Annotated in this window: 45 protein-coding genes, 2 tRNA genes, 1 other RNA gene and 1 pseudogene (1 of these 49 running past the window's edge); 17 read left to right on the top strand and 32 right to left on the bottom strand. The window is 65.1% G+C overall.

Annotated features, from left to right (window positions below; all coding sequences use genetic code 11):
• The 3 genes from acs to EV691_RS14705 all read left to right on the top strand — a co-directional run.
• Nucleotides 1-1,511, top strand: the 3' portion of a protein-coding gene (gene acs / locus EV691_RS14715) for an acetate--CoA ligase (RefSeq protein WP_089167238.1). Its footprint begins 427 nt before the window's first position; 1,511 of the gene's 1,938 nt are visible here — the last part of the coding sequence; its start codon lies off the left edge, out of view; the stop codon is at nt 1,509-1,511.
• Nucleotides 1,512-1,650: 139 nt separating this feature from the next.
• Entirely contained in the window at nt 1,651-4,587 is a 2,937-nt protein-coding gene (locus EV691_RS14710; RefSeq protein ID WP_131297603.1) for a DUF748 domain-containing protein, read from the top strand.
• An 8-nt stretch (nt 4,588-4,595) separates the two neighbouring features.
• Complete coding sequence (locus tag EV691_RS14705) at nt 4,596-4,898, top strand: DUF2845 domain-containing protein (protein ID WP_207390152.1); 303 nt, start codon at nt 4,596-4,598, stop codon at nt 4,896-4,898.
• 75 nt (nt 4,899-4,973) lie between these two features.
• Here EV691_RS14705 and pnp read toward each other — a convergent pair whose 3' ends face one another.
• The 14 genes from pnp to rlmE form a co-directional block, all read right to left on the bottom strand.
• Nucleotides 4,974-7,082, bottom strand: a complete 2,109-nt coding sequence (gene pnp, locus EV691_RS14700) for a polyribonucleotide nucleotidyltransferase (RefSeq protein ID WP_131297605.1) — start codon at nt 7,080-7,082, stop codon at nt 4,974-4,976.
• A gap of 155 nt (nt 7,083-7,237) precedes the next feature.
• Nucleotides 7,238-7,507, bottom strand: a complete 270-nt coding sequence (gene rpsO, locus EV691_RS14695; RefSeq protein WP_131297606.1) for a 30S ribosomal protein S15 — start codon at nt 7,505-7,507, stop codon at nt 7,238-7,240.
• 128 nt (nt 7,508-7,635) lie between these two features.
• On the bottom strand, nt 7,636-8,553 hold the full coding sequence (gene truB, locus EV691_RS14690) for a tRNA pseudouridine(55) synthase TruB (RefSeq protein WP_131297607.1): 918 nt from the start codon (nt 8,551-8,553) through the stop codon (nt 7,636-7,638).
• Nucleotides 8,554-8,556: 3 nt separating this feature from the next.
• Complete coding sequence (gene rbfA, locus EV691_RS14685; RefSeq protein ID WP_131297636.1) at nt 8,557-8,946, bottom strand: 30S ribosome-binding factor RbfA; 390 nt, start codon at nt 8,944-8,946, stop codon at nt 8,557-8,559.
• 93 nt (nt 8,947-9,039) lie between these two features.
• Nucleotides 9,040-11,544: a translation initiation factor IF-2 gene (gene infB, locus EV691_RS14680; protein ID WP_131297608.1), complete on the bottom strand. Its 2,505-nt coding sequence runs from the start codon at nt 11,542-11,544 to the stop codon at nt 9,040-9,042.
• 27 nt (nt 11,545-11,571) lie between these two features.
• The gene (gene nusA / locus EV691_RS14675; RefSeq protein WP_089167231.1) at nt 11,572-13,053 is read right to left on the bottom strand and encodes a transcription termination factor NusA; all 1,482 of its coding nucleotides are present in this window, start codon (nt 13,051-13,053) and stop codon (nt 11,572-11,574) included.
• Between the two features lie 47 nt (nt 13,054-13,100).
• Nucleotides 13,101-13,649 (bottom strand): ribosome maturation factor RimP, encoded by a 549-nt coding sequence (rimP, locus tag EV691_RS14670; RefSeq protein WP_165496522.1) that lies wholly within the window; start codon nt 13,647-13,649, stop codon nt 13,101-13,103.
• A gap of 53 nt (nt 13,650-13,702) precedes the next feature.
• A tRNA-Met gene (locus tag EV691_RS14665) sits at nt 13,703-13,779 on the bottom strand.
• Between the two features lie 97 nt (nt 13,780-13,876).
• Nucleotides 13,877-13,962, bottom strand: a tRNA-Leu gene (locus EV691_RS14660).
• Between the two features lie 8 nt (nt 13,963-13,970).
• A complete protein-coding gene (gene secG / locus EV691_RS14655) occupies nt 13,971-14,360 on the bottom strand; it encodes a preprotein translocase subunit SecG (RefSeq protein ID WP_131297610.1) in 390 nt (129 codons plus the stop codon).
• Nucleotides 14,361-14,627: 267 nt separating this feature from the next.
• A complete protein-coding gene (gene glmM / locus EV691_RS14650) occupies nt 14,628-15,965 on the bottom strand; it encodes a phosphoglucosamine mutase (RefSeq protein ID WP_089167228.1) in 1,338 nt (445 codons plus the stop codon).
• Complete coding sequence (gene folP, locus EV691_RS14645) at nt 15,962-16,828, bottom strand: dihydropteroate synthase (RefSeq protein WP_131297637.1); 867 nt, start codon at nt 16,826-16,828, stop codon at nt 15,962-15,964. The genes glmM and folP overlap by 4 nt, the downstream gene beginning before the upstream one ends.
• Nucleotides 16,829-16,837: 9 nt before the next feature.
• Nucleotides 16,838-18,748 (bottom strand): ATP-dependent zinc metalloprotease FtsH, encoded by a 1,911-nt coding sequence (gene ftsH, locus EV691_RS14640; protein WP_131297638.1) that lies wholly within the window; start codon nt 18,746-18,748, stop codon nt 16,838-16,840.
• Between the two features lie 156 nt (nt 18,749-18,904).
• Nucleotides 18,905-19,528, bottom strand: a complete 624-nt coding sequence (gene rlmE, locus EV691_RS14635) for a 23S rRNA (uridine(2552)-2'-O)-methyltransferase RlmE (protein WP_131253635.1) — start codon at nt 19,526-19,528, stop codon at nt 18,905-18,907.
• 86 nt (nt 19,529-19,614) lie between these two features.
• On the opposite strand from rlmE, the gene yhbY reads away from it, so the two are divergent.
• Nucleotides 19,615-19,929: a ribosome assembly RNA-binding protein YhbY gene (gene yhbY, locus EV691_RS14630; RefSeq protein ID WP_089167224.1), complete on the top strand. Its 315-nt coding sequence runs from the start codon at nt 19,615-19,617 to the stop codon at nt 19,927-19,929.
• Between the two features lie 145 nt (nt 19,930-20,074).
• Here yhbY and greA read toward each other — a convergent pair whose 3' ends face one another.
• From greA to grpE, 7 genes are all read right to left on the bottom strand, one after another.
• Nucleotides 20,075-20,551 carry a transcription elongation factor GreA gene (gene greA / locus EV691_RS14625; RefSeq protein WP_039802052.1) on the bottom strand — a complete coding sequence of 159 codons (477 nt, stop codon included), beginning with the start codon at nt 20,549-20,551 and terminating at the stop codon, nt 20,075-20,077.
• The gene (carB, locus tag EV691_RS14620; protein WP_089167223.1) at nt 20,548-23,769 is read right to left on the bottom strand and encodes a carbamoyl-phosphate synthase large subunit; all 3,222 of its coding nucleotides are present in this window, start codon (nt 23,767-23,769) and stop codon (nt 20,548-20,550) included. Before carB ends, greA begins: the two co-directional genes overlap by 4 nt.
• Nucleotides 23,770-23,805: 36 nt before the next feature.
• Nucleotides 23,806-24,942 (bottom strand): glutamine-hydrolyzing carbamoyl-phosphate synthase small subunit, encoded by a 1,137-nt coding sequence (gene carA / locus EV691_RS14615; RefSeq protein ID WP_131297611.1) that lies wholly within the window; start codon nt 24,940-24,942, stop codon nt 23,806-23,808.
• Nucleotides 24,943-25,125: 183 nt separating this feature from the next.
• Nucleotides 25,126-25,929, bottom strand: coding sequence for a 4-hydroxy-tetrahydrodipicolinate reductase (gene dapB, locus EV691_RS14610; RefSeq protein ID WP_131297612.1), 804 nt, complete (start codon nt 25,927-25,929; stop codon nt 25,126-25,128).
• Nucleotides 25,930-25,980: 51 nt separating this feature from the next.
• A complete protein-coding gene (dnaJ, locus tag EV691_RS14605) occupies nt 25,981-27,108 on the bottom strand; it encodes a molecular chaperone DnaJ (RefSeq protein WP_131297613.1) in 1,128 nt (375 codons plus the stop codon).
• 116 nt (nt 27,109-27,224) lie between these two features.
• Nucleotides 27,225-29,147, bottom strand: a complete 1,923-nt coding sequence (gene dnaK, locus EV691_RS14600; protein ID WP_089167219.1) for a molecular chaperone DnaK — start codon at nt 29,145-29,147, stop codon at nt 27,225-27,227.
• A gap of 142 nt (nt 29,148-29,289) precedes the next feature.
• On the bottom strand, nt 29,290-29,853 hold the full coding sequence (grpE, locus tag EV691_RS14595; protein ID WP_089167218.1) for a nucleotide exchange factor GrpE: 564 nt from the start codon (nt 29,851-29,853) through the stop codon (nt 29,290-29,292).
• Nucleotides 29,854-30,036: 183 nt separating this feature from the next.
• Between grpE and recN the strand changes: the two genes are divergently transcribed.
• Nucleotides 30,037-31,710 carry a DNA repair protein RecN gene (gene recN / locus EV691_RS14590; RefSeq protein WP_131297614.1) on the top strand — a complete coding sequence of 558 codons (1,674 nt, stop codon included), beginning with the start codon at nt 30,037-30,039 and terminating at the stop codon, nt 31,708-31,710.
• An 82-nt stretch (nt 31,711-31,792) separates the two neighbouring features.
• On the opposite strand, the gene fur is transcribed toward recN, so the two are convergent.
• Nucleotides 31,793-32,197 carry a ferric iron uptake transcriptional regulator gene (gene fur / locus EV691_RS14585; protein ID WP_039802036.1) on the bottom strand — a complete coding sequence of 135 codons (405 nt, stop codon included), beginning with the start codon at nt 32,195-32,197 and terminating at the stop codon, nt 31,793-31,795.
• A 92-nt stretch (nt 32,198-32,289) separates the two neighbouring features.
• On the opposite strand from fur, the gene EV691_RS14580 reads away from it, so the two are divergent.
• The gene (locus EV691_RS14580; RefSeq protein WP_131297615.1) at nt 32,290-32,790 is read left to right on the top strand and encodes an outer membrane protein assembly factor BamE; all 501 of its coding nucleotides are present in this window, start codon (nt 32,290-32,292) and stop codon (nt 32,788-32,790) included.
• Between the two features lie 53 nt (nt 32,791-32,843).
• Here EV691_RS14580 and EV691_RS14575 read toward each other — a convergent pair whose 3' ends face one another.
• Together EV691_RS14575 and EV691_RS14570 are read right to left on the bottom strand one after the other, a co-directional pair.
• Nucleotides 32,844-33,167: an RnfH family protein gene (locus EV691_RS14575; protein WP_131297616.1), complete on the bottom strand. Its 324-nt coding sequence runs from the start codon at nt 33,165-33,167 to the stop codon at nt 32,844-32,846.
• A complete protein-coding gene (locus EV691_RS14570) occupies nt 33,160-33,594 on the bottom strand; it encodes a type II toxin-antitoxin system RatA family toxin (RefSeq protein ID WP_131297617.1) in 435 nt (144 codons plus the stop codon). The genes EV691_RS14575 and EV691_RS14570 overlap by 8 nt, the downstream gene beginning before the upstream one ends.
• A 232-nt stretch (nt 33,595-33,826) precedes the next feature.
• Between EV691_RS14570 and smpB the strand changes: the two genes are divergently transcribed.
• Nucleotides 33,827-34,309, top strand: coding sequence for an SsrA-binding protein SmpB (gene smpB, locus EV691_RS14565; RefSeq protein ID WP_039802028.1), 483 nt, complete (start codon nt 33,827-33,829; stop codon nt 34,307-34,309).
• Nucleotides 34,310-34,349: 40 nt separating this feature from the next.
• Here smpB and EV691_RS14560 read toward each other — a convergent pair whose 3' ends face one another.
• Entirely contained in the window at nt 34,350-35,126 is a 777-nt protein-coding gene (locus EV691_RS14560) for an FCD domain-containing protein (protein WP_131297618.1), read from the bottom strand.
• Between the two features lie 267 nt (nt 35,127-35,393).
• Between EV691_RS14560 and EV691_RS14555 the strand changes: the two genes are divergently transcribed.
• The 5 genes from EV691_RS14555 (at nt 35,394) to EV691_RS14535 (ending at nt 42,998) form a co-directional block, all read left to right on the top strand.
• On the top strand, nt 35,394-37,082 hold the full coding sequence (locus tag EV691_RS14555; protein ID WP_131297619.1) for a lactate permease LctP family transporter: 1,689 nt from the start codon (nt 35,394-35,396) through the stop codon (nt 37,080-37,082).
• Nucleotides 37,083-37,244: 162 nt separating this feature from the next.
• Complete coding sequence (locus EV691_RS14550; protein WP_131297620.1) at nt 37,245-38,069, top strand: (Fe-S)-binding protein; 825 nt, start codon at nt 37,245-37,247, stop codon at nt 38,067-38,069.
• Entirely contained in the window at nt 38,066-39,514 is a 1,449-nt protein-coding gene (locus tag EV691_RS14545) for a LutB/LldF family L-lactate oxidation iron-sulfur protein (RefSeq protein WP_131297621.1), read from the top strand. The genes EV691_RS14550 and EV691_RS14545 overlap by 4 nt, the downstream gene beginning before the upstream one ends.
• Complete coding sequence (locus tag EV691_RS14540) at nt 39,514-40,185, top strand: LutC/YkgG family protein (RefSeq protein WP_131297639.1); 672 nt, start codon at nt 39,514-39,516, stop codon at nt 40,183-40,185. Before EV691_RS14545 ends, EV691_RS14540 begins: the two co-directional genes overlap by 1 nt.
• Nucleotides 40,182-42,998: an FAD-binding and (Fe-S)-binding domain-containing protein gene (locus EV691_RS14535; RefSeq protein ID WP_131297622.1), complete on the top strand. Its 2,817-nt coding sequence runs from the start codon at nt 40,182-40,184 to the stop codon at nt 42,996-42,998. Before EV691_RS14540 ends, EV691_RS14535 begins: the two co-directional genes overlap by 4 nt.
• Nucleotides 42,999-43,038: 40 nt before the next feature.
• Here EV691_RS14535 and EV691_RS14530 read toward each other — a convergent pair whose 3' ends face one another.
• Nucleotides 43,039-45,477 carry an ATP-binding protein gene (locus EV691_RS14530; RefSeq protein ID WP_242672491.1) on the bottom strand — a complete coding sequence of 813 codons (2,439 nt, stop codon included), beginning with the start codon at nt 45,475-45,477 and terminating at the stop codon, nt 43,039-43,041.
• A gap of 209 nt (nt 45,478-45,686) precedes the next feature.
• On the opposite strand from EV691_RS14530, the gene ssrA reads away from it, so the two are divergent.
• Nucleotides 45,687-46,065: a transfer-messenger RNA gene (gene ssrA / locus EV691_RS14525) on the top strand.
• Nucleotides 46,066-46,409: 344 nt separating this feature from the next.
• Nucleotides 46,410-47,099: a pirin family protein gene (locus EV691_RS14520; RefSeq protein WP_131297624.1), complete on the top strand. Its 690-nt coding sequence runs from the start codon at nt 46,410-46,412 to the stop codon at nt 47,097-47,099.
• Between the two features lie 13 nt (nt 47,100-47,112).
• On the opposite strand, the gene EV691_RS14515 is transcribed toward EV691_RS14520, so the two are convergent.
• The 6 genes from EV691_RS14515 to cpdA all read right to left on the bottom strand — a co-directional run bounded on the left by EV691_RS14515 (nt 47,113) and on the right by cpdA (nt 54,887).
• The gene (locus EV691_RS14515) at nt 47,113-47,832 is read right to left on the bottom strand and encodes a PqiC family protein (RefSeq protein WP_131297625.1); all 720 of its coding nucleotides are present in this window, start codon (nt 47,830-47,832) and stop codon (nt 47,113-47,115) included.
• 284 nt (nt 47,833-48,116) lie between these two features.
• Nucleotides 48,117-50,375, bottom strand: a complete 2,259-nt coding sequence (parC, locus tag EV691_RS14510) for a DNA topoisomerase IV subunit A (protein ID WP_131297626.1) — start codon at nt 50,373-50,375, stop codon at nt 48,117-48,119.
• A 77-nt stretch (nt 50,376-50,452) separates the two neighbouring features.
• Nucleotides 50,453-51,439: an esterase-like activity of phytase family protein gene (locus EV691_RS14505; RefSeq protein WP_131297627.1), complete on the bottom strand. Its 987-nt coding sequence runs from the start codon at nt 51,437-51,439 to the stop codon at nt 50,453-50,455.
• The gene (gene parE, locus EV691_RS14500; protein WP_131297628.1) at nt 51,439-53,331 is read right to left on the bottom strand and encodes a DNA topoisomerase IV subunit B; all 1,893 of its coding nucleotides are present in this window, start codon (nt 53,329-53,331) and stop codon (nt 51,439-51,441) included. Before parE ends, EV691_RS14505 begins: the two co-directional genes overlap by 1 nt.
• 12 nt (nt 53,332-53,343) lie before the next feature.
• Complete coding sequence (locus EV691_RS14495; protein WP_131297629.1) at nt 53,344-53,961, bottom strand: YqiA/YcfP family alpha/beta fold hydrolase; 618 nt, start codon at nt 53,959-53,961, stop codon at nt 53,344-53,346.
• Nucleotides 53,962-54,071: 110 nt separating this feature from the next.
• Nucleotides 54,072-54,887 carry a 3',5'-cyclic-AMP phosphodiesterase gene (gene cpdA, locus EV691_RS14490; RefSeq protein WP_131297630.1) on the bottom strand — a complete coding sequence of 272 codons (816 nt, stop codon included), beginning with the start codon at nt 54,885-54,887 and terminating at the stop codon, nt 54,072-54,074.
• Between the two features lie 371 nt (nt 54,888-55,258).
• On the opposite strand from cpdA, the gene EV691_RS14485 reads away from it, so the two are divergent.
• The 3 genes and pseudogenes from EV691_RS14485 to EV691_RS14470 form a co-directional block, all read left to right on the top strand.
• Nucleotides 55,259-55,630, top strand: a complete 372-nt coding sequence (locus EV691_RS14485) for a BON domain-containing protein (protein WP_131297631.1) — start codon at nt 55,259-55,261, stop codon at nt 55,628-55,630.
• A gap of 491 nt (nt 55,631-56,121) precedes the next feature.
• The gene (gene chrA / locus EV691_RS14475) at nt 56,122-57,477 is read left to right on the top strand and encodes a chromate efflux transporter (protein WP_131297633.1); all 1,356 of its coding nucleotides are present in this window, start codon (nt 56,122-56,124) and stop codon (nt 57,475-57,477) included.
• Between the two features lie 92 nt (nt 57,478-57,569).
• Nucleotides 57,570-57,671: pseudogene (locus EV691_RS14470) on the top strand (IS1595 family transposase); the annotation flags it as partial.

Below are 57,671 nucleotides of genomic sequence, written 5' to 3'. Positions count from 1 at the left end.
AAGCCGCCTACGCCATGCTTGCCTGCACCCGCATCGGCGCCATCCATTCGGTGGTGTTCGGCGGTTTCTCCCCCGAGGCGCTGCGCGACCGCATCCTCGACGCCGACTGCCGCCTGCTGATCACCGCCGACGAAAGCCTGCGCGGCGGCAAGGCCATCCCTCTCAAGCGCAACGCCGACAAGGCTCTGCAGAGCTGTCCGAACGTCTCCAGCATGCTGGTGGTACGCCGCACAGGAGGAACCGTCGACTGGGACGCAGGACGTGACCTCTGGTACCACGAGGCCGTGCCGGGCTGCAGCGCCGAGTGTCCGGCCGAGCCGATGGACGCCGAAGCCCCGCTGTTCATCCTCTACACCTCCGGCAGCACCGGCAAGCCGAAGGGCGTGTTGCACAGCACCGGCGGCTACCTGCTGCAGGCGGCGATGACCCACAGGTACGTGTTCGACTACCACGACGGCGACATCTACTGGTGCAGCGCCGACATCGGCTGGATCACCGGGCACAGCTACATCGTCTACGGCCCGCTGGCCAACGGCGCCACTACCCTGATCTTCGAGGGCGTGCCGAACTATCCGGACGCCTCGCGCTTCTGGCAGGTGATCGACAAGCATCAGGTGAATATCTTCTATACCGCCCCCACCGCGCTGCGCTCGCTGATGCGCGACGGCGAGGCGCCGGTCAGGAAGACCTCGCGCGCCAGCCTGCGCCTGCTCGGCTCGGTAGGCGAGCCGATCAATCCGGAAGCCTGGGAGTGGTACTACCGCGTGGTCGGCGAGAGCCGCTGCCCGATCGTCGACACCTGGTGGCAGACCGAGACCGGCGCCATCATGATCACCCCGCTGCCCGGCGCCACCCTGCTCAAGCCCGGTTCGGCGACCCGCCCGTTCTTCGGCGTGCAACCGGTGCTGCTCGACGACAAGGGCAAGGAGATCGAAGGCCCCGGCGCCGGCATCCTGGCGATCAAGGCCAGCTGGCCGAGCCAGATCCGCAGCATCTACGGCGATCACCAGCGCCTGATCGACACCTACTTCAAACCCTACCCCGGCTACTACTTCACCGGCGACGGCGCGCGCCGCGACGAGGACGGCTTCTACTGGATCACCGGCCGGGTCGACGACGTGATCAACGTGTCGGGGCATCGCATCGGCACCGCCGAAGTGGAAAGCGCCCTGGTGCTCCACGACGGCGTCGCCGAGGCCGCCGTGGTGGGTTGTCCGCACGACGTCAAGGGCCAGTGCGTCTACGCCTTCGTCACCCTGGTGACCGGCAGCCAGCCCGACGACGCGCTCAAACAGGAGCTGATCGCCCAGGTCAGCCGGGAGATCGGCGGCTTCGCCAAACCCGAGTTCCTGCAATGGGCGCCACGCCTGCCGAAGACCCGCTCGGGCAAGATCATGCGGCGCATACTGCGCAAGATTGCCTGCAATGAACTGGACAACATGGGCGACACCTCGACGCTATCCGACCCCTCGGTGCTCCAGGAGCTGATCGACCGTCGCCTGAACCGCTGAGGCAGACGCCGGGGGCGGCAGGGCGCGGGCGCGGTGCCCTGCCCGCCCCGGCTAGACCAAAGCGGGCCGGCTCGGCTTCGGGGAGCGTACCTGGCGTGCCATACTCCGAGGCATGTCTTGCCGGAAAAGATGTGCCTCCATGCCCAAGGGATTGAAACCCACCCTCGCCACCCTGGCGATCGCGCCCGCCCTCTACGGCCTGCTCGGCTTCCTCGTTCTCCCCGGCGCCGCCCTGCAGGTGATCAACCGCCAGCTGCCCCGCTTCGTCACCCAGCCGGCCAGTCTCGAGCGCCTGGAGTTCAACCCCTTCACCCTCGAGCTGAGCCTGCACCGGCTGCGCCTCGGCAAGGCAGGCAGTGAGCAACTGGCCTTCGAACGCCTGTACGGCAAGCTGCAATGGGACAGCCTGTGGCGCGGCCATCTGCACCTGGCCGAAGTACACCTGGAGCGCCCACAGGTGGCCGTGCTGTTCGACCGGCGGGGCGGGCTCAACCTGACCCGCCTGTTCAAGCTCCCGGCTTCCCCCGACAAGCCTGAAGAGCCCGCCGGCGAGCCCTTTCCGCTGCGCCTCGACCGCCTCCGGCTGAGCGGCGGCCAGGTGCACTTCCGGGATCTGCGACCGAGTGTGCCGGTCGAGGCCCGCTACGACGCCCTCGACCTCGAACTGCGCCAGCTCGGCACCCTGCCGGACGACAGCGCCGAACTGAAGCTGCAGGCCAGCGGCCCGAACGCCGGGCGGATCGACTGGAGCGGCCAGCTCAGCCTGATGCCACTGCGCTCCAGCGGCAGGCTGGACATCGACCAGGCCAGCCTGCACACTTGGTGGCCCTACGTGCGGGATGCCGCCCCCCTGGAACTGGAGGACGGTACGCTCAGCCTCAGCAGCGACTACCGGCTGGAACTGGCCGACGGCCTCCGCCTGCGACTGCAGAACGCCGCCCTCAAGCTCGCCCCGCTCGCCCTCAAGGCGCCGGACGGGCGTCCCCTCGCGCGCCTGCAGAGCCTGGAGGCCGGCAACGCCGCGCTCGACCTGGACAAGCGCCAGCTGTCGATCGGCCAGGTGCTCGGCCAGGGACTGGAAGCCTGGGCGGCGCGCGAGGCCGATGGCGAGCTGGACTGGCAGAAGCTGTTCGCCTCCCGCGCCGCCGAACGGTCGGCGAACGGCGAAAAGGGCAAGGACAAGAAAGAGGAAAAGGCCGCAAAGAACGCCGGCAACAGCAAGCCCTGGCAGATCCGCCTGGCGGAAGCCCGCCTGCGCGGCAGTCGCCTGCATCTGGCCGACCGGGTGCCGGAGCAGGACGTGGAACTGCAGGTCGGCCCGCTGGATCTCGCCCTGCGCGACTTCGACAGCCTCGGCCAGACCCCCTTCCGTCTCGAACTGGATAGTGGTATCGACCGAGAGGGCCGGCTCAAGGCCGCCGGCCAGGTACAGGTGAGCCCGCTCGCCGCGCAATTGCAGGTCGACACCCGCGATCTCGACCTGCGCCCGGCGCAGGCCTACATCGCCCCCTTCATCCGCCTGGAGCTGCGCAACGGGCAGCTCGACAGCGCCCTGAAGATCGACCTGAAAGGCGGCGAAAAGCTGGCCCTGCAGGTCGACGGCCGTGCCACCGTCAAACAATTGCATACCCTCGATACCCTGAAGAACCGCGACTTCGTCAAGTGGCGACAGCTGACCCTCGAGAATCTGAGCTACCGTCATGGCGAGCAGCTGGGTATCGAGCGGATCGTGCTCGAGCAGCCCTATGCCCGCTTCATCGTCAACGAGGACCTGAGCACCAACGTCAGCGAACTGCTGATCGCCCAAGGGGAACAGCAGCCAGCGCAGGCGCCACAGAAGAACACGGCGCAACCTGCGGAGAAACCGGCCCGCCCGCCGCTGGGCATCCACATCGGCGCGGTGGCAATCAGGGACGGCTCGGCCAACTTCGCCGACTTCAGCCTGAACCCCAATTTCGCCGCCGCCATCCAGCAGCTCAACGGGCGCATCGGCAGCCTGGACAACCGCCGGCAGAAGCCGGCCACGGTGGACGTCAAGGGCAAGGTGGACCGCTACGCTCCGGTCAGCATCAAAGGCAGTCTGACCCCCTTCGATCCGCTCGAAAGCCTGGACATCACGACCCGCTTCCAGCGCGTCGAGCTGACCACCCTGACCCCCTACTCCGGCAAGTTCGCCGGCTATCGCATCCGCAAGGGCCGGCTCAACCTGGACCTGCACTACCGCATCGACAAGGGCCAGCTGAACGCCGAGAACAGCCTGGTCCTGGAGCAGTTGCAACTGGGCGAGCAGGTCGACAGCCCGGATGCTGTGGACCTGCCGATCCGCTTGGCGGTAGCCCTGCTGAAGGACAGCCAGGGGCGGATCGCCATCGACCTGCCGCTCAAGGGCGACCTGAACAACCCCGAGTTCAGGGTCATGCCCATCGTCTGGCAAACCCTGCGCAATCTGGTACTGCGCACGGCGCAAGCGCCGTTCAAGTTCATTGCCGGGCTCGTCGACGGCGAAGCCGATCTCAGTCAGGTCGAGTTCAGGCCAGGCAGTAGCGAACTGGATGCCGCCGCGCGGCGCAATCTGGATCTCCTCGGCAAGGCCCTGAAGGAGCGTCCGCAGCTGCGCCTGGAGGTCGAAGGCATGAGCGCTCAGACCAGCGACGGCCCCCTGCTGGCAGAACAGCGCCTGGAGCGCGAATACCGGAAGCTCTACTACAGCATTCTGCAGCGGCGGGGCGAGCGCGTGCCGGCCAGCGCCGATGGGCTGAAGGTACCCGAGGGAAAGAAAGGGCCACTGCTGGAGGGCATCTACCGCAGCCGCCTGAAACGACAGCCGCCGGAGGAATGGAGCGGGCTGGACAAGAAGCGGCGCGCCGCCCGGCTGCGCGAAGCCGTGCTGACCGACTGGGCTGACAGCACGCTGCTGCTTCGCCAGCTGGCCCAGGCGCGCGCCACCAGCATCAAGGCCTACCTAGTCGAACAGGTCGGCCTGGACGACCAGCGCATCTACCAGTTGGATGTCGGCGTCAGCGAGGCGCCCGCCGGCGAGCGCGTCAGCGTCCCTCTGCAACTGGCCAGCGAATAGGTGCGCGAATGAATCTCCTGCGCCTGCTCGCCGCGCTGCTCGGCCTGGCTCCGGCACTGCTCCTCGCCGCCAGCCTGCGCTGCGAGAGCCACCTGATCAGCACCGGCGACTCCACTCACGAAGTCCTGGCCAAATGCGGCGAACCAGTCAGCCGCGATCTGCTCGGCTATCGCGAGCGGCGCGACGACTGGGGTTTTCACCATGAGCTGGTGGTGGAGGAGTGGGTATACGGCCCGCGCAACGGCATGTACTACTTCCTGCGCTTCGAGGGCAACCGTCTGGTCGGGATCGACAGCCGCCGCGTCCAGTGACGGCTGGCGCCCTCCCGCCGAAACGAACGAGAGCCCCGCAGGGCCCTCGTCTTTTCCAGCTGGGAAGTGGCGACCTCAGACGCCGGACGCTTCCGCAGCGGCGACATCCTTGATCGACAGCTTGATGCGGCCGCGGTTGTCCACGTCGAGCACCAGCACCTTCACTTCCTGGCCTTCCTTGAGCACGTCGGTGACCTTCTCGATGCGCTGGTCGCTGATCTGCGAGATGTGCACCAGGCCATCCTTGCCCGGCAGGATGTTGACGAAGGCGCCGAAGTCGACGATGCGCTCGACCTTGCCGACGTAGATCTTGCCGATCTCGGCCTCGGCGGTGATGGACAGCACGCGCTGCTTGGCTGCCTCCGCCGCCTCGCGGGTTTCGCCGAAGATCTTGATCGAGCCGTCGTCCTCGATATCGATGGAGGCCTTGGTCTCCTCGCAGATGGCACGGATGGTGGCACCGCCCTTGCCGATCACGTCGCGGATCTTGTCCTGATCGATCTTCATCGCCAGCATGGTCGGAGCGTTGACCGACAGCTCGCTGCGCGACTGGCCGATCACCTGGCTCATCTGGCCGAGGATGTTCAGGCGGGCTTCCAGCGCCTGGTTCAGGGCGATCTCCATGATCTCCTCGGTGATGCCCTGGATCTTGATGTCCATCTGCAGCGCGGTGACGCCCTTGGCGGTACCGGCCACCTTGAAGTCCATGTCGCCCAGGTGGTCCTCGTCGCCGAGGATGTCGGTCAGCACGGCGAACCTCTCGCCTTCCTTGACTAGGCCCATGGCGATACCGGCCACCGGCGCCTTCATCGGCACGCCGGCATCCATCAGCGCCAGGGAGGCACCGCAGACCGAAGCCATGGAACTGGAGCCGTTGGACTCGGTGATTTCCGAGACCACACGCACGGTATAGGGGAACTCGTCGCCCTTCGGCAGCATGGCCTGCACACCGCGGCGGGCCAGGCGGCCATGGCCGATCTCGCGACGGCCGGCACTGCCCATGCGGCCGCACTCGCCCACCGAGAACGGCGGGAAGTTGTAGTGCAGCATGAAGCTGTCCTTGCGCTCGCCTTCCAGGGTGTCGAGCACCTGGGCATCACGCGCGGTACCTAGAGTGGCCACCACCAGCGCCTGAGTCTCGCCGCGGGTGAACAGGGCCGAACCGTGGGTCTTCGGCAGCACGCCGACCTCAATCCTCAGCGGGCGCACGGTGCGGTTGTCGCGACCGTCGATGCGCGGCTTGCCGTCGACGATGTTCTCGCGCACGGTGCGGTATTCGATCAGGCCGAAGGCATCCTTGACCTCGCCGACGGACGGCTGGCCCTCGGCTTCGCCGGCCAGGCTAGCCACGGCCTGGGCGCGCAGCTCGTCGAGGCGGTTGTAGCGCTCCTGCTTGACGGTGATGGTATAGGCCTGCGAGATCGCCTCGCCGAACCCGGCGCGAATGGCCTCGAGCAGCGCGCTCGGCTCGGTCGGCGGCTCCCAGCTCCAGGCCGGACGGGCAGCCTCGGCGGCGAACTCCTTGATGGCCCGGATCACCGCCTGGAACTCCTCGTGGGCGTACAGCACGGCGCCCAGCATCTGGTCCTCGGTCAACTCCTCGGCTTCGGACTCGACCATCAGCACGGCGGATTCCGTACCGGCCACCACCATGTCCAGGCGCGAGGCCTTGAGCTGCTCGTAGGTGGGGTTCAGCAGGTAGCCGGTCTCCTCGTGGTAACCCACGCGGGCGGCGCCGATCGGGCCGCTGAAGGGAATCCCGGAGACCGCCAGGGCGGCGGAGGTGCCAATCATCGAAGCGATGTCCGGATCGGTCTTCTTGCTGGTGGAAAGCACGGTGCAGATCACCTGCACCTCGTTCATGAAGCCTTCCGGGAACAGCGGGCGGATCGGCCGGTCGATCAGGCGCGAGGTCAGGGTTTCCTTCTCGCTGGGGCGGCCTTCGCGCTTGAAGAAACCACCCGGGATTCGGCCGGCGGCGTAGGTCTTCTCTTGATAATGCACGGACAGCGGGAAGAAACCCTTGCCCGGATCGGCCTGCTTGGCGCCGACCACGGTGACCAGTACGGTCACGTCCTCGTCGACGGTGACCAATACGGCGCCGGAGGCCTGGCGGGCGATGCGGCCGGTCTCCAGGGTGACGGTCGACTGACCGAACTGGAATGTCTTGATAACCGGATTCACGGTATTTTCCTTCTCTTTGTTGCTCGGGGGAAATCCTCAGGAAGGTGGGAGTCGGACCCGGAGGGCTTCCTGAAAAGGGAGAAGCCGAAAGCAAAAGGCTGGAAGCAAGCACGATGTCTCACTTCCAGCCTCCCGCTTCCAGCTTGGCGCGCGCCTTAGCGACGCAGGCCCAGGCGACCGATCAGGGCGCTGTAACGAGTGGTGTCCTTACCCTTCAGGTAATCCAGCAGCTTGCGGCGCTGGTTGACCATGCGGATCAGGCCACGACGGGAGTGGTGATCCTTGCCGTTGGCCTTGAAGTGATCCTGCAGCTTGTTGATGTTGAAGGTCAGCAGGGCAATCTGCACTTCCGGGGAACCGGTATCGCCTTCAGCTTGCTTGTACTCGTTGACGATCTGGGCTTTTTCTTCAACGGTGAGTGCCATGATGGGCATCCTCTCTGTCGGGAAACCATTCAGGCCGTGGCACCGAATGATTTCAGCAGGCCGGGAACATCTTCCCGTGTTTGAGAAAGAGGTATGACCGTGCCTGCTGACAGCCACCCTCGCATCGGTCATTCCGACCGAATCAGTCGACGCGGCGCGATGCGCCCGTCGTCACCCACCTCACCGATACCGATGAAGCGGCCTGTATGATCCTGCACCCGCACCATGCCGAACTTCGGCGACTGCGGCGCGCGAACCGGCTGCCCATGCAGCCAGTAGTAGCTGCTGTGTTCGGAGAGCTGGAGCACAGGCCAGTGCTCCAGACCGCTGTCCGCCGGTAGCAGGAAGCGGTCCAGCGCCTCGCAGCCACCCTCGGCATGGGCCTGCTCCAGAGCCTCCAGGCTGACCGTCTGGGCCAGCCCGAAGGGCCCGGCCTGGGTCCGGCGCAACTCCGCGACATGCGCACCGACCCCGAGCGTCCGGCCGATGTCCTCGACCAGGGAGCGAATGTAGGTTCCCTTGCTGCAGGCCACCGCCAACCGTGCGAACGGTGGCTCGAAGGCCAGCAGATCCAGACGCGCAATAGTAACAGAACGCGCCTCACGCTCCACCACCTCGCCGGCCCTGGCCAGCTTGTAGAGCGGCTGCCCATCGCGCTTGAGTGCCGAGTACATGGGCGGAACCTGGCTGATCTCGCCACGGAAGTCCGCCAGCACCGCCTCCAGCGCATCCCGCCCGAGCTGCACATCGCGCCGCTCGAGCACTTCGCCCTCGGCGTCCCCGGTGGCAGTGGTCACGCCGAGATGCATCAGGGTCTCGTAACCCTTGTCGGCATCCAGCAGGTACTGGGAAAACTTGGTGGCCTCGCCGAAGCACAGCGGCAACACGCCGGTGGCCAGAGGATCGAGACTGCCGGTATGTCCGGCCTTCTCGGCATTCAGCAACCAGCGGACCTTCTGCAGCGCGGCATTGGAGGTCAGCCCGCGCGGCTTGTCGAGAATCAGGATGCCATCGACCTTGCGGCGGATACGTTTGCCCTGCGCCACGCCTTACTCCTCGTCCTTGCCGGCATGCAGCCGGTCTTCGGCCACGGCGCGCTCGATCAATGCGGACAGCTCGACGCCCCGACGAATGCTCGCGTCATAGCTGAAGTGCAGCTGCGGCATGCTGCGCAGCTTCATCGCCTTGCCCAGCTGCATGCGCAGAAAACCGGCCGCCTCATTGAGGATATCGAGGTTCCGCTTGATTTCCTCGGCGCTGTCTTCCTTGCCCATGACGGTGATGAACACCTTGGCATGGGACAGATCGCGAGCAACCTCGACAGCGGTAATGGTGACCATGCCGAGGCGCGGGTCCTTGATCTCGCGCTGGATCAGCAGAGACAGCTCACGCTGCATCTGATCACCAATGCGCTGGGTGCGACTGTAGTCTTTGGCCATATTTCGCCTCTCAATAAGCCAAAAGCTGGAAGCCGAACCCGGAAGCCTTACGGCCTCCAGCTTCATGCTTCCAGCTTCGTGCTTGCGCGCGCGTCAAAGCGAGCGCGCCACCTGGACCTTCTCGTACACTTCGATCTTGTCGCCGACCTTGACGTCGTTGTAGCTCTTCACGCCGATACCGCACTCCATGCCGGCCCGCACTTCGGACACGTCGTCCTTGAAGCGGCGCAGGGACTCCAGTTCGCCCTCGAAGATCACCACGTCGTCGCGCAGCACGCGAATCGGACGGTTGCGATGGACGTTGCCCTCGACCACCATGCAGCCGGCGACGGCGCCGAACTTCGGCGAGCGAAACACATCGCGCACCTCGGCGATGCCCAGGATGTTCTCCCGCACCTCGCTGCCCAGCATGCCCGACAGCGCCTTCTTGACGTCCTCGATGATGTCGTAGATGACGTTGTAGTAGCGCAGGTCCAGACCTTCCTGCTCGACGATCTTGCGCGCACCGGCGTCGGCGCGCACGTTGAAGCCGAACAGCACGGCGTTGGAGGCCAGTGCCAGGTTGGCATCGCTCTCGGTGATGCCGCCGACGCCGCCACCGACCACGCGGACCTGGACCTCCTCGTTGCCGAGCTCGCCCAGAGCGCCCTGCAAGGCCTCCAAGGAACCGCGCACGTCGGACTTGAGGACGATGTTGAGGGTCTTCTTCTCGTCCTGGCCCATGGTCTCGAAGATGTTTTCCAGCTTGGCCGAATGCTGACGAGCCAGCTTGACCTCGCGGAACTTGCCCTGACGGAACAGCGCCACTTCGCGCGCCTTCTTCTCATCGGCGACCACGGTCAGATCGTCGCCCGCATCCGGAGTGGAATCCAGGCCGAGAATTTCCACCGGAATCGACGGGCCCGCCTCCTTGAGGGGCTGGCCGTTCTCGTCCAGCATGGCCCGCACACGGCCGAAGTTTACACCGGCGAGGACGACGTCACCCTGGCGCAGGGTACCGTTCTGGACCAGCACGGTCGCCACCGGACCGCGCCCCTTGTCCAGACGCGACTCGATCACCACGCCGCGCCCCGGAGCACTCGGCGTAGCGGTCAGCTCAAGCACCTCGGCCTGCAGCAGCACCGCTTCCAGCAGCTCGTCGATACCGGTACCGACCTTTGCCGAAACCGGGACGAACTGGGTGGTGCCACCCCACTCTTCCGGGATCACGTCGCGTGCGGCCAGATCGTTCTTGATCCGGTCCAGGTCGGCTGCCGGCTTGTCGATCTTGTTGACCGCCACGACGATCGGCACGCCGGCCGCCTTGGCATGCTGGATGGCCTCTTCGGTCTGCGGCATCACACCATCGTCGGCCGCCACCACCAGGATGACGATGTCGGTGGCCTTGGCACCCCGGGCACGCATCGCGGTGAACGCAGCGTGGCCGGGGGTGTCGAGGAAGGTGACCATGCCGCGATCGGTTTCCACGTGATAGGCACCGATGTGCTGGGTAATGCCACCTGCCTCGCCGGTCGCCACCTTGGTGCGACGGATGTAGTCGAGCAGCGAGGTCTTGCCGTGGTCGACGTGCCCCATGACAGTGACCACCGGCGCACGCGATACAGCCTCGCCTTCGAACTTGAGGGATTCGGCCAACTGCTCTTCCAGTGCGTTCTCGCTGACCAGCTTGACCTTGTGCCCCAGCTCTTCGGCCAGCAGTTGCGCGGTTTCCTGGTCGAGCACCTGGTTGATGGTCACCGGCGTGCCCATCTTGAACATGAACTTGATGACCTCGGCCGCCTTGACCGACATCTGCTGGGCCAGTTCGGCGACCGTGATGGTTTCGCCGATGGTCACCTCGCGCACAAGGGGGCCGGTCGGGCTCTGAAAGCCATGCTGATTGCGCTTCTTCAGCTTGGACTTGCCACCGCGACCACCGCGACGGCCGAAACCCTCGCCTTCTTCGTCGACATTGCGCACCGCTGCACGGGCAACCGGAGCCTTGTCCTTGACGGAGGGGCGATGCTGGGCATTCTTGCGCTCGCGCCGCTCATCGTCGACGTTGCGCACCTTCTCCTTCTCGACACGACGCGGCTCTTCCCGCTTGCGCTCTTCGCCGGCAGCCGGAGCAGACACGGGTTCGGCCGCTACGCCGAGTGCTGGTTCCTTCGCAGCAGCAGCTGTAGCAGCGGCCTGCTCGACCTGGCGCTGCGCCTCCTGCTCGGCAGCACGGCGCTTGGCCTCCTCATCTGCCTTCTGGCGCACAGCAGCCTCCTCGGCAGCCCGCTGCTCCTCAAGCTCGCGCTGCTTCTCGGCCTCGAGCTCGTCAGGGCTGCGCTTGACATAAGTCTTTTTCTTGCGCACCTCGACGCTGATGGTCTTGCTACCGGCGACCCTCAAGGTAGTCGTGGTCTTGCGTTGCAAGGTAATCTTTCGCGGCTCCTCCAGCTTCACACCGTGGCTGCTCTTGAGGTGAGCCAACAGGGCCTGCTTTTCATTATCGGTCACTACCTGCTCGGCGCTGGTATGCGACAGCCCTGCCTCACGCATCTGCTGCAGCAGGCGCTCGACCGGTGTATCGACCACCAGGGCCAGTTCTTTCACCGTGACTTGCGTCATGCATCTCTCTCCTCAGGCCGCTAATGCTTACTCGAACCAGTGGGCTCGGGCGGCCATGATCAGCTTGCCGGCACGCTCTTCATCCATGCCGTCGATGTCGAGCAGGTCGTCGATCGACTGCTCGGCCAGGTCTTCGCGGGTAATCACTCCGCGCATCGCCAGCTCAACCGCCAGCTCCTTGTCCATGCCCTCGAGCGAGAGCAGGTCTTCGGCCGGATGGGCTTCCGCCAGCTTTTCTTCAGTAGCAATGGCCTTGGTCAGCAGGCGATCCTTGGCGCGTGCGCGCAACTCGTTGACGATCTCCTCATCGAAGCCATCAATGGCGAGCATCTCCTCCATCGGTACATAGGCAATCTCTTCTAGGCTGGTGAAGCCTTCCTCCACCAGCACCTGCGCCAGTTCCTCGTCGACCTCCAGCTCCTCGACGAAGGAGCGCAGAATGCCGCCAGTCTCGGCCTGTTGCTTGGCCTGGATGTCAGCCTCGGTCATCACATTCAGGGTCCAACCGGTCAGTTGGCTGGCCAGCCGCACGTTCTGTCCACCACGACCAATAGCTTGGGCCAGGTTATCGTCGGCCACGGCGACATCCATTGCATGCGCGTCCTCATCGACAATGATCGCCGCCACTTCGGCCGGCGCCATTGCGTTGATCACGAACTGCGCCGGGTTGTCGTCCCACAGCACGATGTCGACACGCTCGCCCCCCAGTTCGCCGGAAACGGCCTGCACGCGCGAGCCGCGCATGCCGATGCAGGCACCCTGCGGGTCGATACGCTTGTCCTTGGAGCGCACGGCGATCTTGGCGCGCGACCCCGGGTCACGGGAGGCAGCCTTCACTTCGATCAAACCTTCGGCGATCTCCGGCACCTCGATGCGGAACAGCTCGATCAGCATGCCCGGCGCAGTACGCGACAGGATCAGCTGGGGGCCGCGGTTTTCCGGGCGAATCTCCTTCAGCAGGGCTCGTACCCGCGCACCGACCCGGAAGGTTTCGCGCGGAATGATGTCCTCCCTCGCCAGCAGCGCTTCGGCGTTGTTGCCAAGATCGACGATGACATTGTCCCGGGTCACCTTCTTCACGCTACCGGAAATGATCTCACCCACACGTTCGCGGTAGGCATCCACCACCTGGGCGCGCTCGGCCTCCCGCACCTTTTGCACGATCACCTGCTTGGCAGTCTGCGCGGCAATGCGTCCGAATTCGATGGATTCGATCTTTTCCTCGACCACATCGCCCAGCTTGGCATCCGGCTCGCGCTCGCGGGCCTCGTCGAGCGTCAGTTCGGCAGCCGGATTTTCCAGCAAATCGTCCTCGACGACGGTCCAGCGACGGAAAGTGTCGTACGCACCGCTCTGGCGATTGATCTGCACGCGCAGATCGACTTCGTCCTCGTAGCGCTTCTTGGTGGCAGTGGCCAGCGCCAGCTCCAAGGCTTCGAAAATCACACCGGCCGGGACGCCCTTTTCGTTGGACACCGACTCAACTACCAGCAGTACTTCTTTGCTCATCGTACGCTCGCCTTTCGCAATCCATTGGGATCCGCGGGATCCGCGTCTCAGTCAAAACGGGGAATGATATTGGCTTTATCGATCAGATCGAGCGGCAACAGGTATTCGTGGTCGTCCACCAACACGACCACATCCTGATCCTCAACGCCACGCAGGAGCCCCTGGAAGTTGCGCCGCCCCTCGAAGGGGGAGCGCAGCCTGATCTTCACCTGTTCGCCGGCGCTGCGGGCAAACTGTTCGAGAGTGAATAGGGGCCGGTCCATGCCTGGAGAGGAAACCTCGAGGGTGTATTCATTGCTGATCGGATCCTCCACATCGAGCACGCCACTGATCTGGCGACTGACCTTTTCGCAATCATCGATGAGGATGCCGTTGGCGTGATCGATATAGACCCGCAGTAGCGAGTGCCGCCCCTGCGACAGGAACTCAATGCCCCAACATTCATAGCCGAGCGCCTCGACTACCGGGGCCAACAAGGCCTGCAACTGTTCTAGCTTGCTCGACACCTGAACCCCTCGCGCATGCTGTGCAAATAAAAAATGGGCGAAACGCCCATTCCCTTTATCATCTTCGCCATGTGCGCCGCTTACCGGCACTTGCTGCTTTCTAGCTAGCAAAAAGCCCCTTGGAAAGGGGCTTCTGCGACAACTGGTTGCGGGGGCTGGATTTGAACCAACGACCTTCGGGTTATGAGCCCGACGAGCTACCAGACTGCTCCACCCCGCGTCAAAAGCTGGAGCGGAAGTATACGCATGACCTCAACTCCCAGTCAACCTAACTTCCACCGACAAGAGAGCCCGCTGATTAGCGGGCTCTCTTGATTTGGTACCGAGGAGGGGACTCGAACCCCTACAGCCTATGGCCACTACCACCTCAAGGTAGCGTGTCTACCAATTCCACCACCTCGGCAAAAACCTTTACTTCTGTTCCGGAGCCTGCGGCACGTCTACGGCATTGCCTGCAGCCCCTTTCTCCTCAAGCACCGGCACATCTTCTACTGCCGACTTCTTCTGCTGGATCTCCAGCACCGCCGGATCCGGCAGACCAGCCTGACTCAACGAGTCAGCTTTTTCCTTTGCCAAAAACCCCAACCCCAAACTGGTCAGGAAAAAAGCGGTGGCGAGTATAGCAGTAACGCGACTCAGAAAGGTAGAGGAACCTTGACTACCGAAAACCGTAGCCGACGCACCAGAACCAAAAGAAGCACCTGCTTCCGCCCCCTTACCCTGCTGAATCAAAACCAGCGCGACCACACCCAGCGCAGCCAGCAGGTGAAAGACGATAACGATCGTTTCCGTTTCCAGCATCTTCAGTTACCCGCAGCGCGACAGATCGCACCAGATCTCATCCGCATCGAGGCCCATCAACGAACCCCATCAACATCAAGCGCACCAAACGAATCGGCCGCACTTGCCACCCATGAGCGACCAGCAGCGCGGACACCCAAGCAGCCCCACAAACTGCGGACACGGGCAGCATGCTCACCACTCACAAACCAGGGGGCAACGCATGCCCACCTGATCAATCAAAGTGGGCGCAGATGTTATACGAACCAAAAATAACTCGCAAGCGAATCAAGCACATACATCCGCAACAATCTTTGCCAGATGATCGGCATGGAGTCGCACCTGACTTTCGTCGTCGCCCTCTACCATCACCCGCACCAAGGGCTCGGTACCCGACTTGCGCAGCAGTACCCGTCCTCGCCCCGCCATTTGTTCTGTCACGCGCTCGCAGGCCTCCAGCACGGACGGATGCCCAACAGGATCCTTGTCACCCGCATAACGCACGTTGACCAGCACCTGCGGAAATTTGCGCATCCCCTGGCGCGCCTCGGCAAGCCTCTGCCCACGATGCTTCAAGGCCATCAGCACCTGCAGCGCAGCAATAATGCCATCACCCGTCGTTGCATGATGACAGCAAACGATATGTCCGGAACTCTCGCCACCCAGTTGCCAATTGCGGGTCAGCAGTTCGGCCATGACATAACGATCGCCGACCTTGGCTCGCTCGAACGGAATGCCAATGTCCTGCAGAGCCAGCTCCAGCCCCAGGTTGCTCATCAGAGTGCCGACCACCCCCCCTTGCAGACTGCCCTGCTCCTGCATATCGCGCGCGATGAGAAAGAGCAGCTCATCACCATCGACCACAGCTCCTGTATGGTCAACCATCAGCACACGGTCGCCATCGCCATCGAAAGCGATACCGAGATCGGCACGCTGCATGAGCACCTCGGCCTGCAATGCAACGATATCGGTAGAGCCGCAACGGTCGTTGATGTTCAGCCCGTTGGGCTGGGCCGCCAGAACCGCCACCTCGGCACCCAGCTCGCGGAATACACTGGGAGCGACCTTGTAGGTCGCGCCATGGGCGCAGTCCACGACGATCTTGAGGCCGGCAAAGCTGGTGCCGGTCGGCACACTGCTCTTGCAGAATTCGATATAGCGCCCGGCCGCATCGTTGATACGGGAAACCTTGCCCAGCCGGGCCGAGTCGACCACCGTCATCGGCGTATCGAGCAGCTCCTCGATGATCAGCTCCAGTTCGTCGGGCAGCTTGGTTCCCTGTCCGGAGAAGAATTTGATGCCATTGTCATAATGGGGGTTGTGCGAGGCACTGATGACAATACCGGCCTCGGCATGAAAGGTTCGCGTGAGGTAGGCGATGGCCGGTGTCGGCATGGGGCCGAGCAGCAGCACATCGGCACCAGCAGCGGAGAGCCCCGCCTCCAGTACCGACTCGAACATGTAGCCGGATATGCGGGTATCCTTGCCGACCAGCACACGGCATATGCCTTGGCGACGGAAGGCCTTGCCGGCAGCCCATCCCAGCTTGAGCATGAAGTCCGGCGTGATGGGGTATTCACCTACCCGCCCACGAATGCCGTCGGTGCCGAAATATTTTTTGCTCAACGCTTCCCCTCCCCCCATTCTGCCATCTCCACGGCATCGATCATTCGTACCACCTCGACCGTTTCCGCCACGTCATGCACCCGCACGATACGCGCACCCTTGGCTACCGCCAATGCCGCCAGGGCCAGGCTGCCGTTCAGGCGCTGACCAACCTCGCGCCCCAATACCTGACCAATCATGCTTTTGCGGGAGACACCGACCAATAGCGGACGACCAAGTTCATGCAGTATTTCCATGTGCCTGAACAGCAGCAGGTTGTGCTGCAGCGTCTTGGCAAACCCAAAGCCCGGATCCAGCAGCAGACGCTCGGTCGGAATCCCCGCCGCAGCACAGGCCTGCATACGCCCGAGCAGAAAGCTGCGCACCTCACCCAGCAGATCCACATAGCCGGGATCCTGCTGCATGGTGACCGGCTCTCCCAGCATGTGCATCAAACAGACAGGCAGCCCCGCCTCCACCGCCACCTCCAGAGCACCGTCCCGCTGCAGTGAGCGGACGTCATTGATCAGACCAGCGCCCAGCCGGGCTGTCTCGCGCATTACCGCCGGAGTTGAGGTATCCACCGAAATGATGACATCCAATTCGGCGGCAATGGCTTCGACGACGGGCGCGACTCGATCCAGTTCCTCCTCCGCCGACACCACGCGAGCACCAGGACGAGTCGACTCCCCCCCGACATCGATCAGCGTGGCTCCAGCGGCGACCATGCTTCGCGCATGGCTCAACGCAGCATCGAGTCCGCTGAAGCGCCCCCCATCGGAAAAGGAGTCTGGCGTTACATTGAGAATTCCCATCACATGGGAGCGCGACAAATCAAGAACCCGGTTGCCACAAGGCAACCGGGTCGGAGGCAACAAGGTCATTTTCAAGCCTTAATGTTCGCCAGCCGGCCCTCCGATCGGAGACTCGGCCCGGTTGCCTCCCTGGGAAGCCGGCGTACCAGAGGTACCGGAACCACCCTGCCAGTCCTTCGGCTCGCGAACAGTGCGCCCCGCCATGATGTCGTCGATCTGATCGGCATCGATGGTTTCATACTTCATCAATGCCTCCGCCATCATGTCCAGCTTGTCACGGTTGTCCCTCAGCAATTGCGTGGCCGTGCCGTAGCACTGGTCGATGATGCTGCGGACTTCCTGATCGATCAGCCTGGCAGTTTCCGCTGAGACATTGGAGTGCTGGGTCCCTGCGCTACGACCAAGGAATACTTCTCCTTCCTCTTCCGCATACATCAACGGCCCCAACTTTTCCGACAGACCCCACTTGGTCACCATGTTCCGGGCAATCTGGGTGGCACGCATGATGTCGTTGGACGCCCCCGTAGTGACTCCCTCGAAGCCCAGGGTCATCTCCTCGGCAATGCGCCCGCCAAACAACGAACAGATCTGACTGACCAATGCCCGCTTGGACAGGCTATAGCGATCCTCTTCCGGCAGGAACATGGTCACGCCCAGAGCGCGTCCGCGCGGAATGATCGATACCTTGTAGACAGGATCATGCTCGGGCACCAGCCGCCCGACGATCGCATGCCCCGCTTCATGGTATGCAGTGTTGAGCTTTTCCTTTTCGGACATGACCATGGTCTTGCGCTCGGCGCCCATCATGATCTTGTCCTTGGCCAGCTCGAACTCGCGCATCTCGACGATGCGCTTGTTGGCACGCGCGGCAAACAGCGAGGCCTCGTTTACCAAGTTGGCCAGATCGGCACCGGAAAAGCCGGGAGTACCACGGGCGATGACCGTCGGATTGACATCCTCGCTTACCGGAACCTTGCGCATGTGCACCTTGAGGATCTGCTCGCGACCACGGATATCCGGCAGGCCGACTACCACCTGACGGTCGAAGCGACCTGGACGCAGCAGCGCCGGGTCAAGCACGTCCGGGCGGTTGGTCGCGGCGATGACGATGATGCCATCGTTCATCTCGAAGCCGTCCATCTCCACCAGCAACTGGTTGAGCGTCTGCTCCCGTTCATCGTGCCCGCCGCCAAGCCCAGCACCGCGATGACGACCGACAGCATCGATTTCATCGATGAAGATGATGCAGGGTGCATGTTTCTTGGCCTGATCAAACATGTCCCGGACACGCGAGGCACCGACCCCGACGAACATTTCGACGAAATCCGAACCGGAGATGGTGAAGAACGGAACCTTGGCCTCCCCGGCAATCGCCTTGGCCAGCAGCGTCTTGCCGGTACCGGGCGGGCCGACCATCAGCACGCCGCGGGGAATGCGCCCGCCGAGGCGCTGGAACTTGCCCGGATCGCGGAGAAATTCGACCAGCTCGCTGACCTCTTCCTTGGCCTCGTCACAGCCGGCGACATCGGCAAAGGTGGTCTTGACCTGATCCTCCGAGAGCAGCCGCGCCTTGCTCTTGCCAAAGCTCATCGGCCCACCCTTGCCGCCCGCACCACCCTGCATCTGGCGCATGAAGAACATGAATACGGCAATGATCACCAGGATCGGGAAGCTGGCCACCAGCAATTGCGACCAGATGCTCTGCTGCTCGGGCTGCTTGCCTTCGATCTGGACATTGTTGTCGATCAGATCGCCTATCAGGCCCCCGTCCTGAATGGCCGGACGGATCGTCTTGAAGGTGTCGCCGCCTATCCGCTGGCCGCTGATGATATAGCCATCCACGGTAACCCGCTCGACCTTGCCGTCCTTGACCTGTTGGATGAAGTCCGAATAATTCAGCGTCTGCGGCTCGCTCGGATTGGTAAAGTTGTTCATCACGGTCACCAGAACGGCCGCGATGATCAACCACAGAATCAGGTTCTTTGCCATATCGTTCAATTAACTACCCTCTGGGACGGCGCCAGTCCCTGTATGACGGCTGGTACAGCTACCCGCCTAACTTAATACACAACCCCCGCCCCCGGCAGGCCTCTCTGTAACCCTTTGTGTGCCGTATTTTGCACACGCGTGCGGCTCATCAGCAGTCTAGGCTCCGCGAAAGCCGCGCGCGAGCAGATATTGTTCGCGGGAACGGTCGCGGGAAGAGAGCGGCTTGCGCATCTGCACCCTGTCGAAATCCTCGCGCACCTGGCGAAGATACTGATCGAAACCTTCACCCTGGAAGATCTTGATCAGAAAATCACCTCCCGGACGCAGGACCCGCCCGGCCAGATCCAGCGCCAGTTCACATAGATACATGGCCCGCGGCTGGTCGGCCGCCTTTACACCACTCATATTGGGTGCCATGTCGGAAATCACAAGATCGACCGGCTGCTCGCCGATCGCCTCGAGGAGTTGGGCAAACACCATATCATCGGTGAAATCCCCTTGGATGAAGGTCACATCCGGAATGCTGTCCATCGGCAGGATATCCGAAGCGATCAGACAACCGCGGTCGCCGATCAGCCGGCTGGTCACCTGCGACCAGCCGCCCGGCGCAGCACCCAGGTCGACGACAGTCATGCCCGGTCGCAGAATGCGGTCCTTCTCCTGGATCTCCAGCAGTTTGTAGCTGGCACGTGAGCGATAACCGTCCCTTTGCGCCATCTTCACGTAGGGGTCATCGAAATGCTCTTTCAACCAGCGTTGACTAGTCTTGGATCGGGCCACAGGTACCTCGCGTTTGGCTGGGCGGCCCCGGGTCGCTCGGGTAGACTAGGCCGCTTTTCAACAAGATCGGACGCAGGGGTCAGATTATGGCGCTCACTCAGGAGCAGAAGAAACATTTCAAATCCATCGGCCATCACCTGAAGCCTGTCTTGATCGTGGCCGAAAATGGCGTGACCGAAGGTGTTCTGGCCGAACTGGAGCGGGCTCTGAACGATCACGAACTGATCAAGGTGAAGATCAACCTCGCCGAACGCGACGACCGACAAGCTGTGGTTGCCGAACTCTGCGAGGCATCCGGAAGCGAACTGGCGCAGGTGATCGGCAAGGTCGCCCTGCTCTACCGCAAGAACCCCAAGCCGAACAAGAACCTCTCGAACATCAGCCGCTTCCTCCAGGCTTGAGGCAACGGGCGGGTCACTGCAGGCCCGCCGAAAGCCCAGCACAGCGGTAGTCCGCAGCACCAGCCGACTCCAACATCGCACCAAGCACCGCACGCCAGGCAGGGCAACCCGGGAAGGTAGCCCCACCTTTGGCGACGCCCTCGGATCAGATGTGGCGAACCTCGATGATCTCGTACTCGACGGTACCGCTCGGTGTCTTCACCACCACCACATCACCCTCCTCCTTGCCCACCAAGGCGCGGGCAATGGGTGAACTGACCGACAGCTTGCCCTGCTTGATGTCGGCCTCGTCGTCGCCGACGATCTGGTAGACCACGGTTTCGTCGGTCTCGACGTTGGCGATTTCCACGGTGACGCCGAAAATTACCTTGCCTGTATGAGGAATGGCCGTCACATCGATGACCTGCGCGTTCTGCAGACGCCCCTCGATATCACGGATCCGCGCCTCGACCATGCCCTGCTGTTCCCGGGCGGCATGGTATTCGGCGTTCTCCTTGAGGTCGCCCAGCTCGCGCGCCTCGGCGATCGCCTGGGTGATCTGCGGGCGCAGTTCGGTTTTCAGATGCTTGAGCTCTTCCTCCAGGGCGCGCGCGCCCTGGACAGTCATCGGAAACTTGGTCATGCGTTGATTCCTGCATGGAGATCCTGCAGACGGCGCACGGTCTTCTCGGGACCGAACTTGAGCGCCTCACAGATCGCCTGACCACCGGCGATGGTGGTGGTGATGCAGATCTTGTGCTGCAGAGCGTTGCGACGGATCGAGAAGGAGTCGGCGATTGACTGACGCCCCTCGGTGGTATTGATGATCAGGGTGACCTCGTCGTTCTTGATCATATCGACCACATGGGGACGCCCCTCGGTCACCTTGTTCACCCGGCGAACCGGCAGGCCGGCCGCCTCGATCATGCGAGCGGTACCGGCAGTGGCCACCACTTCGAAGCCGAGGGCGACCAGGTTGCGCGCCACATCGGCGACGAACGGCTTGTCGTCTTCGCGCACGCTGATGAAGGCGCAGCCGCCAGTCGGCAGCGTCTCGCTGGCCCCCAGCTGGGCCTTGGCAAAAGCCTCGGCGAAACTGTCGCCGACCCCCATCACCTCGCCGGTGGACTTCATTTCCGGGCCGAGGATGGGATCGACACCAGGGAATTTGGCGAACGGGAAGACCGCTTCCTTGACGCTGAAGAACGGCGGGATGATTTCCTCGGTGAAACCGATTTCCTTGAGCGTCTTGCCAGCCATCACGCGGGCCGCGACCTTGGCCAGGGACTCACCGATGCACTTGGAGACGAAAGGAACGGTACGCGAGGCGCGCGGGTTCACTTCCAACACGTAGATGTCCTCGCCCTGCACGGCCATCTGCACGTTCATCAGGCCGATCACGCCGAGTTCCAGGGCCATTTTCTTGACCTGCTCGCGGATGTCGTCTTGGATATGTGCCGGCAGCGAATAGGGCGGCAGCGAGCAGGCCGAGTCGCCGGAGTGCACGCCGGCCTGTTCGATATGCTGCATGATCGCACCGATCACCACGTCCTCACCGTCGCAGACCGCGTCGATGTCGACCTCGATGGCGCAATTGAGGAAGTGATCCAGCAGCACCGGGCTGTCGTTGGACACCTGTACCGCCTCGCGCATGTAACGCTTGAGCTCGTCTTCCTCATAGACGATTTCCATGGCCCGGCCGCCCAGCACATAGGACGGACGTACCACCAGCGGATAGCCGATCACCTTCGAGGCGGCGATGGCTTCGTCCTCGCTGCGGGCGGTGGCGTTCGGCGGCTGGCGCAGGTTGAGACGCTCGACCATCTGCTGGAAGCGCTCGCGGTCTTCGGCGCGGTCGATGGCGTCCGGGCTGGTACCGATGATCGGCACGCCAGCCTCTTCCAGGGCGCGACAGATCTTCAGCGGGGTCTGGCCGCCGTACTGCACGATGACGCCCTTGGGCTGCTCGACACGGACGATCTCCAGCACGTCCTCCAGGGTCACCGGCTCGAAATACAGGCGATCGGACGTGTCGTAGTCGGTGGAGACGGTTTCCGGGTTGCAGTTGACCATGATGGTCTCGTAACCGTCTTCGCGCATGGCCAGCGCAGCATGCACGCAGCAGTAGTCGAACTCGATGCCTTGACCGATACGGTTCGGCCCGCCGCCGATGACCATGATCTTGTCGCGGGACGACGGATTGGCCTCGCACTCTTCCTCATAGGTCGAGTACATGTAGGCGGTATCGGTGGCGAACTCGGCAGCACAGGTATCGACACGCTTGTACACCGGCTGCACCTTCAGCTTCTGCCGGTGGCTGCGCAGGTTCTTCTCGGTCACACCGAGCAGCTTGGCCAGGCGGGCGTCGGAAAAGCCCTTGCGCTTGAGCTTCCACATCAGGTTGCGGTCGATGCTGGAGAGACCGAGCGTCTTGACCCGCTCCTCTTCCTTGACCAGATCCTCGATCTGCACCAGGAACCAGGGATCGATCTTGGTCAACGCGAAGACATCATCGACGCTCTTGCCGGCGCGAAAGGCGTCGGCCACATACCAGATGCGCTCGGCGCCCGGCACGATCAGCTCGCGCTTGAGAATGCTCTCGGCTTCCGGGTTGCCCAGATCCAGCTTGGGATCGAAACCGGCGACGCCGACCTCCAGACCACGCAGGGCCTTCTGCACCGACTCCTGGAAGGTACGGCCGATGGCCATCACCTCGCCCACGGACTTCATCTGGGTAGTCAGGCGGGCATCGGCCTTGGGAAACTTCTCGAAGGCGAAGCGCGGCACCTTGGTGACCACGTAGTCGATGGCCGGCTCGAAGGAGGCCGGGGTACGGCCGCCGGTGATGTCGTTGGACAGTTCGTCGAGGGTATAACCCACCGCCAGCTTGGCGGCGATCTTGGCGATCGGGAAGCCGGTGGCCTTGGAGGCCAGTGCCGAGGAGCGCGACACACGCGGGTTCATCTCGATCACCACCATGCGGCCGTCGACCGGATTGATGCCGAACTGCACGTTGGAACCGCCGGTTTCCACGCCAATCTCACGCAGCACCGCAAGCGATGCGTTGCGCATGATCTGGTATTCCTTGTCGGTCAGGGTCTGCGCCGGAGCCACGGTGATCGAGTCGCCGGTATGCACGCCCATCGGATCGAAGTTCTCGATCGAGCAGACGATGATGCAGTTGTCCTTCTTGTCGCGGACCACCTCCATCTCGTATTCCTTCCAGCCGATCAGCGATTCGTCGATCAAGAGTTCGCTGGTCGGCGACAGGTCGAGACCGCGGGTGCAGATTTCCTCGAATTCTTCGCGGTTGTAGGCGATGCCACCACCGGTGCCGCCCATGGTGAAGCTGGGGCGGATGATGCAGGGGAAACCGACCTTGTCGAGCACCCCGTAGGCCTCGTCCATGCTGTGGGCGATGCCGGAGCGTGGACACTCCAGGCCGATCGCGCGCATGGCCTTGTCGAAGCGAGAGCGGTCCTCGGCCTTGTCGATGGTATCGGCGTTGGCGCCGATCATCTCGACGCCGAACTTGGCCAGCACGCCGTGCTTTTCCAGCGCCAGGGCGCAGTTCAGCGCAGTCTGGCCGCCCATGGTCGGCAGCAGGGCGTCGGGGCGCTCCTTCTCGATGATCTTGGCCACGGTCTGCCACTTGATCGGCTCGATGTAGGTGGCATCGGCCATGGCCGGGTCGGTCATGATGGTGGCCGGGTTGGAGTTCACCAGAATGACGCGAAAGCCTTCTTCCTTCAGCGCCTTGCACGCCTGGGCGCCCGAGTAGTCGAACTCGCAGGCCTGGCCGATGACGATGGGGCCGGCACCGAGGATCAGGATGCTTTTAATGTCTGTACGTTTTGGCATGGTCTCTCACACGAATCCGTTGATCTGTCGGCAGGCTCAGCGACGCTTGGCCATTTCGGCGATGAAGCGGTCGAACAGCGGGGCCACGTCATGCGGGCCCGGGCTGGCTTCCGGGTGGCCCTGGAAGCTGAAGGCCGACTTGTCGGTGCGCTCGATGCCCTGCAGGGTGCCGTCGAACAGTGACTTGTGGATCGGCCGCAGATTGGTCGGCAGCGTGCTCTCGTCCACGGCGAAACCGTGATTCTGGCTGGTGATCATCACCGCACCCGTATCGAGGTCCTGCACCGGGTGGTTGGCGCCATGGTGGCCATGGCCCATCTTCACGGTTTTCGCCCCGGAGGCCAGGGCCAGCAACTGGTGGCCGAGGCAGATGCCGAACACCGGAATCTCGGTTTCGAGAATGTCCTTGATCGCCTGGATCGCATAGTCGCACGGCTCGGGGTCGCCCGGGCCGTTGGACAGGAACACGCCGTCCGGACTCAGCGCCAGCACCGCGCTGGCCGGGGTCTGCGCCGGCACCACGGTCAGGCGGCAGCCACGTGCCACCAGCATGCGCAGGATGTTCAACTTGATGCCGAAGTCGTAGGCCACCACATGGTAGGGCAGTTTGCCGACCGAAACTTCCGGATGGCTGTCGGTCGCCAGCTCCCAAACACTGGAGCGCCACTCGTAGGACTCGGCGCAGCTGACCACCTTGGCCAGATCCATGCCCTTGAGGCCGGGGAAGCTGCGCGCCAGTTCCAGGGCCTTTTCCTCGGTGGCGTCGTCGCCTGCCAGGATGCAACCGTTCTGCGAGCCCTTCTCGCGCAGGATGCGGGTCAGGCGGCGGGTATCGATGTCGGCGATGGCCACACAGCCGTTTTCCCTGAGGTAGTCCGGCAGCGACTGCTTGTTGCGCCAGTTGCTGGCCAGCAGCGGCAGGTCACGGATGATCAGGCCGGCGGCCCACACGCGACTGGACTCGGCGTCCTCTGGCGTGGTACCGGTGTTGCCGATGTGCGGGTAGGTCAGGGTGACGATCTGCTGCGCATATGAAGGATCGGTGAGGATTTCCTGATAGCCGGTCATGGCAGTGTTGAACACCACCTCGCCGATGGTCTGTCCATCGGCACCGATGGATTCGCCACGAAAGATGCTGCCATCAGCAAGGGCGAGAATGGCTGGCTTAGTCAAGAAGACCTCCCGTAAATCAAGCCTGATAGGGCATACGCAGGTTGTAAAAAAGCGGAATGATGTGTAGACACATCATCCCGCTCTTTTTCAGATTATCTGCGTGCTTTTAGGTAGACACATTGGATTCCTAGGGTACAGGAAAAGGCCCTCCCGGTCTAGCAACCGACCATTTCACTCGGTCTTTCAACGCAGCGCAAGCACGTCCTGCATGTCGTACAGTGCCGGAGCACGTCCCTCCAGCCAGAGCGCGGCACGCACCGCCCCCTTGGCGAAGGTCATGCGACTGGAAGCCTTGTGGGTGATCTCGACCCGCTCGCCTTCGGCGGCGAACAGCACGGTGTGATCCCCTACCACATCGCCGGCGCGCACGGTGGCGAAGCCGATGGTTTCCCGCGCCCGCGCCCCGGTCTGGCCTTCGCGGCCGTATACCGCCACCTTCTGCAGGTCGCGCCCCAGAGCACTGGCCACTACCTCGCCCATGCGCAGGGCGGTACCGGACGGCGCGTCGACCTTGTGCCGGTGATGCGCCTCGATGATCTCGATGTCGACCTCGTCGCCAAGCACCCGCGCTGCGGTATCCAACAGCTTCAAACACAGGTTGACGCCGACGCTGAAGTTGGCGGCAAAAACGATCGGAATCTCCCGGGCCGCCTCGCTCAGCAGTTGCCGCTCGTCGACCGAAAAGCCGGTGGTGCCGATCACCATGGCCTTGCCGGCCTGGCGGCAGATTTCCAGATTCTTCAGGGTCACGGTCGGATGGGTGAAATCGATCAGCACATCGAATGCGTCCAGCACCGCCTCCAGATCGCCCGACAAGGGCACTCCGGTCCGCCCCAGACCGACCAGCTCGCCGACATCAGCCCCCACCAGGGTGCTGTCCGGCCGCCCGACGGCTGCCGTCAGACAGGCTCCCGGCGCCTGTTGCGCCGCCTCGACCAGAGCCTTGCCCATGCGCCCGGCGGCGCCCATCACTGCAATACGTCGCATAACTCTGCTCCGGAAGGCGGGCGGGCCATGCCACGCCGCCGTCCTGTTCGGTTAAAGATCGTCGAAGAAGCGCTTCATGCCCTCGAACCAGCCGCTGGCCTTGGGCGAGTGACTGCTGTTGCCCTGCAGGCTGCTGCGAAACTCTTCGAGCAGTTCGCGCTGGCGCTTGCTCAGGTTGACCGGTGTTTCCACCACCACCCGGCACATCAGGTCGCCCGCCGCACCGCCACGCACCGGGGCCACGCCCTTGCCGCGCAGGCGGAACAGCTTGCCGGTCTGGGTGCCCTCCGGAATCTTCAGCTTGACCCGGCCATCCAGGGTCGGCACCTCCAGCTCGCCGCCGAGCGCCGCATCGGCGAAGCTGATCGGCACCTCGCAGTACAGATGCTTGCCGTCGCGCTGGAAGATCGGGTGCTCGCGGACACTGACTACCACATAGAGATCGCCGGGCGGCCCGCCCAGGGTACCCACCTCGCCCTCGCCGGCCAGGCGGATGCGGTCGCCGCTGTCGACCCCGGCCGGCACCTTCACCGACAGGGTCTTGTGCTCCTCGACGCGCCCCTGGCCGTGACAGTCCGGGCAGGGGTCAGCAATCATCTTGCCGCTGCCGTGACAACGCGGGCAGGTCTGCTGCACCGAGAAGAAGCCCTGCTGCATGCGCACCTGACCAATGCCGCCGCAGGTCGTGCAGGTGACCGGCGCGGTGCCCCTCTTCGCACCGCTGCCATCGCAGGTCTTGCAGTGCACCAGGGTCGGCACGCGAATGGTCACCGTCGTGCCGCGAACCGCCTCCTCCAGGTTGAGCTCCAGGGTGTAGCGCAGATCGCTGCCGCGCTGCGGCCCGCCACGGGCACCGCCGCGTCCACCGCCGAAGAAATCGCTGAATACATCGCCGAAGATGTCGGAAAAATTGGCCCCGCCGGCGCCGAAACCCGCACCGCCGCCCATGCTCTGATCGACCCCGGCATGCCCGTACTGGTCGTAGGCCGTCCGCTTGCCGGCATCGGAGAGCACCTCGTAGGCCTCGTTGGCCTCCTTGAATTTCTCCTCGGCCGACTTGTCGTCGGGATTGCGGTCGGGGTGGTACTTCATGGCCAGACGGCGGTAGGCCTTCTTCAGCTCCGCCTCGTCGGCGCCCCGCTCGACCCCCAGCACCTCGTAATAGTCACGCTTTGCCATAAATCTCATGAACTCCGGATTCGTCTGCCCCAGACACGCCGACGCGGGAGCAAGCTCCCGCGCGGCGGTTCAGGCCCATCGCAGGCGATGGGCCGGGACGGAAGCAAGCGTGATGCTTACTTGTTGCCCTTGCTGTCCTTGACCTCTTCGAACTCGGCGTCCACCACGTCGTCCCCGGCCTTGGCCTTCTCGCCGCCCTGGGCAGCCTCGCCGGACTCCGCCTGCTCGGCATACATCTTCTGCGCCAGCGGCGCAGTAGCCTGGGACAGGGCGTTCATCTGGGACTCGATCTGGGCCTTGTCGTCACCCTTGAGCGCGGCCTCCAGATCGGCGACCGCCTTCTCGATGGCGACCTTCTCGTCCGCACCGACCTTGTCACCCGCCTCGGAAATCATCTTGCGGGTGGCATGCACCAACTGGTCACCCTGGTTGCGCACGGAAACCAGCTCCTCGAACTTGCGGTCTTCCTCGGCGTTGGCCTCGGCGTCGCGCACCATCTGCTGGATCTCCTCCTCGGACAGGCCGGAGTTGGCCTTGATCACGATGGACTGGTGCTTGCCGGTGGCCTTGTCCTTGGCGGACACGTGCAGGATGCCGTTGGCGTCGATGTCGAAGGTGACCTCGATCTGCGGCACACCGCGCGGCGCCGGCGGAATGTCGGCCAGGTCGAAGCGACCCAGCGACTTGTTCTGCGCCGCCTGCTTGCGCTCGCCCTGCAGCACGTGGATGGTCACGGCATTCTGGTTATCGTCGGCGGTGGAGAACACCTGAGACTTCTTGGTCGGGATGGTGGTGTTCTTCTCGATCAGCGCGGTCATCACGCCGCCCAGGGTCTCGATACCCAGGGTCAGCGGGGACACGTCGAGCAGCAGCACATCCTTGACGTCGCCGGCCAGCACGGCGCCCTGGATGGCAGCGCCCATCGCCACGGCCTCGTCCGGGTTGACGTCCTTGCGCGCCTCCCTGCCGAAGAACTCGGCGACCTTCTGCTGCACCAGCGGCATACGGGTCTGGCCACCGACCAGGATCACCTCGTCGATCTTGCCTACGTCGATACCGGCGTCCTTCAGGGCGATGCGGCACGGCTCGATGGTGCGCTGCACCAGCTCCTCGACCAGGGCTTCCAGCTTGGCGCGGGAAATCTTCACGTTGAGGTGCTTCGGACCGGTCTGATCGGCCGTGATGTACGGCAGGTTGACGTCGGTCTGCTGACTGGAGGACAGCTCGATCTTAGCCTTCTCGGCAGCCTCCTTCAGGCGCTGCATGGCCAGCGGATCACCCTTGAGGTCGATACCGCTTTCCTTCTTGAACTCGTCGACCAGGTAGTCGATCAGGCGGATATCGAAGTCCTCGCCACCCAGGAAGGTGTCGCCGTTGGTGGCCAGCACCTCGAACTGGTGCTCGCCGTCGACCTCGGCGATCTCGATCACCGACACGTCGAAGGTACCGCCGCCCAGGTCATAGACGATGACGGTGTGGTCACCCTTGGCCTTGTCCATGCCGTAGGCCAGCGCCGCGGCGGTCGGCTCGTTGATGATCCGCTTGACGTCCAGACCGGCGATGCGGCCGGCATCCTTGGTAGCCTGGCGCTGGCTGTCGTTGAAGTAGGCCGGCACGGTGATCACCGCCTCGGTGACCGGCTCGCCCAGGTAGTCCTCGGCGGTCTTCTTCATCTTCTTCAGCACTTCGGCGCTGATCTGTGGCGGAGCCATCTTCTGGCCCTTCACCTCGACCCAGGCGTCACCGTTGTCGGCCTTGACGATCTTGTAGGGCACCAGCTTGATGTCCTTCTGCACCACGTCTTCTTCGAAGCGGCGACCGATCAGGCGCTTGACCGCATAGAGGGTGTTCTGCGGGTTGGTCACCGCCTGGCGCTTGGCGCTCTGGCCGACCAGAGTTTCGCCGTCGTTGCTGTAGGCGATGATCGACGGAGTGGTGCGTGCACCTTCCGCGTTCTCGATGACCTTGGCCACGCCGTTTTCCAGCACGGACACGCAGGAGTTGGTGGTGCCCAGGTCGATACCGATGATTTTGCCCATATTCATTCTCCGAAACTTTGATTCAGCAGGCCGTTGAAAGCCCCTGCGCTAACCCTTCCACTGGCCTGCCGCCGACCTCGAAAGGCCAGGCGCGAAAGCCTATAAATGCATGCCCTTACAGATGGGGGCGGGCCGCCCCATTTCAAGCCTGCCCGTCGCTCGAGGGCGTCGGCGCCTTGCTGACCACTACCATCGCCGGACGCAGCAGGCGGCCGCTGAGCAGATAGCCCTTCTGGAACACCTTGAGCACGCTGCCCGGCTCGGCACTGGTGCTTTCCTCCATGGCCATCGCCTGGTGGTGTTCGGGATTGAAGGGCTCGCCATGGGGATCGAGCTGCTCGAGCTGGTAGCGCTTGAGCACGTCATGGAACATCTTCAGGGTCAGCTCCATGCCTTCGCGCATCGGCCGGATCGACTCGTCGGCCGGATCGGACAGCTCGATTCCCCGCTCGAGGCTGTCGACCACTCCCAGCAGGTCCTGGGCAAAGCGCTCGAGGGCGAACTTGTGCGCCTTCTCCACATCCTGCTCGGCGCGCCGACGCACGTTCTGCAGCTCCGCCGCGGCACGCAGGGACTGATCCTGGGCGGCAGCCAACTGCTCCTCCAGCGCCTGCACGCGAGCAACCAGGTCCTCGCCGGCAGGGGCACCTTCGGCGGCCGGGGTCGCCTCGGGCGTCTGGTTATCGAGGTTCTGTTCGTCAGCCATGCATCTCTCCTTTCAAAAAGCGGCCACGGGCGCGGCTCGTGTTTCTGCCGCCCTATATGGGGATGCAATCCAGCGCTTCAAGAGGAACTTCGCAGCCCATCGGCATTTCGCACGCCGGCAGGTTGTCGGCACAAAACCGGCTACTGTATATACGCACAGAAAACGCATTCCGGGAGCCTCGCCATGCTGGCGCACCTGTCGATCCACAACTACGCCATCGTCGAACACCTGGACCTCGAGCTGGATGCGGGCATGACCGTCATCACCGGCGAAACCGGCGCCGGCAAGTCGATCATGCTCGACGCCCTCGGCCTGGCGCTGGGCGACCGGGCCGACAGCGGCGCCGTGCGACCGGGCGCGGACAAGGCGGACATCCTCGCCAGTTTCGACCTGACGGCGATCCCCGAGGCACAGGCCTGGCTCGCCGCGCGCGACCTGGAACGCGAGGGCCCGTGCATCCTGCGCCGGGTGATCACCGCCGAAGGCCGTTCGCGCGCCTACATCAACGGCGCGCCCTGCCCCCAAGCCGATCTCCGGGCGCTCGGCGAACTGCTGATCGACGTCCACAGCCAGCACGAACATCAGTCCCTGCTGAAGAACGACACCCAGCGACGCCTGCTCGACGAATATGCCGGTGCCAGCGACCTGGCCCGCCAGGTGCGACTCGCCGCACAGCGCTGGCGGCAGACCCGCCAGGAGCTGGAAAGGCGCTGCAGCGCCGGCGACGAACAGCGCGCCCGCCAGCAGTTGCTCAGCTACCAGCTGGAAGAGCTGGAGAATCTCGCCCTCGGCGACCATGAACTGGAGGAACTGGAGGAGGAACACAAGGCCCTGGCCAACGCCGAACACCTGCTCGGCAACTGCCGCCAGGTCATCGACCTGTGCAGCGAGAACGATGCCGGCAACGTACTTTCCGCCCTGACCGCCAGCCTGCAGCGCCTGACCAGCCTGCAGGCGCAGCCCGGCCCGCTCGGCGAGGCGATCGGCCTGCTGGCCAGCGCACAGATCCAGATCGAGGAAGCCGTCGGCGAACTGAACCGCTTTCTCGACCACTTCGATGTCGACCCGCAGCGCCAGCAGAGTATCGAGGAACGTCTCGATGCCATCTACAGCCTGGCGCGCAAGCACCGGGTCCAGCCGCACGAGCTGATCCCCCTGCAACAGCGGCTGCTGGACGAGCTGACCGGACTGAGCGCGGACGACGAAACGCTCGAGCGCCTCGACCGGGAGCTGGCGGCCTACGCACGGCATTACCAGGAAAAGGCCGAAGAGCTCGGCGGCCTGCGGCGCCAGGCCGCCAAGCGCCTGAGCATGGCCGTGGAGCAGCAGATGCAGCGCCTCGGCATGCCCGGCGGGCGCTTCGCCATCGAACTGCATCCCTCCGCCTCGAGCGAGCCTCATCCCCAGGGACTCGAACAGCTCGAGTTTCTGGTCAGCGCCAACCCCGGCCAGCCGCTGAAGCCCCTGGCCAAGGTGGCCTCGGGCGGCGAGCTGTCGCGCATCAGTCTGGCGATCCAGGTGATCACCGCACAGACCTCGCGCACCCCGACCCTGGTCTTCGACGAGGTCGATGTCGGCATCGGCGGCCCGACCGCCGAAGTGGTTGGCCAGCTCCTGCGCCAGCTCGGCCGGCACGGCCAGGTGCTGACCGTTACCCACCTGCCCCAGGTCGCCGCCCAGGGGCATCGCCACCTCTTCGTGCACAAGGCGCGCGGAGTCGACGAAACCCGCACGGCAGTCACCCGCCTGGAGGGCGATCCGCGCATCGAGGAGCTCGCCCGCATGCTTGGCGGGCTCGAGCTGACCGAGGAGTCCCTGGCCCACGCCCGCCGAATGATCGGCAGCGTCCAGGTCTGAGCGACACTGTCGGCCAAAACCAAGAAGGCGACCTTTCGGTCGCCTTCTTGGTTTTGCGCGATGGCTTGCCCCGAGCCGAGCCTCAGGACTTCTTGCGCACGTAGAGCACCAGATTGTGATCGACCAGCTCGAAGCCGTGCCGCTTGACGATCTCGCGCTGCAGCTTCTCGATATCCGGATCGTAGAACTCGATCACCTCGCCGGAGTCCACGCAGACCATGTGGTCATGATGACCACTGTCGGCCAGCTCGAACACCGCATGTCCGCCATCGAAGTTGTGTCGCACCACCAGCCCAGCCGCCTCGAACTGGGTCAGCACCCGATAGACCGTCGCCAGCCCCACGTCCTCCCCGGCCTCCATCAGCGACTTGTAGACATCCTCCGCGCTCATGTGGCGGTGTCCGGCAGAGTCGAGCATCTGCAGGATCTTGACGCGCGGCAGGGTAACCTTCAGACCGGCTTTACGCAGTTCGTTATTTTCAACCATGGTCGGCTTTCGTGCTGCTGCTTCGCAGCCTCCTTCAATGCAGGTATTATCAGGGATTAGTTGCCCCAGCAGATAGCGGAACTCTCCCAGCAATGCAAAACACCAAGCTCATGCTGACCAGTCTACCCCTCGTGGGCCTGCTCGCTCTTGCCGGCTGCACGATTCCCGGGGTGTACAAAATCGACATTCAGCAGGGCAATGTCGTGACGCAGGACATGATAGACCAGTTGCGCCCCGGAATGACCCGCCGGCAAGTCCGGTTTGTCATGGGCAGTCCGCTGATCACCGACACTTTCCACCCTGATCGCTGGGATTATCTGTACAGCATCAAGCCCGGTGGCGGCCAGCGGCTGCAGGAGCGGGTCAGCCTGGTGTTCGACAGCAACGATCTGCTGGTCGGCCTGGCCGGCGACTTCCTCCCCGGCACCACGCGCGAAGAAGAGATCATGGGCCGCAGCGGCGGCACCATCATCAAAAGAGCGCCAACCGAGGAAGGCGAAGAACCGGCCAAACCCGGCTCCCTGCTCGATGAAATCCAGCGCGAAGTGGACGAGGCGGAAAGCATGCCCGTACCGACGGTCGAGCCTCTGTAGCCCGGCCTGCTGTAAACCTGCCGCCCGCCGCACAGAGGAGAGGCCGCCAGCCCCTACTCGGGCGACTCTTCGCCCGTCTTAGCCCTGGCAGCCTTGGCGGCCCGCTGCCGACGAACCTCCTTCGGATCGGCGATCAGCGGACGATAGATCTCCACCCGCTCGCCCTCCTCCAACACGCGCTCCTCCGGCCTGGCCACCACCTTGCCGAAAATCCCCAGGGGACTGTTCGCCAGATCCAGACCAGGGAAGTCCCGATCGAGCCCGGAACGCAACGCCGCCTCGCGCACCGTGGTGCCGCGCGGCACACTCAGGCCGACCAGCTTCTGCCGGTCCGCCAGGGCATAGACCACCTCCACGGCAATGCTCTGCCTATCCATACAGCTGCTTGGCCCGTTCGCAGAAGGCATCCACCAGGGTATTGGCCGCCTGATTGAACAGCGGCCCGAGAGTCGCCTTGATCAGCGGCCCGGAGTAGTCGAAGGTCAAGTCGAGGCTGATCTTGCAGGCCTTCTCGCCAAGCGCCTTGAACTCCCAGAGACCGTGCAGGTGGGCGAAGGGTCCCTCCTCCAGGTTCATCTCGATGCTCTGCCCCGGTTGCAGGCTGTTGCGGGTGAGAAAGCGCTGACTCAAGCCCCCCTTGGCCACTTCCAGCCTGGCACGCATATGCGTCTCGCTGGCCTCCAGCACCTCGGCGGCGCTGCACCAGGGAAGAAAATCCGGGTAGTGCGCCACGTCGTTGACCAGATCATAAAGAGCACGCGCCGGAAAGGGCAGCAGTGCCGAGCGGTGTATGCGAGTCGCCATTCAATGAACTCTCGGTTACTTCGTCAATTCGCCGGCAAACACGGCAGCACGCCTGGCGCCCACAACCCCCTGCGAAGGGATGCCGGGGGCTCAGGCAAGGACACGGTCGACGAAACCAGTGCACTCTGGCCACAGCTGCATGCAAAAGCGATCGGGCATTGTCCGAAATTAGCAGCCCCCCCTCAAGCTCGGTGTCGCCAGCCCGTCCGCAACTGCCTATAATGCGCGCCCTATGGCTAAGCAAAAGAAACACCCTCAGGGCAACATTGCGCAAAACAAGAAGGCGCTGCACGACTACTTCATCGAACAGAAGTTCGAGGCCGGTCTGGCCTTGGCTGGCTGGGAGGTGAAGAGCCTGCGTGCCGGCAAGGCACAACTGGTCGACAGCTACGTGCTGCTGAAGGATGGCGAGGCCTGGCTGCTCGGCAGCCACATCACGCCCCTGACGACAGCCAGCACCCATGTGATTGCTGACCCGACCCGCACCCGCAAGCTGCTGCTGCACAAGCGCGAGCTCGGCAAATTGTTCGGTGCCGTCCAGCAGAAAGGCTATGCCTGTGTTGCCCTGTCGCTGTACTGGAAGAAGCACCTGATCAAGTGCGAGATCGCCCTGGCCAAGGGCAAGAAGGAATACGACAAGCGCGACACCGAGAAGGTCCGCGACTCCGACCGGGAAATCCAGCGCGCCATACGCAGCAAGGGCAAGGAAGACTGAGCCTGCGGCGGTGCCATCCATGACGCCGCCCCCCCCCCAGTCAGCCCTCGGCCAACCCCTGACGCCGCCGCGCCCGCGCCTCGCGCTGCGCCTCCTGCTGCACCTCGGCCAGCACCTCCTGCACGTAGTGGATGTGCCGACTGGCAATCGCCCGCGCTTCCTCGGCCCGCCCCTCGATGATCGCCTCGTACAGTTCGCGGTGCTGCTGCATCAGCATGTCGCGGGTTTCGCCGCGCTGCGCATACATGCCGCCGATATTGGTCACCACGTTGCGCCGGAGCAGGTCGAACAGCCCCTTGATGGTGTGCAGCAGCACGGCGTTGTGGCTGGCCTCGGCGATCGCCAGGTGGAAATGCGCATCGGCCAGCCCCTCCTCGGGGCCGCCACCGGGCAGCGAAGCCTCGTAACACCGCTGCAGCCGCTCGAAGGCTGCGCGCAGACGCTCGTGATCCAGCGGCGTGGCGCGCTGCGCCGCATAGAAGGCACAGGCGCCCTCCAGGGTGTGCCGGAACTCCAGCAGGTCGCGCTGAGCCTCGGCACTGCCTTCCAGCAATTGCAGCAGCGGATCGCTGAAGGTCGAGCCCAGCGACTCGACCACATAGGTGCCGCCGCCCTGGCGGCTGACCAGCAGGCCGCGTGCCGCCAGTTTCTGGATGGCCTCGCGCAGCGAGGGGCGCGATACGCCGAACTGCTCGGCCAGCGCGCGCTCCGCCGGCAGGCGCTCGCCAGCCTTGAGCGAGCCCTCGAGGATCATTGCCTCGAGCCGCTCGACGATGTCATCCGACAGGCGACGCTGCCGAACCGGACCGAATCCCATTGCTCTCTCCACTGGCTTGACCAGCCCACAGCCCAACTGCCGCGACCCGCCCAGCTCTTCCGTCAAGCCTAACCAGCTAGCCTGGTGCCAGCAATACCAAGAATTGGCGCAGGCTCACGACGAAAGTCACCGTAAGACAAATTGACACAGCACCTGCTCAAAAACTAATCTTGTCCGGCGACAGTGTAAATTGGTATTACCAATTTAGTCAAGCCGCAACAACCCGAATCGTCGATCCCATCCAAAAACAATCAAGGGGGAAACCCTATGCAAGCCTGGCAACAGCTCTACACGCCACTTGGCAGCCTCGGCCTATCGGCACTGGCCGCCCTTATCCCGATCATCTTCTTCTTCCTCGCCCTGGCCGTGTTCCGCCTCAAGGGGCACGTGGCAGGCAGCATCACCCTGGCACTGTCCATCCTGGTCGCCATCTTCGCCTACGGCATGCCGACCGACATGGCCCTGGCCGCCGCCGGCTATGGCTTCGCCTATGGTCTGTGGCCGATCGCTTGGATCATCGTCGCCGCCGTCTTTCTCTACAAGCTGACAGTGAAAAGCGGTCAGTTTGAGATCATCCGCAGTTCGGTGCTCTCGATCACCGGCGACCAGCGCCTGCAGGTACTGCTGATCGGCTTCTCCTTCGGCGCCTTCCTTGAGGGCGCGGCAGGCTTCGGCGCGCCGGTGGCGATCACCGCCGCCCTGCTGGTCGGCCTCGGCCTCAATCCGCTGTATGCCGCCGGCCTGTGCCTGATCGCCAACACCGCACCGGTAGCCTTTGGCGCCCTCGGCATCCCGATCATCGTCGCCGGCCAGGTCACCGGCATCGATGCCTTTGACATCGGTGCCATGGCCGGGCGCCAATTGCCCTTCCTGTCGATCATCGTGCCGTTCTGGCTGGTCGCGATGATGGACGGCTGGCGCGGCATCAAGGAAACCTGGCCGGCCGCACTGATGGCAGGCGCCAGTTTCGCCATCACTCAGTACTTCACCTCCAACTACATCGGCCCGGAATTGCCCGATATCACTTCGGCACTGGTCAGCCTGGTGTGCCTGACCCTGTTCCTCAAGGTCTGGCAACCCAAGCCTGCCGAAGAAACCGAAGTGGTCGGCATTTCCGCCGCAGGTACGGCAGTGATGGGAGGTTTCGGCGGCAGCCGTCCCACCGAGCCATCCCCCTACACCCCGAGCCAGATCTTCAAGGCCTGGTCGCCGTTCCTGATCCTCACCGCCCTGGTGACCCTCTGGACCTTGAAACCCTTCAAGGCCCTGTTCGTACCGGGCGGAGCGCTGGACAGCCTGGTCCTGCTGCTGCCCATTCCGCACCTAGATCAGCTGGTGATCAAGATGACTCCGATCGTCACCGCACCGGCGCCCATGGCGGCGGTGTTCAAGTTCGATCCGATCTCGGCCACCGGCACGGCGATCTTCTTCTCCGCCCTGATTTCCATGGCAATACTGAAAATCGCTCCGAAAATTGGTCTGACCAGCTTCAAGGAGACTCTGCTGGAGCTGAAATGGCCCATCCTGTCCATCGGCATGGTGCTGGGATTCGCCTTCGTCACCAACTATTCCGGCATGTCAGCAACCATGGCGCTGGTCCTGGCCGGAACCGGTGCACTGTTCCCCTTCTTCTCGCCTTTCCTGGGCTGGCTGGGTGTGTTCCTCACCGGCTCGGATACCTCGGCCAACGCCCTGTTCAGCTCGCTGCAGGCCACCACCGCGCACCAGATCGGCGTCAACGACACCCTGCTGGTGGCGGCCAACACCAGCGGCGGCGTGACCGGCAAGATGATTTCGCCGCAATCGATCGCCGTGGCCTGCGCCGCCACCGGCCTGGTCGGCAAGGAGTCGGACCTGTTCCGTTTCACCCTCAAGCACAGCCTGATCTTTGCCGCCTTCGTCGGCCTGATCACCCTGGCCCAGGCCTACGTGTTCACCGGCATGCTGGTGCACTGAGAGGTGGCCGGCAAAACCCTTCTGGCGACGTGGTACAGACTTGCCAGAATCGTCTCGCAGGGTTTTGTCGGCCGCTTACAGCCTGCTTGTTAATAGCAGGCAGCGCCGGGTCTTCCCCGGCGTCTGCCATTGGATAACCGGGCCCACCCGGAGGCATGCCTGATGAGCGAACCCTTCTACAACGCCGCGCCCAACGCCACCCGCGTGGCGCCGCCCCTGCCCGAACCGCGCCAGTACCCGGCGCAGAAACCGGGCAACGCCTACCTGTTCGGCACCTGCGTGCTCGACCTGTTCTTCCCCGAGGCCGGCCTCGACGCCATCCGCCTGCTCGAGCGCGAAGGCATCAAGGTGCATTTCCCGCAGGAGCAGAGCTGCTGCGGCCAGCCGGCCTACACCTCGGGCTACACCGACGAAGCGCGTGAGGTCGCCCGCGCCCAGCTGGCGCTGTTCGCCGAGGACTGGCCGCTGGTGGTGCCGTCCGGCTCCTGCGCCGGGATGATCCGCCATCACTACGCCGAGCTGTTCAAGGACGAGCCGGCCACCCTGCGCCAGGTGCAGGCCCTGGCCGCGCGCACCTTCGAGCTGGCCGAGTTCCTCCTCCACGTCTGCAAGGTCGAGTTCAAGGACCAGGGTTCCCAGCAGAAGGTCGCCCTGCACACCTCCTGCTCGGCACGCCGCGAGATGAACACCCACCTGCACGGCCGCGCCCTGCTCGCCCAACTGGAGAAGATCGAGCGCGTCGAGCATGACCACGAGAGCGAATGCTGCGGTTTCGGCGGCACCTTCAGCGTGCGCATGCCGGATATCTCCGGCGCCATGGTCGCCGACAAGACCCGTGCCCTGCAGGAATCCGGCGCCGCCGAAGTGGTCAGCGCCGACTGCGGCTGTCTGCTCAACATCAACGGCGCCCTGGAGAAGCAGCACGCGCCGCTGCGCGGCCAGCACCTGGCCAGCTTCCTCTGGAAACGCACCGGAGGCGCCCGATGAACAGCCAGGCCCGCATCCCGGCGGTGGAGCTGTCCAGCCGCGACCTCAAGCACAACGCCCACAACGCCCTCGGCGACGCCCAGTTGCGCAGCAACATGCGCAAGGCCATGGACTCGCTGATGGCCAAGCGCCTGGCCGCGATGCCGGACGAGTACGAACGCGAACACCTGCGCGAGATGGGCAACCATGTGCGCGCCCGCGCTCTGTCCAGGCTGCCCGAGCTGCTCGAACGGCTGGAAGCCAACCTGACCCGCAACGGCGTCAAGGTGCACTGGGCGGAAACGGTGGACGAAGCCAACGCCATCGTCCTGCAGATCGCCGAGGCCCACCGGGCCAAACAGGTGATCAAGGGCAAGTCGATGGTCAGCGAGGAAATGGAGATGAACCATTTCCTCGAAGGCCACGGCATCGAGGCCCTGGAATCGGACATGGGCGAGTACATCATCCAGCTCGACCACGAGAAGCCCACCCACATCATCATGCCGGCGATCCACAAGAACGCCCGCCAGGTCGCCCACCTGTTCCACGACACGCTCGGCGAGCCCTACACCGAGGACGTCGACCAGCTGATCCAGACCGGCCGGCGCGTGCTGCGCCAGAAGTTCTTCGAGGCCGACATCGGCGTCTCGGGAGTCAACTTCGCGGTGGCCGAGACCGGCACCCTGCTCTTGGTGGAGAACGAGGGCAACGGACGCATGTCGACCACGGTGCCGCCGGTGCACATCGCGGTGACCGGCATCGAGAAGGTGGTGGAAAACCTGCGCGACGTGGTGCCGCTGCTCTCGCTGCTGACCCGCTCGGCGCTCGGCCAGGGCATCACCACCTACGTCAACCTGATCTCCGGCCCGCGCCAGGCCGACGAGCTGGACGGCCCGCAGGAAGTCCACCTGGTGCTGCTCGACAATGGCCGCAGCCAGGCCTTCGCCGACGGCGAGCTGCGCCAGACCCTCAACTGCATCCGCTGCGGCGCCTGCATGAACCACTGCCCGGTCTACACCCGGATCGGCGGCCAGGCCTACGGCACCGTGTATCCCGGGCCGATCGGCAAGATCATCTCGCCGCACCTGATGGGCTTGGAGAACACCCCGGACCACCCGTCCGCCTCCTCGCTGTGCGGTGCCTGCGGCGAAGTCTGCCCGGTGAAGATCCCGATCCCCTCGCTGCTGCGCCGCCTGCGCGAGGAGAACATCAAGAAGCCGGACGCCCCCAACCCGGTGATGCGAGGCCAGGGCAGCAAGTACTCGCCGCGCGAACGCCTGCTGTGGAAGGGCTGGCGCCTGCTCAACACCTCGCCGTGGCTGTACCGCACCTTCGGCTTCTTCGCCACCCGCCTGCGTGGCCTGACGCCGGGTAGCCTCGGCCCCTGGACGCAGAACCACAGCGCACCGAAACCGGCCGCCCGCTCGCTGCACGAGCTGGCCCGCGAGCACCTGGAGGACAAATGATGTCGGCCAAAGCCAATATCCTCGCCAAGCTGAGAAAGAGCCTCGAGGGCACCCAGCCCATCGCCGACGACTACGACGTGGCCCTGGTGACCCGGCCCTGGAGCTATCCGGCGGAGGAACGCATCCCGCGCCTGCGCCAGCTGATGGAAGCGGTGCACACCGAAACCCACCTGACCACCACGGCCGACTGGCCGGCACTGCTGGAAAAGCTGCTGGCCGACAAACAGCTGCCCAGTCTGCTGATCGCCCCGGCCACCGCTCACGGCGCACAGCTCGCCGCGCACTTCGCCGGGCGCGAGGGCCTGCCGCGGCTCAAGGCCTACGACCGGCCGGTCGAGGAGTGGAAGGCCGAGCTGTTCGACGACACCCCGGCGAGCCTGACCGGCACCCTCGGCGCGATCGCCGCCACCGGCAGCCTGATCCTCTGGCCGACCCGCGAAGAGCCGCGGCTGATGAGCCTGGTGCCGCCGGTGCACTTCGCCCTGCTCAAGGCCAGCGAGATCCACGACAACTTCCTCGAGGTGCAGCAGAAGCAGCAGTGGGCCGCCGGCATGCCGACCAACGCCCTGCTGGTTTCCGGCCCCTCGAAGACCGCCGACATCGAGCAGGTGCTCGCCTATGGCGCCCACGGACCCAAGGATCTGATCGTGTTGATCCTGGAGGACGCATGACCCTGCCCGCTGCCTTTCTCGCCGCCGTCGAGCGGCTGATCCCCCGCGAACGGCGTTTCGACGATCCGCTCTCCACCCTGGCCTTCGGCACCGACGCCAGCTTCTACCGGCTGATCCCCAAGCTGGTCGTGCGCGTCGAGTCCGAGGCCGAGGTGGTCAAACTGCTGCGTCTGGCCTCTGCCTCCCGCGTGCCGGTGACCTTCCGCGCCGCTGGCACCAGCCTCTCCGGCCAGGCGGTTACCGATTCGGTGCTGATCGTCCTCGGCGAACACTGGAACGGCCGCGACATCCGCAACGGCGGCGCGCAGATCCGCCTGCAGCCCGGCGTCATCGGCGCCCACGCCAACGCCGTGCTGGCCCCGCTGGGGCGCAAGATCGGCCCGGACCCGGCGTCGATCAATGCGGCGAAGATCGGCGGCATCGTCGCCAACAATTCCAGCGGCATGTGCTGCGGCACCGCGCAGAACAGCTACCACACCCTCGCCGCCCTGCGCCTGGTGCTGGCCGATGGCAGCGTGCTGGACACCGAGGACCCGCTCAGCGTGGCTCGCTTCCAGGTCAGCCACGGCGAGCTGCTCGAACAGCTCGCCGAGCTGGGCCGGCAGACCCGCGCCGACGAGGCGCTGGCGGCGCAGATCCGCCACAAGTACCGGCTGAAGAACACCACCGGCCTGTCGCTCAACGCCCTGGTCGACTACGACCAGCCGCTGGATATCCTCACCCACCTGATGGTCGGCTCCGAGGGCACCCTGGGCTTCATCAGCGCGGTGACCTACGACACCGTGCCCGAGCATCCGCACAAGGCCAGCGCGCTGATCGTCTTCCCCGACGTGGAGACCTGCTGCAACGCCGTGCCGGTGCTCAAGCAGCAGCCGGTCTCGGCGGTGGAACTGCTCGACCGGCGCAGCCTGCGCTCGGTGGAGAACATGAAAGGCATGCCGGACTGGGTGAAGAGCCTGTCCGCCACCGCCTGCGCCCTGCTGATCGAGACCCGTGCCTCCGGCCCCTCGCTGCTGGAAGAGCAGATCGAGCGGATCACGGCGTCCATCGCCGATTTCCCGGTGGAGAAACAGGTCGACTTCAGCAGCGACCCGGCCGTCTACAACCAGCTGTGGAAGATCCGCAAGGACACCTTCCCGGCGGTCGGCGCGGTGCGCAGAACCGGCACCACGGTGATCATCGAGGACGTCACCTTCCCGATCGAGCGCCTGGCCGAGGGCGTCAACCGGCTGATCGAGCTGCTGGAAAAACATCATTACGACGAGGCGATCCTGTTCGGCCACGCCCTGGAGGGCAACCTGCACTTCGTCTTCACCCAGGGTTTCGACGAGCCGACCCAGGTCGCCCGCTACGAGGCCTTCATGCAGGAGGTCGCGCAGCTGGTGGCGGTGGAGTTCGGCGGTTCGCTGAAGGCCGAGCACGGCACCGGACGCAACATGGCGCCCTTCGTCGAGCTGGAATGGGGCCATGACGCCTACCAGCTGATGTGGAAGATCAAGCGCCTGCTCGATCCCCAGGGCATCCTCAACCCCGACGTGGTGCTCTCCGAAGATCCCCAGATCCACCTGAAGCACCTCAAGCCGCTGCCGGCCGCCGACGAGATCGTCGACAAGTGCATCGAATGCGGCTTCTGCGAGCCGGTCTGCCCGTCCCGCGGCCTGACCCTGACGCCGCGCCAGCGCATCGTCATGTGGCGCGACATTCAGGCCAGACGGCGCAGCGGCACGGCCAGCGAAGCCCTGGAAAAAGCCTACCGCTACCAGGGCATCGACACCTGTGCGGCCACTGGCCTCTGTGCCCAGCGCTGCCCGGTGGGGATCAACACCGGCGATCTGGTGCGCAAGCTGCGCGGCCTGGAAGCCGGCCATAGCGGCACCGCCGACTGGCTGGCCGAACACTTCGCCGCCAGCGTGCGCGCCTCGCGCCTGGTGCTGGTCGCCGCCGACAGCGCCCGCCGCCTGCTCGGCGCGCCGCGCCTGGCGAAGTTCAGCGCCGCCCTGCACCGAATCAGCGGCGGGCACCTGCCGCAGTGGACGCCGGCCATGCCGCAGCCGGTGCGCCTCCAGCAGACCGCCGCGCCGCAGCCCGACGAGCGTCCGCGGGTGGTCTATCTCGCCGCCTGCGTGTCGCGCGCCATGGGCCCGGCCTGCGACGACAAGGAACAGGCGCCGCTGATCGACAAGACCCGCGCCCTGCTGGAGAAGGCCGGCTACCAGGTGATCTTTCCGGAAGGCCTGGACAAGCTCTGCTGCGGCCAGCCGTTCGCCTCCAAGGGCTATGCCGAACAGGCCGGGCGCAAGTGCCGGGAAACCCTCGACGCCCTGCTCGAGGCCAGCCGCGGCGGGCTCGATCCGATCTACTGCGACACCAGCCCCTGCACCCTGCGGCTGGTCAGGGAGCTGACGGACGCGCGCCTGCAGATCTTCGATCCAGTGAGATTCATCCGCACCTTCCTGCTCGAGCGGCTGGACTTCGAGCCGCAGGACACACCGGTCGCCGTGCATGTTACCTGCAGCACCCAGCACCTCGGCGAAGCCGAGGCGCTGATCGACATCGCCCGGCGCTGCGCCAGGGAGGTGGTGGTCCCGGAAGGCATCCACTGCTGCGGCTTCGCTGGCGACAAGGGCTTCACCAGCCCCGAGCTGAACGCCAACGCCCTGCGCAACCTGAAGGATGCAGTGCAGTACTGCGAGGAAGGCATCTCCACCAGCCGTACCTGCGAGATCGGCCTCAGCCAGCACAGCGGCCTCGACTACCACGGACTGGTCTACCTGGTAGACCGGGTCAGCCGTGCCAAGGTCCGCCCGGCCTGATCCCGCCGGGGGCAGGGATGCCCCGCCGGCCGGCCGTCCTTCAGGAGTCGCCCTTGACCCGCTCGACCTGCCCGGCCGGCGGCTCGTCGCTGGACGACGCCCGCCCCTCCTCGGGTGCCGCCGCTCCCGGCAGATCGATCCAGAAGCAGCAGCCGTGCCCCGGCTCGCTGTAAAAGCCCATGCTGCCGTTCATCATGGCGACCAGTTCATGGCACAGCACCAGGCCGATGCCGGAGCCGGGAATGTTGGAACTCTCCCGGCCGAGGCGCTGGAAAGGCTGGAACAGCTGGCTCTGCTGCTCGGCATCAAGCCCCGGCCCGGTGTCCTTGACCCAGAGACGCACGCAGTCCGAACGCACCTCGTAGCCGAGTGTGACCCGGCCCTGCGGACGGTTGTACTTGATCGCATTGGACAAGAGGTTCAGCAGGATCTGCCGCAGACGGCGGGAGTCGGCCTGCACGTAGAGGGGCATGCACATGGGTATCAGCTGCAGCTGCAGCTGGCGCTCGCGGACCTGCGGCTGCACCAGTTCGGCGCAACTGGCCAGCATGACGCCGACCTCGACCGGCCGGACATGCAATTGCTGGCGGCGCCCTTCCAGGGTGGAAAGGTCGAGGATGTCGTCCACCAGCGCGGTGAGATGCCGACTGGCCTTGACGATTTCCTGGGCATACTCGCCAATCGGGTTCGCCTCGGGCCGGCCCTCCACCTCCAGTTCGATCAGTTGGGCGAAGCCCTGCACCGCGTTCAGCGGCGTACGCAGCTCGTGGCTCATGCTGGACAGGAAGCGGCTCTTCGCGCGGCTCGCATCCTGAGCCTCCAGGGTGGCGCGACGCAGGTCTTCCTGCACCGCCTTCAGCCGCGAAATGTCCACATGGGTACCCGCCGAGTGCAGCACCCTGCCACTGGCATCCCACTCCAGCGCCTGGCCACGGGACAGCAGCCAGACGTACTGGCCGGCACGGTCGACACAGCGGTACTCCACCTCGTAGACGCCGTCGGCCCCGCTGAAGAAGCTGTCGCGCCGCTGCCTGAGACGCTCCATGTCGTCCGGATGAACCAGCCGGTTGAACTCCTCGATGGTCACGCTCTCGGAGTCCAGGGCGAAACGCCTGGCAAAGCGGCTGCTCACCCGGATCTGGCTCTTGTCCGCCATGATTTCCCAGAGACTCTCGGTGGTGTTCTCCATCACCACCTCCAGCAGGCGCTGGGCCCGGGAACGCTCGGCCTCGCTGGCCTGCAGCTGCCGGTCGCTGCTGTACACCGCATCGGCCATCGCATTCAGCTCCTCGATCCGGCTGTCCTGCAGCGGCAACGGCCGATCGCTCCCCGCACGCCACTGGCCCTTGCCCAGATAACGCAGCATGTCGACGATGCCGCTGATCGGCTGCCCCAGTTCGCGGCTCAGACGCTGCGAGCGCCGCCACCAGAGCACCAAGAGCAGCACATGGAGCAGCAGCAGAGCGGCGATCAACAGGTAGCCGATCTTCTGGTAGTGGGCCGCCAGGGCCCAGGTCGGCTGGAAGATCCTGTCCTTGTCCACGACCAGCAGCAGACGCCAGCCGATCAGGGGAATTCGCCGCCAGACCAGCAGATGCTCGTGGCCGTCGAACATCGCCGCCTGCACCTCCCCTTCGGCGCCGGCCGCCTGCAGCAGATGCTCGGCCTCGCGCCGATGTTCCGGAGCATTGACGGCGAAAGCGCTCGGCATCCCGCCCCCCCGCGGCAGACTCATGGCACTCCCCTCCTCGTCGATCAACAGGCCATACCCCTGCCACGGCACCTCCAAGGCGCCGATCCCGGCCAGCATCCTCTCGAGGTCGATCTCCAGACCGACCACCCCCTCCAGGAAATTGCCGCGGTATACGGGGGCGACCGTTGCCATTCGCCAGCGTCCGGAGGCGTCGAGATAGGGCGAGGTCCAGACCGGCTCGTGCTCGGGGTTTTGACTCTCGGCGGCCCGGGAATAGAAGTTGTACCCGGAAGACGGCCTGTCGCCGAGATCCTTCTGCAGCACGTCGAAGAACGGGAAGTACCGGGTGTAGTGGTCCCAACTGCGGAAATAGACCGCAACCACCAGCGGGTCGGCCTCCTTGATCGAGCGCATCAGGGGATCGAGCTGCGACAGCCGCAGTGCCTTGGCCCGATCCTGCCGCTCCGGCGGTGTGCTTTCCGCATAGAAGGAAGCCGCGCGACCATCGTCGCTGCGGCTGTAGAAGCTCCCTTTCGTACCGGGCACATGTCGCGCCCGCTCCACCTCATCCGGCTGGAAGCGCTCGTTCTGCAGCGCATGGACGACGGCGTCGCGGAAGATCCGCGTCTGCTTCTCGACGCTCCACAGGCGCCAGTCGACGACCTCGGCCTCACGCTGCGCATCACTTTCCAAGCTCTGCCGCGCCCGCTCTTCGAGATGCCCAAGCTGGGCATCGCGCGTGGCGGCATTGCTCAGCAGATAGGCGCCGATCAGTACGGATTCCACCAGTATCAACGGAATCAATGCGCACTGAACGAATGCACGCCAGATCCACCGGCGCAAGGGGTATCGCATTGCCCGAGGCATAGAAAAGTCCCGTTACCCAGCGACGTCAAAAAAGGCATCATATAGCAGCCCGCTGGCGAATTTCGCCAGCCTCGGCAGTCGACGTGCCGAGCTATTTGCCGTAAACTTGACTTGACACTTAAGGTTTTGGGGCCGATTAGGATTCGACGCCGGTAACGAAACTTGAGGGGCATGCCGAGTTGGTAACAGAACTCGTAAATCCACTGTTGCAAACCTATAGTTGCCAACGATGACAACTTCGAAGGGTACGCGCTAGCCGCCTAACCTTCATCTGGTCGCTTCGGCGCCAGCGATCATCAGGGGATGCCTGTAAACCCGAAGTGATCGTCAGATAGAACAGGATCGCCGCCAAGTTCGCTGTAGACGTAACGGCTAAAACCCATACAGCTCGCTCCAAGCACCCTGCCACTCGGGCGGCGCGGAGTTAACTCAGTAGAACTGGCTAAGCATGTAGAACCGATAGCAGAGAGCTGGCGGACGGGGGTTCAAATCCCCCCGGCTCCACCAAATGAACGTTTCGACATGTTCCCACATGATCCGAAACACCCCTGAAAAGCCCGCCCCGTGCGGGCTTTCTTGTTTCCGACTGTCTCCCTTGTCGCTGCCTATCCTTCCCCGCCGTGTATCCCCGCAGGAGCAAATACCAGTGCCACGGGTTCACGGCCCTCGGACCGGCGCAAGGCACTTGAGGGCGGCCAGCCCCGTCGAGCAATAACGAACGGCTCCCGGTCGCCCCCTCCAAAGCATCCATAATTTCGATAAATTCCTTTCGAAAACCGCGTTTTTCTTCCAGTCCGGTGAAGACTAGCCTTGCTGACAGCAATGCCCCTGCAACCTCCCGGAGAAACCCGATGATCACCCTGCGCCCGGCCGCCGAACGCGGCCATGCCAGCCTGGACTGGCTGGACAGCCGCCACAGTTTTTCCTTCGCCGACTACTACGACCCGCGCCACATGGGTGTCTCGCGGCTGCGGGTGATCAATGACGATCGCATCGCGCCGCGGAGCGGCTTCGACGCCCATCCGCACCGCGACATGGAGATCATCACCTATGTGCTGAAGGGAACCGTCGAGCACAAGGACAGCATGGGCAACAACAGTCAGCTGAAGGCCGGAGAAGTCCAGGTGATGACCGCCGGCAGCGGCATCGTGCACAGCGAGTACAACCCTTCGGCCAGCGAGCCGCTGCACCTCCTGCAGATCTGGATCCAGCCGCAGCAGAGTCACGTGCCGCCACGCTATGCCCAGAAGGACTTCTCCGCCGTGCAGGGAGTCGGCCTGCTGGTTTCGCCGGACGGTCGCGAGGGATCGCTGCCGATCCACCAGGATGCCTGCCTGTACCTGGCCCGCCTGGAAGAACACCAACAGGTCAGCCAGCCGACTCGCGCCGAGCGCACCTACTACCTGCACGTCGCCAGCGGCAGCCTGGAAGTCAACGGCGTGCCCCTCAAGGCCGGCGACGGCGCCACCCTGAGCGGCGAGCAGGGGATCGCGCTGGAGGCCGGCGACAGAGCCGAGGCGCTGCTGTTCGACCTGCCCTGAGCTGCCAGCCCGCTCAGAAGCGGAACACCTCGACGTCCCGGGTCGGGCTGGCGATGGGGATATCCGGCGCTTGCGGCGGTTTTTTCTCCACCTTGGGCGCTGCCGCCCGCGCACTCTTGCGTGGCTCCGGCGCCGGAGCCGATGCCTGCTGCTTGGCCAGCGGCTGGATCGCCGCCGCCAGCTGTTCGGCCAGGCGTTGCAGCACCACGCTCTGCGCCCGCACCTGATCGGCACTGGAGTTCTGATGCGGCTCCTCCAGACGGATCAGGCGACTCTCTCTGAGGCGTCCCTGGCGATCCAGTAGACGCCATTGAGCCTCCAGCACGGCGGGCTGCTTCGGTCCCGAATCCAGGCGGGTGATGTTCAGCTGGACCTGCACGTCCGGCTTGAAGCCGGGCGCGCCCGGCTCGGGCACCAGGCGGTGGCTGTCCAGACGCCAGGCGAGCTGGCGCAGCAGCAGTTGGTCGATATCGGCCTTCAGGTCACCGGCCCAGCGGGCATCGCGGGCCGTGCTCAGGCTGCCATCCTCGTGACGCTGTACCAGGACGGCATCCTTTTGCAGATAGTCGGCCAGGGTCACCGGGCCGAGCAGCACGGCCATGCCGTTGCGTTCGGGAGTCGCGGGGTCGCCACCGTCCAGCCGATAAAGGGTGGTCGTCGGGCGAAAGGAACAGGCGCCCAGCAACGACAGGGCAGCCAGCAGGACCAGCAAACGAAAGCGCGGGAATCTCATCGATGTTCACCCAGTAGGCTGCCGGCAGGCAGCCATAGTCCATCTTCAAAAACCACGGCCCGGCGCGCTGCACTGGCAGGGCACGCCGGGTGATTCAAACGGCCATGCCCGGGGTGGGCAGGATCCATCCACCGGGGCAGCTGCAAGGCCCCGAGCCAAGGCCGGCTTGGATATGGCCAATCCGTCAATCCCTTGCAGGCCGGCCAGTGTGATCGTCTTGGAAGCCGCGGACAGCTAATTGCAGGTAGTTGCGCCCTCCGACGCGCTCGCGCGACATTCTGCCATCAGGCCGGCTCCTCGACCAAGAGTGCATCCACCCGTTGAAAACCGCGCGGCAACTTATTGCCGCGCCGGCCGCGCTCGCCCTGGTAATACTCCAGATCGCCCGGCTTCAGCGACAGGGTGCGCTTGCCGGCCTGCAGCACCAGGGTCGCCCGGGCGGAGAGCACGACGAAGTCGCCGAGGTACTCCTCGCGGCTGGCGACCCGCTCGCCGGGGATGGCGATGAGCTTGTTGCCCTTGCCCTTGGCCAGCTGCGGCAGCTCGGCCACCCGGAACAGCAGCAGGCGCCCTTCCGTGGTCACCGCCGCCAGCCAGTCGTTCTGCGGATCGCCCAACGGGCGCGGCGCCATGACCCGGGCACCGGCCGGCAGGCTCAGCAGCGCCTTGCCGGCCTTGTTCTTCGCCTGCAGGTCCTCGCCCTTGACCACGAAGCCATAGCCGGCATCGGAGGCTATGACATAGAGCGCCTCGTCCTCCGGCAGCAGCACACAGTCGAAGCTCGCCCCCGGCGGCGGCGCCAGGCGCCCGGTCAGGGGCTCGCCCTGGCCGCGCGCCGAGGGCAGCGAATGGGCCGCCAGGGAATAGCTGCGCCCGCTGGAGTCGATGAACACGGCGTATTGATTGGAGCGCCCCTGAGCCGCCGCCTTGAAATTGTCACCGGATTTGTAGGAGAGCGCCGCCGGGTCGATGTCGTGGCCCTTGGCGCAGCGCACCCAGCCCTTCTCGGAGAGCACCACGGTCACCGGCTCGGTGGGCAGCAGCTCGGTTTCCGACAACGCCCGGGCCTCGGCGCGCTCGACGATCGGCGAGCGGCGCGCGTCGCCGTAGGTCTCGGCGTCCGCCAGGAGCTCCTTGCGCACCAGCTTCTTCAACCTGGCCTCGCTACCGAGCAGGGCCAGCAGCTTGTCGCGCTCCCTGGCCAGCTCGTCCTGTTCGCCGCGGATCTTCATCTCCTCGAGCCGCGCCAGCTGGCGCAGACGGGTGTCGAGGATGTAGTCGGCCTGCACCTCGGTCAGCCCGAAGCGCGCCATCAGCACCGGCCTGGGCTGGTCTTCGGTGCGGATGATATGGATCACCTCATCGAGGTTGAGGAAGGCGATCAGCAAACCTTCCAACAAGTGCAGACGACGCTCCACCTTGTCCAGGCGGAACTGCAGGCGGCGGCGCACCGTCTGCACGCGAAACGCCAGCCACTCGGTGAGCAGCGTGCGCAGGTCCTTCACCTGCGGCTTGCCGTCCAGGCCGATGATGTTGAGGTTGACCCGGTAGCTGGACTCCAGGTCGGTGGTGGCGAACAGATGCTGCATCAGCCCCTCCACGTCGACCCGGTTGGAGCGCGGGATGATCACGATGCGGCAGGGGTTCTCGTGGTCCGACTCGTCGCGCAGGTCGGCGACCATCGGCAGCTTCTTGGCCTGCATCTGTGCGGCGATCTGCTCCAGCACCTTGGCCCCGGAAACCTGGTGCGGCAGCGCGGTGATCACCACGTCGCCGTCCTCGACCCGGTACAGCGCGCGCATGCGCACCGAGCCGCGGCCGGTCTCGTAGGTCTTCAGCAGCTCGGCGCGCGGGGTGACGATCTCCGCCTCGGTGGGAAAGTCTGGCCCCGGAATGTGCTCGCAGAGCTGCGCCACCGTCGCTTGCGGCTCGTCCAGCAGGCGCACGCAGGCGCTCGCCACCTCGCGCAGGTTGTGCGGCGGCACGTCGGTGGCCATGCCCACGGCGATGCCGGTGGTGCCGTTGAGCAGCAGGTTGGGCAGCCGCGCCGGCAGCACCGCCGGCTCGTCCAGGGTACCGTCGAAGTTCGGCACCCAGTCGGCGGTGCCCTGCCCCAGCTCGGCGAGCAGCACTTCCGAATAGCGCGACAGGCGCGCCTCGGTGTAGCGCATGGCGGCGAACGACTTGGGATCGTCCGGCGCGCCCCAGTTGCCCTGGCCATCCACCAGGGTGTAGCGGTAGGAAAACGGCTGGGCCATCAGCACCATGGCCTCGTAGCAGGCCGAGTCGCCGTGGGGGTGGAACTTGCCGAGCACGTCGCCGACGGTGCGCGCCGACTTCTTGTGCTTGGCGTCGGCATCCAGGCCCAGTTCGCTCATCGCGTAGACGATGCGCCGCTGCACGGGCTTGAGGCCGTCGCCGATGTGCGGCAGGGCGCGGTCCATGATCACGTACATGGAATAGTTGAGATAGGCCTGCTCGGTGAATTCCGCGAGGGAGCGGCGCTCCACGCCTTCCAGGCCGGGATCGAAGGATTCGTTCATGGGTCAGTCCCAGGGTTGCGGCGCGGCGGCAGGCAGCCGGCGCCGGAAGAAGTTGAATGCGGTGTCGTGACCAGGGTTCAAGGCGCGCCGTTCCAGCCTTCGGCCGGCGCGGCGAAATGCCAGAGCATCGGCCGGGTTTCGCCGTCGCCGCGGGGCAGCGTGCCGTTGTCGGTGCCGATCCAGGCGCCCTCGGCGTCGATCCACAGCGCCTCGGCGCTGCCCCAGGGCTGCGCGTAGCGGCGGGCGTCGGCGAGCAGCGCGTCGGCGAACGACCAGCAGCGCTCGACCTCGCCGGTGCTCGGGCTGTGCCGGCAGATCTGGTGCGCCAGGCGCTCCAGGCTGAACAGCTTGTCGCCGTGGAAGGCCAGGTCGGCGAAGCTCTTCGCCCAGCTACGCGAGCTCTCCAGCTGGGCCGGCGGCAGCGCCGGGCCGTCCTCGCTGCGCAGCACGCAGCTGCCGCTGCACTGCCAGACGCTCTGGACGCGGTGCACCACCAGCAGCCCGCGGCGTTCCCGCTCGGCGGCCAGCCACAGGCGCTCGCCAGCCGGATCGACGGCGATGCCCTCGAACATGGCGTTGAATTTCAGCAGCATGCCGCTGGCCCGCGCCTGGCGCAGCAGCGCCGGCGGCAGCGCCAGCCACTGCGGCTGACCGATCTCCGGCAGCTGCAGCACCGCGGCATGCGCCTCGCTGACCAGATAGCGGTTGCCCCGGGCGTCGCAGCTCAGCCCCTCAAGATCCATCTCGCCGCCGCGCAGCGTGCCCATCAGCTTGGTCCGCGCCCGCAGCCCCCAGGGCAGTCCGCTGCCGGGCAGCGGCGGCACGACGAAGGTCTGCGCCTCGGCCTGCCAGGCCGTCTCGCCGGGCTGCAGGCGGTAGAGGCGATCGTCGTCGCGGTCGGAAACCGCCCACAGCGCATCGCCGCAGCGCGCCAGCCCGGAGAAGTTGCCGCTCGGCATGCCGTCGAGCGGGTGCTCGCCGAGCAGGCGCAGTGGCTCCACCGGCAGCGCTGCGTGCAGCGCGGGGCTGAGCAGCAGGCCCAGGCCCGCCAGCCAGCGGCGCATCAGACCAGCACCTCGGCCAGGTTGCCCTTGGTTTCCAGCCAGGCCTTGCGGTCGCCGGCGCGCTTCTTGGCCAGCAGCATGTCCATGACCTCGCGGGTGGCGTCGAAGTCGTCGAGGGTCAGCTGGACCAGGCGGCGGGTGTTGGGGTCCATGGTGGTCTCGCGCAGCTGCAGCGGGTTCATCTCGCCGAGGCCCTTGAAGCGGGTGACCTGCGGCTTGCCGCGCTTCTTCTCGGCGGCCAGGCGCTCGAGGATGCCGTCGCGCTCGGCCTCGTCGAGGGCGTAGTGGACTTCCTTGCCGAGGTCGATGCGGTACAGCGGCGGCATGGCGACGTGCACGTGGCCGGCCTCCACCAGCGGGCGGAAGTGGCGGACGAACAATGCGCACAGCAGGGTGGCGATGTGCAGGCCGTCGGAGTCGGCGTCGGCGAGGATGCAGACCTTGCCGTAGCGCAGCTGCGAGAGATCCGCCGAGCCCGGGTCGATGCCGATGGCCACGGCGATGTCGTGCACCTCCTGGCTGGCCAGCACCTCGCCGCCGTCCACCTCCCAAGTGTTGAGGATCTTGCCGCGCAGCGGCATGATCGCCTGGAATTCCTTGTCGCGCGCCTGCTTGGCGCTGCCGCCGGCGGAATCGCCCTCGACCAGGAACAGCTCGGCGCGCAGCGGATCCTGGCCGGCGCAGTCGGCCAGCTTGCCGGGCAGCGCCGGGCCCTGGGTGATCTTCTTGCGCTCGACCTTCTTGCCCGCCTTGAGGCGGCGCCCGGCGTTGCCGATGGCCTGCTCGGCCAGTTGCAGGCCCAGCTCGGGGTGCTCGTTGAGCCACAGGCTGAAGGCATCCTTGACCACCCCGGAGACGAAGGCCGCCGCCTCGCGCGAGGACAGGCGCTCCTTGGTCTGCCCGGAGAACTGCGGCTCGGCGAGCTTCATCGAGAGGACGAAGGCGATGCGCTCCCAGACATCCTCCGGCGCCAGCTTGACGCCGCGCGGCAAGAGACTCCTGAACTCGCAGAACTCGCGCATGGCGTCCAGCAGGCCCTGACGCAAGCCGTTGACGTGGGTGCCGCCCTGGGCGGTGGGGATCAGGTTGACGTAGCTCTCCTGCACGCTCTCGCCGCCCTCGGGCAGCCACAGCAGCGCCCAGTCCACCGCCTCGCGGCTGGCGGCGAAGCTGCCGGTGAAGGGCTCCTCGGGCAGGCGGGCGAACCCGTCGACGGCATCCGCCAGGTAGGAGCGCAGGCCGTCCTCGTAGTGCCACTCGACCTTCTCGCCGGCGGTCCTGTCCTCGAAGCTCACCAAAAGGCCCGGGCAGAGCACCGCCTTGGCCTTGAGCACGTGCTTCAGGCGGCTGACGGAGAACTTCGGCGAATCGAAGTACTGGGCGTCCGGCCAGAAGTGCACGCTGGTGCCGGTGTTGCGCCTGCCCACGCTGCCGACGATCTCCAGCTCGCTGGCCTTGAAGCCGTCGGCGAAGGCCATGCGGTACTCGTTGCCATCGCGCTTGACGCGCACCTCGACGCAGGTCGACAGCGCGTTGACCACCGAGATGCCGACGCCGTGCAGGCCGCCGGAGAACTGGTAGTTCTTGTTGGAGAACTTGCCGCCGGCGTGCAGCTTGGTGAGGATCAGCTCGACCCCCGGCACGCCCTCCTCCGGATGGATGTCCACCGGCATGCCGCGGCCGTCGTCGATCACCTCCAGCGAATTGTCCTCGTGGAGGATCACCTGCACGGATTTCGCGTGGCCGGCCAGGGCCTCGTCGACGCTGTTGTCGATCACTTCCTGGGCCAGGTGGTTGGGACGCGTGGTGTCGGTATACATGCCCGGGCGCTTGCGCACCGGGTCGAGTCCGGAAAGGACCTCGATGGCGTCCGCGTTGTAGGTCTGAGCCATGGTTGCCTTAGTTCAGAGTTCGGAAAAATCGAAATCGCGCCACAGCTCGGCATCGAAGCCGGCAAAGGCGAACAGTTCCGGCAGGCGCCCGGCAAAGCCTTGGAAGGCATGGTCGCCGCCCGTCTCGACGTCGGGCGCGCAGTGCCGGTAATAGGTTGCCGCATCCCGCCAGTCGAGCGTCTCGTCGCCGGTCTGCAGCCATACCCGGTAGCGCGCCGGGTCCTGCGGCGGCGGCACTTCCAGCGCGGCGAGGACCGCCAGATGGTCGGCGGTCAGCTCCCAGGTCTCGCCGCTGTAATGGTTGAGCTGCGGCCCCAGACGGCCGTTGAACAGCCGGTGCGGGCGCACCGCGGGATTGATCAGCACGGCCGGCAGACCATGCCGCTCGGCCAGATGGGTCGCATAGTAGCCGCCGAGGGAGCTGCCGACCAGCATGGGCCGGCCCAGCTCGGCGAGCGCCGTCTCGAGCTGGGCGATCGCCTGGCACGGATGGTGATGCAGATCGGGCACCCGCAGGCGCGCGCCCAGGCCAAGGGCCTGCATGGCGCGGATCAGCTGCTGCGCCTTGAGGGAGGCGGACGAGCTGTTGAAGCCGTGGATATAGAGGATGGACGGCGCGGCGCTGGGCATGAATCTCGGGCGACAGTGACGGAAGAAGGAAGGCTACAAGCCGCGCGCGCCAGTCTCAAGTCGGCCAGCGCATTTGCTGCCGTGCGGCGAACCGCAACGCCCCGCCGGACTCAGTAGCCGCCCTTGCCGTAGTCGATCTGGAAGCGGTAGTCGGTCAGGCGCGACACGCCGGTTTCCAGGCGGCCGTCGGCCTGCAGGCGCAGCCAGCGGTAGCCGGGCGCCTGGTCGCTGACCGAAAAGTCCTCGCTGCCGGGCGTGAACTGCACGCAGGTCGAAGGCGAAGCTAGCAGGCGCACGCCGCGGCGCATCCGATCGAACTCCTGGTGCACGTGCCCCCAGAGCAGCGCGCGCACCTGCGGGAAACGGTCGAGCACGGCGAACAGCGCCTCGGCGTTGCGCAAGCCGATCGATTCCATCCAGTGGCAGCCGATCGATACCGGGTGGTGATGCAGACAGATCAGATGATGGCGCTCGGGCGCCTCCGCGAGGGCCCGCTCGAGCAGGGCCAGCTCGCTCGGCTCGAGAAAGCCGGGCACCGCATTGGGAAGGGCCGAGTCGAGCAGCACGATACGCCAGTTGCCCAGGTCGACGACCGGCTGGCGGCAGTCGCTGCCGGCACTGGCCCGGCTCAGCGCCTCGCGCGTGTCGTGGTTGCCGGGAGTCCAGCGCAGCGGTGCGGCGATCGGCGCGCAGAGCTGGCGGAAGCGCGCATAGGACTCGTCCGAGCCGTCCTGCGAGACGTCACCGCTGGCCACCAGCAGATCGATCCGCGGCTGCTCGCGACGCACCAGCTCGATCACCCGCTGCAGGCTGTCCTCGGTCTGCATGCCGAGCAGCCGCGCCTGCGTGTCGGCGAACAGGTGACTGTCGGTCAGCTGCACCAGCAACAGGGAGGAATCGGCAACGGAAGGGGATGGGCTCGGCAAGACCTTCTCCTGAAACGGAAGCAGGTCAATTATCGGCGCAGAAAACCGGCCTGATAAGCCCGTACATCGGGCATGGTTCACAGAATGTCCGCGCCAGATGCCCGGCTGTGAAACGCATCATTGTTGCCCGGCCGGATTGCAGGCAGATGTCACGGGAGGCCGGTATCCCGACGCACATCACACATTCCCGAACGGAGCAAGCAGGGCATTTTTTCCCGACTCCCGCGCCAGGCAAATCCCTTGCAACAGCGCCACAAAGAGGAACGCCGCACTCTCCCCTCCCGCTGTTGCATAGAACTTACCCTGTCCCGGGGAAGTCCATGGTTATGTTGACACGCTGTAATTCCCCAAGAAGAACAGGAGCGAACACCATGAAAAAGCATCCCTGGACTTATATCGCCATTACCGCCACGGCCGCTCTCGGCCTGACGATGGCCGGTGGCGTTGCGGCCGATGATGGCCGGCAGAGTCAGGCCCAACCCATGCTTCTCGCTGGCAGCGAAACAATGGAAAAGGCCGGAGATGCGGTTTCCGATACCTGGATCACCAGCAAGGTGAAGTCCACCTTCCTGGCCGACAGCGACCTCGATGGCATGGACATCAAGGTGGAAACCACCCAGGGTGTGGTGTCACTGTCCGGCACGGTCAGCTCCGAGGCCGAGAAGGAGCTGGCCATCCAGAAGACCAGGAGCATCAAGGGCGTGAAAGACGTTTCCGCCGATGCCCTGATGGTGGCCGATTAACGCGCCGAAAACCTGCGGACAGGGCTGGCGTGCTCCGCCACGCCGGCTCTTCGGCGCCCTCCTTCCCGACCGGATCATGCACCGCAGACCGGGCACGATCCCAAGATCCTTGCGCCACGCTTCAGAGCCAACCTTTCAAGGTCTTGCACTTGCCCATTGGCGAACAGGCCAAGGGAGCGAACTCATTCGCGATGTTTCTGCTGTTGCCGCCAATCGCAGCCAGCTCTGCTCCGCAGTCCTGCTGCAAGCAGCCGCGCGCAGCTGATCCGCATCGGCGAGCTGCTGGTGAACAAGCGCCACACGCCGCCGGCGAGCGGCCGGCGGGTCGCCCCCTCGATCTGACCGACTCCCAGCCGGGCGGCGGTCAGACGCACGCAATCAGCGCAGGCTATGATGCGCCACGCGACGCCTGTTCAGCCGTCGCCGGAAACCTGTGACTCGGCCCCGGCGGCGGTCCTCCGAGCGCAAACACCCCGGCAAAGAGCATCCCGATGTCCGAAACGCACCCGCACCAGCCCCACCCGGACCATGCGTCCGCCAGCCTGCGCCAGGCCCTGTTGTTCTGGCTCAAGCTCGGCTTCATCAGCTTCGGCGGCCCGGCCGGACAGATCTCGATCCTCCATCAGGAACTGGTCGAGCGGCGCCGCTGGATCTCCGAGCGCCGTTTCCTGCATGCCCTGAACTTCTGCATGCTGCTGCCCGGCCCCGAGGCCCAGCAGCTCGCCACCTACCTCGGCTGGCTGCTGCACGGCACCCGCGGCGGGGTGATCGCCGGGGTGCTGTTCGTGCTGCCCTCGCTGTTCATCCTGATCGCCCTGTCCTGGGTCTACCTCGCCTTCGGCGACGTGCCGCTGGTCGCCGGGCTGTTCTACGGGATCAAGCCGGCGGTGACCGCCATCGTCGTCCACGCCGCCCACCGCATCGGCTCGCGCACCCTGCGCAACGCCTGGCTGTGGGCGATCGCCGCAGCCGCCTTCGTGGCGATCTTCGCCCTCCAGGTGCCCTTCCCGCTGATCGTGCTCGGTGCGGCGCTGCTCGGCTACCTCGGCGGGCGCCTGGCGCCGGAGCGCTTCGGCGGCGCCGGCGGCCCTGCGGCGGCGAAGCCGGGCTTCGGCCCGGCGCTGATCGACGACCACACCCCGCCGCCCGCCCATGCGCGCTTCAGCCGTGCGCGACTGGCGCGGCTGCTGCTGGTCGGCGCCCTGCTCTGGCTGCTGCCGATGGGCCTTCTGACCGCGCTGTTCGGCTGGCAGGGCACCCTGACGCAGATGGGCTGGTTCTTCACCAAGGCCGCGCTGCTCACCTTCGGCGGCGCCTACGCGGTGCTGCCCTACGTCTTCCAGGGCGCGGTCGGCCACTACGGCTGGCTGACTCCGACGCAGATGATCGACGGCCTGGCCCTCGGCGAAACCACGCCGGGGCCGCTGATCATGGTGGTGGCCTTCGTCGGCTTCGTCGGCGGCTACGTCCAGCAACTGTTCGGCGCCGAGCAGGCGTTCCTCGCCGGCGCGCTGGCCGCCTGCCTGGTCACCTGGTTCACCTTCCTGCCGTCGTTCCTCTTCGTCCTCGCCGGCGGCCCGCTGGTGGAATCCACCCACGGCGAGCTGAAGTTCACCGCCCCGCTGACCGGCATCACCGCCGCGGTGGTGGGGGTGATCCTCAACCTGGCACTGTTCTTCGGCTACCACGTGCTCTGGCCCGAAGGCTTCGCCGGCCGCCTCGACTGGCCCTCGGCGCTGATCGCCCTGGCCGCCGCCATCGCGCTGTTCCGCTTCAGGCGCGGGGTGATCGAAGTGCTGGCGGGCTGTGCGCTGGCGGGATTGCTGGTGCATCTGGGGCTGCGCTGAGAGGCGAAGAGCCTTTGTGAAAGGCTATGTCTGAGTTAGCTGTTGCAGCAAGCTAAGCTGATCATGACGTTTCCGCATGCGGGAGGTGGATCATGAAAACGAGTCAGTTCACGCGATGGATCGCTCAGCTCTCCAGCCTCAGCCCAGAACAGCGTGAGCAGCTGAAGGCATGCCTGTCGGCACCAGGCAGCCTT

The sequence above is a fragment of the Azotobacter chroococcum genome, assembly GCF_004339665.1.
In the GTDB taxonomy this organism is placed as follows: domain Bacteria; phylum Pseudomonadota; class Gammaproteobacteria; order Pseudomonadales; family Pseudomonadaceae; genus Azotobacter; species Azotobacter chroococcum.
This window is presented reverse-complemented; position numbering and strand designations above follow the sequence as displayed.

Coding starts and splice junctions, on each gene's coding strand:
- EV691_RS14710 (WP_131297603.1), top strand. CDS start 1,651: ATGCCCAAGGGATTGAAACCCACCCTCGCCACCCTGGCGATCGCGCCC.
- EV691_RS14705 (WP_207390152.1), top strand. CDS start 4,596: ATGAATCTCCTGCGCCTGCTCGCCGCGCTGCTCGGCCTGGCTCCGGCA.
- rpsO (WP_131297606.1), bottom strand. CDS start 7,507: ATGGCACTCACCGTTGAAGAAAAAGCCCAGATCGTCAACGAGTACAAG.
- rbfA (WP_131297636.1), bottom strand. CDS start 8,946: ATGGCCAAAGACTACAGTCGCACCCAGCGCATTGGTGATCAGATGCAG.
- infB (WP_131297608.1), bottom strand. CDS start 11,544: ATGACGCAAGTCACGGTGAAAGAACTGGCCCTGGTGGTCGATACACCG.
- nusA (WP_089167231.1), bottom strand. CDS start 13,053: ATGAGCAAAGAAGTACTGCTGGTAGTTGAGTCGGTGTCCAACGAAAAG.
- secG (WP_131297610.1), bottom strand. CDS start 14,360: ATGCTGGAAACGGAAACGATCGTTATCGTCTTTCACCTGCTGGCTGCG.
- folP (WP_131297637.1), bottom strand. CDS start 16,828: ATGACCTTGTTGCCTCCGACCCGGTTGCCTTGTGGCAACCGGGTTCTT.
- ftsH (WP_131297638.1), bottom strand. CDS start 18,748: ATGGCAAAGAACCTGATTCTGTGGTTGATCATCGCGGCCGTTCTGGTG.
- yhbY (WP_089167224.1), top strand. CDS start 19,615: ATGGCGCTCACTCAGGAGCAGAAGAAACATTTCAAATCCATCGGCCAT.
- greA (WP_039802052.1), bottom strand. CDS start 20,551: ATGACCAAGTTTCCGATGACTGTCCAGGGCGCGCGCGCCCTGGAGGAA.
- carB (WP_089167223.1), bottom strand. CDS start 23,769: ATGCCAAAACGTACAGACATTAAAAGCATCCTGATCCTCGGTGCCGGC.
- dapB (WP_131297612.1), bottom strand. CDS start 25,929: ATGCGACGTATTGCAGTGATGGGCGCCGCCGGGCGCATGGGCAAGGCT.
- dnaJ (WP_131297613.1), bottom strand. CDS start 27,108: ATGGCAAAGCGTGACTATTACGAGGTGCTGGGGGTCGAGCGGGGCGCC.
- dnaK (WP_089167219.1), bottom strand. CDS start 29,147: ATGGGCAAAATCATCGGTATCGACCTGGGCACCACCAACTCCTGCGTG.
- grpE (WP_089167218.1), bottom strand. CDS start 29,853: ATGGCTGACGAACAGAACCTCGATAACCAGACGCCCGAGGCGACCCCG.
- recN (WP_131297614.1), top strand. CDS start 30,037: ATGCTGGCGCACCTGTCGATCCACAACTACGCCATCGTCGAACACCTG.
- fur (WP_039802036.1), bottom strand. CDS start 32,197: ATGGTTGAAAATAACGAACTGCGTAAAGCCGGTCTGAAGGTTACCCTG.
- EV691_RS14580 (WP_131297615.1), top strand. CDS start 32,290: ATGCAAAACACCAAGCTCATGCTGACCAGTCTACCCCTCGTGGGCCTG.
- EV691_RS14575 (WP_131297616.1), bottom strand. CDS start 33,167: ATGGATAGGCAGAGCATTGCCGTGGAGGTGGTCTATGCCCTGGCGGAC.
- EV691_RS14570 (WP_131297617.1), bottom strand. CDS start 33,594: ATGGCGACTCGCATACACCGCTCGGCACTGCTGCCCTTTCCGGCGCGT.
- smpB (WP_039802028.1), top strand. CDS start 33,827: ATGGCTAAGCAAAAGAAACACCCTCAGGGCAACATTGCGCAAAACAAG.
- EV691_RS14560 (WP_131297618.1), bottom strand. CDS start 35,126: ATGGGATTCGGTCCGGTTCGGCAGCGTCGCCTGTCGGATGACATCGTC.
- EV691_RS14555 (WP_131297619.1), top strand. CDS start 35,394: ATGCAAGCCTGGCAACAGCTCTACACGCCACTTGGCAGCCTCGGCCTA.
- EV691_RS14550 (WP_131297620.1), top strand. CDS start 37,245: ATGAGCGAACCCTTCTACAACGCCGCGCCCAACGCCACCCGCGTGGCG.
- EV691_RS14545 (WP_131297621.1), top strand. CDS start 38,066: ATGAACAGCCAGGCCCGCATCCCGGCGGTGGAGCTGTCCAGCCGCGAC.
- EV691_RS14540 (WP_131297639.1), top strand. CDS start 39,514: ATGTCGGCCAAAGCCAATATCCTCGCCAAGCTGAGAAAGAGCCTCGAG.
- EV691_RS14535 (WP_131297622.1), top strand. CDS start 40,182: ATGACCCTGCCCGCTGCCTTTCTCGCCGCCGTCGAGCGGCTGATCCCC.
- EV691_RS14520 (WP_131297624.1), top strand. CDS start 46,410: ATGATCACCCTGCGCCCGGCCGCCGAACGCGGCCATGCCAGCCTGGAC.
- EV691_RS14515 (WP_131297625.1), bottom strand. CDS start 47,832: ATGAGATTCCCGCGCTTTCGTTTGCTGGTCCTGCTGGCTGCCCTGTCG.
- parC (WP_131297626.1), bottom strand. CDS start 50,375: ATGAACGAATCCTTCGATCCCGGCCTGGAAGGCGTGGAGCGCCGCTCC.
- EV691_RS14505 (WP_131297627.1), bottom strand. CDS start 51,439: ATGCGCCGCTGGCTGGCGGGCCTGGGCCTGCTGCTCAGCCCCGCGCTG.
- parE (WP_131297628.1), bottom strand. CDS start 53,331: ATGGCTCAGACCTACAACGCGGACGCCATCGAGGTCCTTTCCGGACTC.
- EV691_RS14495 (WP_131297629.1), bottom strand. CDS start 53,961: ATGCCCAGCGCCGCGCCGTCCATCCTCTATATCCACGGCTTCAACAGC.
- EV691_RS14485 (WP_131297631.1), top strand. CDS start 55,259: ATGAAAAAGCATCCCTGGACTTATATCGCCATTACCGCCACGGCCGCT.
- chrA (WP_131297633.1), top strand. CDS start 56,122: ATGTCCGAAACGCACCCGCACCAGCCCCACCCGGACCATGCGTCCGCC.